At 70.6% G+C, this 41,419-nt stretch carries 35 protein-coding genes and 2 pseudogenes (1 of these 37 only partly in view); 20 read left to right on the top strand and 17 right to left on the bottom strand.

Annotation, left to right across the window (positions count from 1 at the left end; all coding sequences use genetic code 11):
* Positions 1-125 precede the first annotated feature (125 nt).
* Positions 126-1,487 carry a type I glutamate--ammonia ligase gene (gene glnA, locus ACFXC1_RS35810; protein ID WP_381250905.1) on the bottom strand — a complete coding sequence of 454 codons (1,362 nt, stop codon included), beginning with the start codon at positions 1,485-1,487 and terminating at the stop codon, positions 126-128.
* Between the two features lie 354 nt (positions 1,488-1,841).
* On the opposite strand from glnA, the gene ACFXC1_RS35805 reads away from it, so the two are divergent.
* The 4 genes from ACFXC1_RS35805 to ACFXC1_RS35790 all read left to right on the top strand — a co-directional run bounded on the left by ACFXC1_RS35805 (position 1,842) and on the right by ACFXC1_RS35790 (position 7,479).
* Complete coding sequence (locus ACFXC1_RS35805; protein ID WP_381250903.1) at positions 1,842-2,513, top strand: DUF3105 domain-containing protein; 672 nt, start codon at positions 1,842-1,844, stop codon at positions 2,511-2,513.
* 5 nt (positions 2,514-2,518) lie between these two features.
* A complete protein-coding gene (locus tag ACFXC1_RS35800; RefSeq protein WP_381250901.1) occupies positions 2,519-3,139 on the top strand; it encodes a DUF305 domain-containing protein in 621 nt (206 codons plus the stop codon).
* A 265-nt stretch (positions 3,140-3,404) separates the two neighbouring features.
* Positions 3,405-5,342 carry a S53 family peptidase gene (locus ACFXC1_RS35795; protein WP_381250899.1) on the top strand — a complete coding sequence of 646 codons (1,938 nt, stop codon included), beginning with the start codon at positions 3,405-3,407 and terminating at the stop codon, positions 5,340-5,342.
* Between the two features lie 100 nt (positions 5,343-5,442).
* Positions 5,443-7,479: an NAD(+) synthase gene (locus ACFXC1_RS35790; protein ID WP_381250897.1), complete on the top strand. Its 2,037-nt coding sequence runs from the start codon at positions 5,443-5,445 to the stop codon at positions 7,477-7,479.
* 41 nt (positions 7,480-7,520) lie between these two features.
* On the opposite strand, the gene ACFXC1_RS35785 is transcribed toward ACFXC1_RS35790, so the two are convergent.
* The 4 genes and pseudogenes from ACFXC1_RS35785 to ACFXC1_RS35770 form a co-directional block, all read right to left on the bottom strand.
* On the bottom strand, positions 7,521-8,735 hold the full coding sequence (locus ACFXC1_RS35785; RefSeq protein ID WP_381250895.1) for an MFS transporter: 1,215 nt from the start codon (positions 8,733-8,735) through the stop codon (positions 7,521-7,523).
* A gap of 98 nt (positions 8,736-8,833) precedes the next feature.
* Positions 8,834-9,785 (bottom strand): annotated as a pseudogene (locus ACFXC1_RS35780) (endonuclease/exonuclease/phosphatase family protein).
* 285 nt (positions 9,786-10,070) lie between these two features.
* Entirely contained in the window at positions 10,071-10,691 is a 621-nt protein-coding gene (locus tag ACFXC1_RS35775) for a TetR/AcrR family transcriptional regulator (RefSeq protein WP_381250893.1), read from the bottom strand.
* Between the two features lie 53 nt (positions 10,692-10,744).
* On the bottom strand, positions 10,745-12,334 hold the full coding sequence (locus tag ACFXC1_RS35770; protein WP_381250892.1) for an MFS transporter: 1,590 nt from the start codon (positions 12,332-12,334) through the stop codon (positions 10,745-10,747).
* Between the two features lie 202 nt (positions 12,335-12,536).
* Here ACFXC1_RS35770 and panB point away from each other — a divergent pair, with 202 nt between their 5' ends.
* From panB to ACFXC1_RS35755, 3 genes are all read left to right on the top strand, one after another.
* Positions 12,537-13,412: a 3-methyl-2-oxobutanoate hydroxymethyltransferase gene (gene panB, locus ACFXC1_RS35765; RefSeq protein ID WP_381250890.1), complete on the top strand. Its 876-nt coding sequence runs from the start codon at positions 12,537-12,539 to the stop codon at positions 13,410-13,412.
* Between the two features lie 215 nt (positions 13,413-13,627).
* Positions 13,628-14,647 carry an ATP-binding cassette domain-containing protein gene (locus tag ACFXC1_RS35760; RefSeq protein WP_381250888.1) on the top strand — a complete coding sequence of 340 codons (1,020 nt, stop codon included), beginning with the start codon at positions 13,628-13,630 and terminating at the stop codon, positions 14,645-14,647.
* The gene (locus tag ACFXC1_RS35755; protein WP_381250886.1) at positions 14,644-15,465 is read left to right on the top strand and encodes an ABC transporter permease; all 822 of its coding nucleotides are present in this window, start codon (positions 14,644-14,646) and stop codon (positions 15,463-15,465) included. The genes ACFXC1_RS35760 and ACFXC1_RS35755 overlap by 4 nt, the downstream gene beginning before the upstream one ends.
* A gap of 22 nt (positions 15,466-15,487) precedes the next feature.
* On the opposite strand, the gene ACFXC1_RS35750 is transcribed toward ACFXC1_RS35755, so the two are convergent.
* Entirely contained in the window at positions 15,488-19,186 is a 3,699-nt protein-coding gene (locus tag ACFXC1_RS35750; protein WP_381250884.1) for an AfsR/SARP family transcriptional regulator, read from the bottom strand.
* 231 nt (positions 19,187-19,417) lie between these two features.
* On the opposite strand from ACFXC1_RS35750, the gene ACFXC1_RS35745 reads away from it, so the two are divergent.
* The gene (locus ACFXC1_RS35745) at positions 19,418-20,188 is read left to right on the top strand and encodes a site-2 protease family protein (RefSeq protein WP_381250882.1); all 771 of its coding nucleotides are present in this window, start codon (positions 19,418-19,420) and stop codon (positions 20,186-20,188) included.
* A 259-nt stretch (positions 20,189-20,447) separates the two neighbouring features.
* On the opposite strand, the gene ACFXC1_RS35740 is transcribed toward ACFXC1_RS35745, so the two are convergent.
* The 3 genes from ACFXC1_RS35740 to ACFXC1_RS35730 all read right to left on the bottom strand — a co-directional run bounded on the left by ACFXC1_RS35740 (position 20,448) and on the right by ACFXC1_RS35730 (position 22,534).
* Positions 20,448-20,612, bottom strand: a complete 165-nt coding sequence (locus ACFXC1_RS35740; RefSeq protein WP_381250880.1) for a hypothetical protein — start codon at positions 20,610-20,612, stop codon at positions 20,448-20,450.
* 61 nt (positions 20,613-20,673) lie between these two features.
* Positions 20,674-21,414, bottom strand: coding sequence for an NADPH-dependent F420 reductase (gene npdG, locus ACFXC1_RS35735; RefSeq protein ID WP_381250878.1), 741 nt, complete (start codon positions 21,412-21,414; stop codon positions 20,674-20,676).
* 37 nt (positions 21,415-21,451) lie between these two features.
* Complete coding sequence (locus ACFXC1_RS35730) at positions 21,452-22,534, bottom strand: sialidase family protein (protein WP_381250876.1); 1,083 nt, start codon at positions 22,532-22,534, stop codon at positions 21,452-21,454.
* 114 nt (positions 22,535-22,648) lie between these two features.
* Here ACFXC1_RS35730 and ACFXC1_RS35725 point away from each other — a divergent pair, with 114 nt between their 5' ends.
* Both ACFXC1_RS35725 and ACFXC1_RS35720 read left to right on the top strand, forming a co-directional pair.
* Complete coding sequence (locus ACFXC1_RS35725) at positions 22,649-23,251, top strand: hypothetical protein (protein WP_381250874.1); 603 nt, start codon at positions 22,649-22,651, stop codon at positions 23,249-23,251.
* 54 nt (positions 23,252-23,305) lie between these two features.
* On the top strand, positions 23,306-24,595 hold the full coding sequence (locus ACFXC1_RS35720; RefSeq protein WP_381250872.1) for an MFS transporter: 1,290 nt from the start codon (positions 23,306-23,308) through the stop codon (positions 24,593-24,595).
* Here the strand turns inward: ACFXC1_RS35720 and ACFXC1_RS35715 are convergent, their stop codons facing one another.
* On the bottom strand, positions 24,596-24,826 hold the full coding sequence (locus tag ACFXC1_RS35715; RefSeq protein ID WP_019067283.1) for a hypothetical protein: 231 nt from the start codon (positions 24,824-24,826) through the stop codon (positions 24,596-24,598).
* Positions 24,827-24,884: 58 nt separating this feature from the next.
* Here ACFXC1_RS35715 and map point away from each other — a divergent pair, with 58 nt between their 5' ends.
* Both map and ACFXC1_RS35705 read left to right on the top strand, forming a co-directional pair.
* Positions 24,885-25,742 (top strand): type I methionyl aminopeptidase, encoded by an 858-nt coding sequence (gene map, locus ACFXC1_RS35710; RefSeq protein ID WP_362981411.1) that lies wholly within the window; start codon positions 24,885-24,887, stop codon positions 25,740-25,742.
* A 111-nt stretch (positions 25,743-25,853) separates the two neighbouring features.
* Complete coding sequence (locus tag ACFXC1_RS35705) at positions 25,854-26,501, top strand: biliverdin-producing heme oxygenase (protein WP_381250870.1); 648 nt, start codon at positions 25,854-25,856, stop codon at positions 26,499-26,501.
* A 6-nt stretch (positions 26,502-26,507) separates the two neighbouring features.
* On the opposite strand, the gene ACFXC1_RS35700 is transcribed toward ACFXC1_RS35705, so the two are convergent.
* Together ACFXC1_RS35700 and ACFXC1_RS35695 are read right to left on the bottom strand one after the other, a co-directional pair.
* Positions 26,508-27,152, bottom strand: coding sequence for a PhzF family phenazine biosynthesis protein (locus ACFXC1_RS35700; protein ID WP_381250868.1), 645 nt, complete (start codon positions 27,150-27,152; stop codon positions 26,508-26,510).
* Positions 27,145-28,020, bottom strand: coding sequence for a hypothetical protein (locus ACFXC1_RS35695; RefSeq protein WP_381250866.1), 876 nt, complete (start codon positions 28,018-28,020; stop codon positions 27,145-27,147). The genes ACFXC1_RS35700 and ACFXC1_RS35695 overlap by 8 nt, the downstream gene beginning before the upstream one ends.
* On the opposite strand from ACFXC1_RS35695, the pseudogene ACFXC1_RS35690 reads away from it, so the two are divergent.
* The 5 genes and pseudogenes from ACFXC1_RS35690 to ACFXC1_RS35670 all read left to right on the top strand — a co-directional run.
* Positions 27,952-28,547 (top strand): annotated as a pseudogene (locus tag ACFXC1_RS35690) (ABC transporter ATP-binding protein); the annotation flags it as partial. The gene ACFXC1_RS35695 and the pseudogene ACFXC1_RS35690 sit on opposite strands and share 69 nt — an antisense overlap.
* Before the next feature lie 174 nt (positions 28,548-28,721).
* Entirely contained in the window at positions 28,722-29,858 is a 1,137-nt protein-coding gene (efeO, locus tag ACFXC1_RS35685) for an iron uptake system protein EfeO (RefSeq protein ID WP_381250864.1), read from the top strand.
* 7 nt (positions 29,859-29,865) lie between these two features.
* Positions 29,866-31,143 (top strand): iron uptake transporter deferrochelatase/peroxidase subunit, encoded by a 1,278-nt coding sequence (gene efeB, locus ACFXC1_RS35680; protein ID WP_381250862.1) that lies wholly within the window; start codon positions 29,866-29,868, stop codon positions 31,141-31,143.
* Between the two features lie 3 nt (positions 31,144-31,146).
* Positions 31,147-32,019, top strand: a complete 873-nt coding sequence (gene efeU / locus ACFXC1_RS35675) for an iron uptake transporter permease EfeU (RefSeq protein ID WP_381250860.1) — start codon at positions 31,147-31,149, stop codon at positions 32,017-32,019.
* A complete protein-coding gene (locus ACFXC1_RS35670) occupies positions 31,979-32,968 on the top strand; it encodes an SCO2278 family lipoprotein (RefSeq protein WP_381250858.1) in 990 nt (329 codons plus the stop codon). The genes efeU and ACFXC1_RS35670 overlap by 41 nt, the downstream gene beginning before the upstream one ends.
* A gap of 29 nt (positions 32,969-32,997) precedes the next feature.
* On the opposite strand, the gene ACFXC1_RS35665 is transcribed toward ACFXC1_RS35670, so the two are convergent.
* From ACFXC1_RS35665 to ACFXC1_RS35650, 4 genes are all read right to left on the bottom strand, one after another.
* Positions 32,998-33,735 carry a bifunctional DNA primase/polymerase gene (locus ACFXC1_RS35665; RefSeq protein WP_381250856.1) on the bottom strand — a complete coding sequence of 246 codons (738 nt, stop codon included), beginning with the start codon at positions 33,733-33,735 and terminating at the stop codon, positions 32,998-33,000.
* A gap of 213 nt (positions 33,736-33,948) precedes the next feature.
* Positions 33,949-34,929: a small ribosomal subunit Rsm22 family protein gene (locus ACFXC1_RS35660; RefSeq protein WP_381250854.1), complete on the bottom strand. Its 981-nt coding sequence runs from the start codon at positions 34,927-34,929 to the stop codon at positions 33,949-33,951.
* A gap of 112 nt (positions 34,930-35,041) precedes the next feature.
* Positions 35,042-36,217 (bottom strand): serine hydrolase domain-containing protein, encoded by a 1,176-nt coding sequence (locus ACFXC1_RS35655; RefSeq protein WP_381250853.1) that lies wholly within the window; start codon positions 36,215-36,217, stop codon positions 35,042-35,044.
* Positions 36,169-37,455: a multidrug effflux MFS transporter gene (locus ACFXC1_RS35650; protein ID WP_381250851.1), complete on the bottom strand. Its 1,287-nt coding sequence runs from the start codon at positions 37,453-37,455 to the stop codon at positions 36,169-36,171. Before ACFXC1_RS35650 ends, ACFXC1_RS35655 begins: the two co-directional genes overlap by 49 nt.
* An 87-nt stretch (positions 37,456-37,542) precedes the next feature.
* Here ACFXC1_RS35650 and ACFXC1_RS35645 point away from each other — a divergent pair, with 87 nt between their 5' ends.
* Both ACFXC1_RS35645 and ACFXC1_RS35640 read left to right on the top strand, forming a co-directional pair.
* Positions 37,543-38,541: a Gfo/Idh/MocA family protein gene (locus ACFXC1_RS35645; protein ID WP_381250849.1), complete on the top strand. Its 999-nt coding sequence runs from the start codon at positions 37,543-37,545 to the stop codon at positions 38,539-38,541.
* Positions 38,542-38,564: 23 nt separating this feature from the next.
* Positions 38,565-39,323 carry an SDR family oxidoreductase gene (locus ACFXC1_RS35640; protein ID WP_381250847.1) on the top strand — a complete coding sequence of 253 codons (759 nt, stop codon included), beginning with the start codon at positions 38,565-38,567 and terminating at the stop codon, positions 39,321-39,323.
* 218 nt (positions 39,324-39,541) lie between these two features.
* Here ACFXC1_RS35640 and ACFXC1_RS35635 read toward each other — a convergent pair whose 3' ends face one another.
* Entirely contained in the window at positions 39,542-40,720 is a 1,179-nt protein-coding gene (locus ACFXC1_RS35635; protein WP_381250845.1) for a D-alanyl-D-alanine carboxypeptidase family protein, read from the bottom strand.
* Between the two features lie 275 nt (positions 40,721-40,995).
* Between ACFXC1_RS35635 and ACFXC1_RS35630 the strand changes: the two genes are divergently transcribed.
* Positions 40,996-41,419, top strand: the start of a protein-coding gene (locus ACFXC1_RS35630; RefSeq protein WP_381250843.1) for an ABC transporter permease. 1,055 nt of this gene lie beyond the right edge of the window; only the first 424 of its 1,479 coding nucleotides appear in the window; the start codon lies at positions 40,996-40,998; its stop codon lies beyond the right edge, outside the window.

The following is a 41,419-nucleotide window of genomic DNA, read 5'->3' as shown; positions in this document are numbered from 1 at the left end:
ACAGCCGCGCGGTGTGGGGGGGTGCAGCGGGGTGCTTTTCTCGCCCTCTTCTAGCAAACACCTTTTTCATGCGGGCGGGGGCCCGCGGCCCCCCCCCGCCCCCCCCACTCGGCTGAACGCGTGCCTTACAGCACCGGCAAGTTCTTCCGCAGCTCGAACGCCGTGACCTCGGAGCGGTACTCCTCCCACTCCTGGCGCTTGTTGCGCAGGAAGAAGTCGAAGACGTGTTCGCCGAGGGCCTCGGCGACGAGGTCGCTGCGTTCCATCAGGGTGAGGGCCTCACCGAGGTTCTGCGGGAGGGGCTCGATGCCCATCGCGCGGCGTTCCGCGTCGGAGAGGGCCCAGACGTCGTCCTCGGCGCCCGGCGGGAGTTCGTAGCCCTCTTCGATGCCCTTCAAGCCGGCGGCCAAGAGCAGCGCGTAGGCCAGGTACGGGTTCGCGCCCGAGTCCAGGGAGCGGACCTCGACCCGTGCCGAGCCCGTCTTGCCGGGCTTGTACATGGGGACGCGGACCAGGGCGCTGCGGTTGTTGTGGCCCCAGCAGATGTACGAGGGGGCCTCGCCGCCGGCGCCGGCCGTGCGCTCGGAGCCGCCCCAGATGCGCTTGTAGGAGTTGACCCACTGGTTGGTGACCGCGGAGATCTCCGCCGCGTGCTTCAGCAGGCCCGCGATGAAGGAGCGGCCGACCTTCGAGAGCTGGTACTCCGAGCCGGACTCGTAGAACGCGTTCCGGTCGCCCTCGAAGAGGGAGAGGTGCGTGTGCATGCCCGAGCCCGGGTGTTCCGAGAACGGCTTCGGCATGAACGTCGCCTGCACGCCCTGCTCCAGCGCCACCTGCTTCATGACCAGGCGGAAGGTCATGATGTTGTCCGCCGTGGAGAGGGCGTCGGCGTAGCGTAGGTCGATTTCCTGCTGGCCCGGTGCTCCCTCGTGGTGGGAGAACTCGACCGAGATGCCCATCGACTCCAGCATGGTGATCGCCTGGCGGCGGAAGTCCATGCCCACGTTCTGCGGGGTGTGGTCGAAGTAGCCGGAGTTGTCGGCGGGGGTGGGGCGGGAGCCGTCGAGGGGGCGGTCCTTCAGGAGGAAGAACTCGATCTCGGGGTGGGTGTAGAAGGTGAAGCCCAGGTCGGAGGTCCTGGCGAGGGCGCGCTTCAGCACGTACCGCGGGTCCGCGAAGGACGGGGAGCCGTCCGGCATGAGGATGTCGCAGAACATGCGGGCCGTGCCGGGGGCCTCGGCGCGCCAGGGCAGGACCTGGAAGGTGGAGGGGTCGGGCTTGGCGATCATGTCGGACTCGTACACGCGGGCGAAGCCCTCGATCGCGGAGCCGTCGAAGCCGATGCCCTCGTCGAAGGCCTGTTCCAGCTCGGCGGGGGCCACGGCGACGGACTTGAGGAAGCCCAGCACGTCCGTGAACCACAGCCGTACGAACCGGATGTCGCGCTCCTCCAACGTCCGGAGCACGAACTCCTGCTGCTTGTCCATCTTCCGCTTCCCCATCCTTGCTGGTCAGGCCGCCTGTCCTCGTACCGCAGGAGGCGGTCGGGCACCTGAGCATCCCACCACAACACCATTTCGTGCGCGTTGCCGACCTTGATCGACCGGCCGTCCTCGGGCTGAACGGCTCACGAACGGCAGGTGTCCCGCGCTGATGCTCATGTGATGCCCATCTGCTGACCATCTTGCCTGCTCGGACTGACATTCGTAATGCCTGGCCCGGGGCACTTCGCACTCTTCCGCGGTCTTTGCTGTGGGCGCCCTACGAGAACCCTTTCCTCCCCCACTACGATCAGCGGGTCCCGACCTTCCCGTCCCTTCCCCCAAAAGGACACACATCTCATGGGTTCCGCCAAGAACACCGGCACCGCGGCGCGCAAGGCCCGCATCGAGGAGATGCGGCGCGCCGAGCAGGCCCGCGAGCGGCGCGGCCGGATCGTGAAGATCGCGGCGAGCACGGTGGTCGTCGCCGGTCTCGTCATCGGCGGGGTCGCCGTCGTGCACGCGCAGTCCGGCAAGAAGGACAGTTCCGCGAGCGACTCGAAGAACAGCGGTTCCGGGCACTTCGTCGCGGGCTCGGACGGCGTGAACACGTGGAAGGGGACGCTGGGCCGCACCCACGTCACCGGCACGGTGAACTACCCGATGCACCCGCCGGTCGGCGGCAACCACAACCCGGTCTGGCTGAACTGCAACGGCGACGTCTACACCAAGGCCGTCAAGGACGAGAACGCGGTGCACGCGCTGGAGCACGGCGCGGTCTGGGTGACGTACAACAAGAAGGCCTCGGCCGCCGACGTCAAGGCGCTCGCGGCGAAGGTGAAGTCGACGCCGTACTCGCTGATGAGCCCGTACGACAGCCAGAAGGACCCGATCATGCTGTCGGCGTGGGGGCACCAGCGCACCGTGAAGAGCGCGAGCGACCCGGACGTGAACAAGTTCTTCGCCGAGTTCGTGCAGGGCAAGCAGACGCCGGAGCCGGGTGCGGCCTGCACGGGCGGGCTGTCGCAGTGAGGCAGGTGGGACTGATCGCGGGGGCCGCGGCGGTGGCGCTGGTCGCGGCCGGCGCGATCACGTACGCGGTCGCCGAGGACGGCAGTGGGTCCACCAACTCCCCTACTCCTGCGGCCGATTCGGCGGACGCCGGGTTCGCGCGGGACATGGCGGTGCACCACCAGCAGGCCGTCGAGATGTCGTACATCGTGCGGGATCGCACGAAGAACGTGGAAGTGCGGCGGCTCGCATACGACATCGCGCAGACGCAGGCCAACCAACGGGGCATGCTGCTGGGCTGGTTGGACCTGTGGAACCTGCCGAAGGTGTCGGCCGACCCGCCGATGACCTGGATGGGCATGGGTGACATGGCGTCCGGGAAGGACGGCGCGCTGATGCCGGGGATGGCGACCAACACCGAGCTGAAGAAGCTGAGTTCACTGAGCGGCAAGCCCGCCGAGGTGTTCTTCCTGCAGCTCATGACGGACCATCACAAGGGCGGGATCCACATGGCCGAGGGGTGTGTGGAGAAGTGCACGGTGGGGGTGGAGAAACGGCTGGCGCAGGGGATGGTCGACGCGCAGCAGTCGGAGATTCAGCTGATGGCCGACATGCTCAAGGAGCGTGGCGCGGAAGCGCGTTCGTAAAGCATCCACAGTCGTTCGTTACACGCCCGTAAGGAAAAAAGCCCCCAATTCGCCCTGGCTGACGGTTCCTTGGGTTTCTCTTGACTTTCACGTTCCCCTGGCATGAACGGTTCATCGAAAGAGTGGCCCCACGTGTGATCCATCCGCGGACCCTCCCGCCGCAGGTTCCGTACGGATCGACGACGACCAACCACTCCATGCGTGGAACCGCATAGCAGGGGGTTTTATGAGATCCAATCGCGCCACCATGCGCGCCGGAGTGAGCATGGCAGCGACACTGCCCATGATCGCCGGCGCTCTGGCGCTCGGTATACCCGCGGCGCACGCCGCGGACACCCCGGGCCGGGACGCTCTCGCGGGCACCAAGCCCGCGTGGGCGACGGCCAAGGCGGACAAGGGAGCCACTCCGGACAGCTCCAAGGTCTCCGCCCGGGTCTACCTCGCCGGCCGGAACGCCTCCGGTCTCGCGGCGTACGCGAAGGCCGTCTCGGACCCGAGCTCGGCTCTGTACGGCAAGTACCTGAGCGCCACTCAGGTGCAGCAGCGCTTCGGCGCCACGACGGCCCAGGTGAGCGCCGTCAAGTCCTGGCTGAAGTCCGCCGGGCTGAAGATCACCGGCACCACGCAGCACTACGTCACCGTCTCCGGTGACGTGGCGGCGGTCGAGAAGGCGTTCAGCACCTCGCTGCACAACTACTCGAAGGGCTCGAAGACCTACCGCGCCCCGTCGAAGACGGCCTCCGCGCCGGACAGCCTCAACGGAGCCGTCCTGACCGTCACCGGTCTCGACAACGCCCCGCACAAGGCGACCCACGACGACACGCTGCCGGGTCCGACCGCGGTGTTCAAGAACTCGGGACCGTTCTCCTCGTACTACGGCTCCAACACCGCGACCACCCTGCCCTCGGCGTACGGCCAGAAGATCCCGTACGCGATCAAGGGCTACACGGGCAAGCAGCTGCGGGCCGCCTACGGCGCCGGCAAGTACACGGGCAAGGGCGTGCGCGTCGCCATCACCGACGCCTTCGCCTCGCCGACCATCGCCTTCGACGCGGGCACCTACGCGAAGAAGCACGGCGACGCCACCTGGAAGACCAGTCAGCTGAAGCAGGTTCTGCCCAGCGACTACCGGTACACCGGCGCCGACGAGTGCGACGCCTCGGGCTGGTACGGCGAGGAGACCCTCGACGTCGAGGCCGTGCACGCGGTGGCTCCGGACGCGAACGTCACGTACGTGGGCGCCGCCTCCTGCGTGGACGACGACCTGCTCGACGCGCTGAGCAAGGTCGTCGACAACCACCTGGCCGACATCGTCTCCAACTCGTGGGGCGACATCGAGGCCAACCAGACCCCGGACCTCGCGGCCGCCTACGACCAGGTGTTCCAGCTGGGCGCGGTGGAGGGCATCGGCTTCTACTTCTCCTCGGGTGACAACGGCGACGAGGTGGCCAACACCACCACGCCGACGCAGCCCGGCGTCAAGCAGGTCGACACCCCGGCCAACTCGGCGTGGGTGACGGCGGTCGGCGGTACCTCCCTCGCCGTGGGCAAGGGCGACAAGTACCTGTGGGAGACCGGCTGGGGCACCGAGAAGGCCCTGCTGTCGGCCGACGGCAAGAGCTGGACCAACTTCCCCGGCGCCTTCACCTCGGGCGCGGGCGGCGGCACCAGCAAGACCGTGAACGAGCCCTTCTACCAGAAGGGTGTCGTCCCGGACGCGCTCGCCAAGGCCAACAGCGCCACCGGCAACCGCGTCGTCCCGGACATCTCGGCGATCGCCGACCCGAACACCGGCTTCAAGGTCGGCCAGACGCAGACCCAGGCGGACGGTTCGGAGTCGTACAGCGAGTACCGGATCGGCGGCACCTCGCTCGCCTCCCCGGTGATCGCGGCGGTCCAGGCCCTGGCCCAGCAGGCGCGCGGCGGCAAGGCGATCGGTTTCGCCAACCCGTCGATCTACGCCAAGTACGGCACGAAGGTCTACCACGACGTGACCGACAAGCCGACCGGCACGGACCTCGCGGTCGCCCGCGTGGACTTCGCCAACGGCTTCGACGCCACCAACGGCCTGCTGACCTCGGTCCGCAGCCTCGGCAAGGACAGCTCGCTGTCCGCGGTCAAGGGCTACGACGACGTGACCGGCGTGGGCACGCCCGCGAACGGCTACGTCGAGTCGTACGCCTCCCCCAAGGGTCACCACTGACCCGGTAGGCGGTAGGCGAGTCACCTGTTGATGGGGTGGCGTGGGGTATTCGACACCCCGCGCCACCCCATCGCGTCTCACTGACGATTACAGTGGACCCGTGCCTCCACTGAACTTCTGGTCGATCTATCAGCACGGCTTCGCCCGCGTCGCCGCCTGCACGGGCCACACCGTGATCGCGGACCCGCACGCCAACGCCGAAGCTGTCCTGCGCCACGCCCGCCGCTGCGACGAGGAGGGCGTCGCCGTCGCCGTCTTCGCGGAGATGGGCCTGTGCGGCTACTCCATCGAGGACCTGCTCCTCCAGGACGTACTGCTCGACCAGGTCGAGGAGGCGCTGCGGGAGGTGGTGACGGGGTCCGCGGACCTGCTGCCGGTGCTGGTCGTCGGCGCCCCGCTGCGGCACCGCAACCGGATCTACAACTGCGCGGTGCTCGTGCACCGGGGCCGGATCCTGGGCGTCGTACCGAAGTCGTACCCGCCGAACTACCGCGAGTTCTACGAGCGCCGCCAGATCGCCGACGGCGCCGACGAGCGCGGCGGTTCGATCCGCGTCGGCGGGGAGGAAGTCCCGTTCGGCGTGGACCTGTTGTTCGCGGCCCAGGACGTCCCGTCCCTCGTACTCCACGCGGAGATCTGCGAGGACATGTGGGTGCCGGTGCCGCCCAGCGCCGAGGCCGCCCTGGCGGGCGCCACGGTCCTCGTCAACCTCTCCGGCAGCCCCATCACGGTCGGCCGCGCCGAGGACCGCAAACTGCTCTGCCGCTCGGCGTCCGCGCGCTGTCTCGCCGCGTACGTCTACGCGGCGGCCGGCCTCGGCGAGTCGACGACGGACCTGTCCTGGGACGGCCAGGCGATGATCTACGAGAACGGCGCACTGCTGGCGGAGACCGACCGCTTCCCGCTCGGCGACGAGTACGCGGTGGCCGACATCGACCTCGACCTGCTGCGGCAGGAGCGGCAGCGGATGGGGACGTTCGACGACAACCGCCGTACGCACCGCGCGCGGACGTCGGACTTCAGAACCGTCGGCTTCGAACTCGCGCCGCCGCTCACCGACTTGGGACTCCGGCGCCGCCTCGAACGCTTCCCGTTCGTGCCGGCCGACGCGGACCGCCTCGCGCAGGACTGCTACGAGGCGTACAACATCCAGGTGGAGGGCCTCCAGCAGCGGCTCGCGGCGATCGGCGGCCCGAAGGTCGTCATCGGGGTGTCGGGCGGCCTGGACTCGACGCACGCGCTGATCGTCGCCGCCCGCGCCATGGACCGCGCGGGCCGTCCGCGCAGCGACATCCTGGCCTGGACGCTGCCCGGCTTCGCAACCAGCGACCACACGAAGGACAACGCGCACGCCCTGATGCGGGCGATCGGCGTCACGGCGGCGGAACTCGACATCACGCCGACCGCCCGCCTGATGCTGAAGGAGATGGGCCACCCCTTCGCCTCCGGCGAGCCGGTCTACGACATCACCTTCGAGAACGTCCAGGCGGGCCTGCGCACGGACTACCTGTTCCGCCTCGCCAACCAGCGCAACGGCATCGTGCTCGGCACCGGTGACCTCTCGGAGCTGGCCCTCGGCTGGTCCACGTACGGCGTCGGCGACCAGATGAGCCACTACAACGTCAACTCCGGCGTGCCGAAGACCCTGATCCAGCACCTGATCCGCTGGGTGGTGAGCAGCGACCAGTTCGACGAGGAGACCGGCAAGATCCTCACCGCGATCCTCGACACGGAGATCAGCCCGGAGCTGGTACCCGGCGAGGAGATGCAGTCCACGGAGTCGAAGATCGGCCCGTACGCGCTGCACGACTTCACGCTGTTCCATGTGCTGCGGTACGGGTTCCGGCCGTCGAAGATCGCGTTCCTTGCGTGGCACGCGTGGCACGCGGCGGAGGCGGGGGCCTGGCCGCCCGGCTTCCCGGAGGAGAAGCGCGTGGCGTACGAACTGCCGGAGATCCGGCGGTGGTTGGAGGTCTTCTGCCGCCGCTTCTTCGGGTTCGCGCAGTTCAAGCGGTCGGCGATGCCGAACGGGCCGAAGGTTTCGGCGGGGGGTTCGCTGTCGCCGCGGGGGGACTGGCGGGCGCCGTCTGATGGGTCGGCTGCGGCTTGGCTGCGGGATCTGGCGCGGTTCGACTAGTCCCTCAAACCGACCGTGAACGGGTACTGGGTGGGCGAATGTCAGGGGTGCAGCGCCGGTGCCTGCTCCGGTACGTGGGCTGCGACCAGGCGTTCGCGCCCCGGTACTGCCCGGCGCCGGTCCACCGTCGCCGCCGTAGCCGCGACTCCCAACCCCAGCACCGCCAACACCGCACCGGCCACCGCAGGTGACGTAGCGCCGAAGCCTGCCGCCAGGGCCAGGCCGCCGATCCAAGCGCCGCCCGCGTTGGCCAGGTTGAAGGCCGCCTGGTTCGCGGAGGAGGCCAATGAGGGGCCCGCTGCCGCCTTCTCCATCACCATCAGCTGGAGTGGGGAGCCCGTCACGAACGCCGCGACGCCCAGCAGGACGACCGCGAGTGCCGCGCTCCACTCCGTCGTCATCAGGAGCGGGAACAGGGCCAGGACCGCGCCCAGGGACACCAAGCCGCCGAACAGCGTGCCCCGCAGGGAGTGGTCCGCCAGGCGGCCGCCCACCAGGTTGCCTGCCGTGGCGCCCACGCCGAACAGGGCCAGCAGCAGCGTCACGCTGCCGTCGGCGAAGCCTGCCGCGTCCGTGAGCATCGGGGTGATGTAGCTGTAGGCCGAGAAGAGCGCGCCGAAGCCCGCCACCGTCGTGCCGAGGGCCAGCCAGACGGGGAGGGAGCGCAGAGCCGCCATCTCGCGGCGCAGGCCCACCGCCGGTGCGTGTGCGTGGTCGTGCGGTATCAGCAGGGCCAGTGACGCTATGGCCGCTACGCCGATCAGGCTCACCGCGAGGAACGTGGCTCGCCAGCCCAGGTGTTGGCCCATCAGCGTGGCCGCGGGTACGCCCACGATGTTGGCGACCGTGAGGCCCAGGAACATCAGCGAGACGGAGCGCGCCTTGCGTTCGGGGGCGACCATCGTCGTGGCGACCACGGCTCCTACGCCGAAGAAGGCACCGTGCGGGAGGCCGCTCAGGAAGCGGGCGGCGAGGAGGTAGTCGTAGTTCGCGGCGAAGGCCGACAGGGCGTTGCCCGCCACGAAGAGGACCATCAGGGCGATCAGGACCGTGCGGCGGGACATGCGGGCGGTGACCGCCGCGAGGAGCGGGGCGCCGATGACGACCCCCAGCGCGTACGCCGAGACCAGGTGTCCCGCCGTGGGGATCGAGACGTGCAGGTCGTCCGCGACCTCGGGCAGCAGGCCCATGATCACGAATTCGGTGGTGCCGATACCAAAAGCGCCGACGGCCAGGGCGAGCAGGGCCAGGGGCATGGAGGTGCCTGTGCCTTTCGAGGGAGAGCGGAGTTCCGTACCGAGCAGCTTAAGTTCAGTTACGGAACAAAGACTCCCAGGCCCTCTATTCCACGAGGTTAAGAGCTCGTGTCCAGGTTCACACGGGCCGCGATCGGGAGATGGTCGCTGCCGGTCCTGGGGAGCGTCCACGAGGTGACCGGCTCCACGCCCTGGACCATGATCTGGTCGATCCGCGCCATCGGGAACGAGGCCGGCCAGCTGAACCCGAAGCCGTCGCCCGCCGCGCCCTGGGTGGAGCGCATCTGGGAGGTGACGGCGTTCAGCGAGCGGTCGTTCATCGTGCCGTTGAGGTCGCCGAGGAGGATCTTCCGCTTCAGCGGCTCGGCGGCGATGGCCTCGCCGAGCGCGTCCGCGCTCGTGTCGCGCTGCCGGGCGGTGAAGCCGGCCTCGAGCTTCACCCGCACCGAGGGGAGGTGGGCGACGTAGACCGCGATCCGTCCCTCGGGGGTGGTGACGGTGGCGCGCATCGCGCGGGTCCAGCCCAGCTTTATGTCCACGGCCCGGACGCCGGTCATCGGGTCCTTGCTCCACAGGCCGACCGTGCCCTCGACCGCGTGGTACTTGTACGTCGACGCGAGCGCCTTCTCGTACGTCGGGACCGCCGAGGCCGTCAGCTCCTCCAGGGCGACGACGTCCGCGCCGGACGCGGCCACGTCACGGGCCGTGCCGGCCGGGTCGGGGTTGTCGGCGTTGACGTTGTGCGTGGCCACGGTCAGGTCGCCGCCGGTGCCGGTCTTGTCGCTGAGCAGCAGCCCGCCGAAGAGGTTCAGCCAGACGACCGCCGGGAGTACGACGGCGATCAGCGCGGTCGCCGACTTGCGGACCAGGCCGAGGACCAGCAGCAGCGGGATCGCGATCCCGCACCAGGGCAGGAAGGTCTCCGTGAGGCTGCCCAGGTTGCCGATCCGGTTCGGGATGCGGGAGTGCAGCAGCATGACGAGGGCGAGGACGAGCGCCAGCGCGGCGAGGATCAGCCCCCGGCGCCAGATCCTCCGGTCGCCCCGCCAGCCGTCGAACAGTCTGTTCCGCAGGCGCCGAAGTCGGTTTCCGTGCGGCTGGTCCCCCGAGCCGCCGTCGTCCGTCTCCGCCACATACGCCTGCTGTGCCATACCTTCGCCTCACTACCTGCCGTGCACACCATCGTCCCCGCGCCTACGACCCTAGGGGATGATCGGTTCCGATCCGCCGTCACATGACGGCCGTACGGGGACGAGGACGAACAAGTCGCCGCCGTGAGTTCCGGATACCGGCCATCAGGGCGCGCTTGTGACGAGACCCGCACATACGGATCCGCTAGGGCCTGGCGGGGCGCAGGGCCACCAGCACGGTGTCCACGAGGAGTTCGGACAGGCCCTCGGGGAGGTCGGCGTCGGCGCGCATGACGGTGCGCAGGAGCATCGGGCCGACCAGCATGTCGTTCATCAGCTCGGCGTCGAGGTCGGTGCGGAGTTCGCCGTTCTCCTGGCCCCGGCGCAGGATGTCCACCTGCTTGCGGCGGCGGGGCTCCACGACGGTCGCGTGGTAGGCGGCCCACACCTTCGGGGTGCTCTTCATCTGCGCGTACACGTTGTGCAGCAGGGCCGAGGAGCGGGTCATCAGGCCGCGCTGGCGCAGCTGTTCCATCATGGCGACGAGGTCGTCGCGCAGGGAGGTGCCGGGCAGTTCGGGGTCGTCCGGCTCCGCCTCGCGGACGACGTCGACGAAGAGCTCCTCCTTGCCCGGCCAGCGGCGGTAGATGGTGGCCTTGCCGACACCGGCGGTGCGGGCGATGCGCTCGATGGAGAGTTCGGCCAGGGGCACGCCTTCCTCCAGGAGCTTCATCACGCCCTCCGTGATGGCGCGTTCGACGGCCTCGCTGCGCGGGCGTCCCCTGGTGGGGGCACCCGGCTGAGTCCCGCTGTCGGCAAGGCTCACTTCACTCCGTCCCTTCGCTGTCCCCCCGTCCACGTCTGTGCCGATTGTCGCCGCTATTCGCCCACGACGACCAACTCCTGTTCCTCCTTGCCCTCCTGACGGGCCGTCGGCTTTCCGGGCAGGAAGAGGAAGGCGACCACCGCTCCTACGACCGCCACGCCCGCGCCGCACAGGGCGGTGACGTGCATGGCGTGCAGGAAGGCGTCGTTGGCCGGGGTGACCAGGGCCCTGCCCTGCGGGCCGAGCTTCGCGGCGACGCCGAGGGTGGCCTCGATGGACTCGCCGGCCGTGTCGCGGAGGGCGGCCGGCACCGAGCCGAGCTTGCCCTCGATGCCGTTGCGGTAGGCGGTGGAGAGCACCGAGCCGAGTACGGCGATGCCGAGCGCGCCGCCGACCTGGCGGAAGGTGTTGCTCAGCGCGGACGCGGAGCCCGCCTTCTCGCGCGGCAGGGCCTGCATGATGACGACGCTGGTCGGGGTCATGACGTGCGCCATGCCGGTGCCCATGAGGAAGAAGATGACCTCCAGGATCCAGATCGGCGTGTCCGCCTTCAGGGCCGCGAAGGCGGCGAGCATCCCGGCGAGCAGCAGCAGGCCGACGCCGGTGGTGATCCGGTTGCCGAAGCGGTCGACGACCAGCCGGGCGCGCGGCGCGAAGAACATCTGCGCGGCGGCCAGCGGCAGCATCAGCAGACCGGTCTGCAGCGGCGAGTAGCCGCGCACGCTCTGGGTGTAGAAGACCGAGAAGAAGGTCACGCCCATCAGTGCGAAGAAGACCAGCGCGATGGCGGCGATCGCGGCCGAGAACACCTTGTTCTTGAAGTACGTGACGTCGATGGACGGGTGGTCGCTGCGCTTCTCGAACCACACGAACCCGGTGAGGACCACGAGACCGGCGATGATCGTCGACAGCACCTTGGGCGCGGTGAAGTCGGCCAGTTCGCCGCCCTCGATGATGCCGTAGACCAGCAGGACGAGGCCTACGACGGAGAGGACCACGCCGATCGGGTCGAGGCGGCCGGGCTTCGGGTCGCGGGAGTCGGGGACCAGCCAGATCATCAGGGCGAGCGCGACGATCACGATGGGCACGTTGATCAGGAAGACCGAGCCCCACCAGAAGTGGTCGAGGAGGACGCCTCCGGTGATCGGGCCGATGGCGATGGCGAGGCCGACGCCGCCGGCCCAGATGCCGATGGCCTTGGGCTGCTCGTCGCGCTCGAAGACGTTCATGAGGACGGCGAGGGTGGCGGGCATCACGAACGCGGCGCCGATGGCCATCAGGGCGCGGAAGCCGATGAGCTGGTCGGGCGAGCCGGACTCGGCGGCCAGCGCGGAGCCGATGCCGAACACGAGGAGACCGCCGAGCAGGGTCTTCTTGCGGCCCAGCCGGTCACCGAGGAGGCCTGCGGTGAACAGCAGGCCGGCGAAGACGAGGGTGTAGGCGTTGATCGCCCACTCCAGCTCGCTCTGTGTCGCGCCCAGGCCGGTGGGGGCCGGGGTGGAGATGGTCTTGATGGCGACGTTGAGGATCGAGTTGTCGAGCACCACGATCAGCAGGCTCAGCATCAGCACGCCGAGGATGGCCCAGCGACGACGGTGCACCGCTTCGGGTATCCGGGTGCTCGGGACGGGTGGAGTGGTCATGCGGTCCAGACTAGGGAGCTTCGGGCGAATTCCGATACGAGACCGTGCCGTATCGTAAATCTTTTACTCAGACCTTACGTATGCCCCGTACGTGATGCGGGTGACGGGGGTCCCTCTGGCCCTCCGTGGCACGAGGTGCCACCATGGAGGGGATCCGGGGACGCCGTGAGGGTGCCTCGAGATGACTGAAGGAGCCGTTGCAATGACGCAGCTTTCGGCTGCCCAGCCTGGGAAGACCAGCTCCTCCGACGGCAGCAAGGCGCTGTACGGAGGCAAGGGCACACGCCGCATCACCGTTCGCGACATCGCTCTCGCCAAGGAACGCGGCGAGAAGTGGCCCATGCTCACCGCCTACGACGCGATGACCGCGTCCGTCTTCGACGAGGCCGGGATCCCGGTCATGCTCGTCGGCGACTCGGCGGGCAACTGCCACCTCGGGTACGAGTCGACCGTGCCCGTCACGCTGGACGAGATGACCATGCTGTCCGCGGCGGTCGTGCGCGGCACTCAGCGGGCGCTCATCGTGGGCGACCTGCCCTTCGGGTCCTACCAGGAGGGGCCGGTGCAGGCGCTGCGCTCGGCGACCCGGCTGGTGAAGGAGGCCGGGGTCGGGGCGGTGAAGCTGGAGGGCGGCGAGCGGTCGCACGAGCAGATCCGGCTGCTGGTCGAGTCCGGTATCCCGGTCATGGCGCACATCGGTCTCACCCCGCAGTCCGTGAACGCGATGGGGTATCGCGTGCAGGGGCGGGGCGAGGAGGCCGCCCAGCAGCTGCTGCGGGACGCGAAGTCCGTGCAGGACGCGGGGGCGTTCGCGGTCGTGCTGGAACTGGTGCCGGCGGAGCTGGCCGCCGAGGTGACCCGTGTGCTGCACATTCCCACCGTCGGGATCGGGGCGGGGGCCGAGACCGATGCCCAAGTCCTGGTGTGGACCGACATGTTGGGGCTTACGGGTGGTCGGATGCCCAAGTTCGTGAAGCAGTACGCCGATCTGCGTGAGGTCATGGGCAACGCGGCGAAGGCGTTCGCGGAGGACGTGGTCGGCGGGACGTTCCCGCTGGAGGAGCACTCGGTCCACTGACCGGTCAGAGCCACTGCGGTACTACGCAGCCCCGCCGATCTTCCCCCGTCGGCGGGGCTGCCCCTCTTTTGCGCCTGAACCGGCGCCGCTCTCGCGGAGGTGGTTGCCCGCCGTCGTGGTTCCTCAATTGATGGTTGCGGTGCTCGTCGGCGGTTTGTCGGTGCTGTCGGTGGGATGTCGGTGTTCTGTCGGCAGGCCCTGGCACTGTCATCCGCATGACGCGAATCGACAACACTCCCAGCGGCACGGCAGTGACCGTGCGGGGGCTGGTCAAGCACTACGGCGAGACCAAGGCGCTGGACGGCGTCGACCTGGACGTCCGGGAGGGCACCGTGATGGGTGTGCTCGGGCCGAACGGTGCCGGCAAGACCACCCTCGTACGCATCCTGTCCACGCTGCTCGCCCCCACCGCCGGCGAGGCCACCGTCGCCGGCTACGACGTCCTGCGCCAGCCCCGCCAGCTGCGCCGGGTGATAGGCCTCACCGGCCAGTACGCCTCCGTGGACGAGAAGCTCCCCGGGTGGGAGAACCTCTACATGATCGGGCGGCTGCTGGACCTGTCCCGCAAGGACTCCCGGGCCCGCGCCGACGAACTGCTGGAGCGGTTCTCGCTGACGGACGCCGCCAAGCGGCCCGCCAGTACGTACTCCGGCGGGATGCGGCGCCGGCTCGACCTGGCCGCCTCGATGATCGGGCACCCGCAGGTGCTGTTCCTCGACGAACCGACCACCGGTCTGGACCCGCGCACCCGCATGGAGGTGTGGGACGAGGTGCGGTCCATGGTCGGCGACGGCGTGACCGTGCTGCTCACCACCCAGTACATGGAGGAGGCCGAGGCGCTCGCCTCCGAGCTGACCGTGGTGGACCACGGCAAGGTCATCGCGAACGGCGGGATCGACGAGCTGAAGGCGAAGGTCGGCGGACGGGCGCTGCGCATCCGGCCCGCAGATCCGCTGCAACTGCGGCCGCTGGCCCGCGCGTTGGACGAACTGGGCATCACCGGCCTGGCCACCGTCACCGTCGATGTGGAGAGCGGCACGGTCCTGGTGCCGATCCTCAGCGACGAGCAACTGACCGCCGTAGTAGGCGCGGTGAGCGCCCGCGGCCTCACCATCGCCTCCATCACCACCGAACTGCCCAGCCTGGACGAGGTGTTCCTGTCTCTCACGGGTCACCGCGCCAGCGCCCCGCAGGACTCCGTGCCCACCCCCGACCGCGAGGAGGTCGCCGTATGAGCGCCGTCGCCGTGAACCCCGGCGCCGTCGCGTCGGACCCCCGTATCCCGCTGCGCAACCACCTGCGCCACACCGGCGCGCTCATCCGGCGCAATCTGCTGTGGATCCGGCAGGACCCGGAGTCGATGTTCGACGCCATCCTGTTCCCGGTCATCTTCACGCTGCTGTTCGTGTACGTCTTCGGCGGCTCGATCGGGCAGTCGCTGGGCGGCGGGCAGGAGGCGTACGTGCAGTACGTCGTGCCCGGGCTGCTCGCCATGATGGGGATGAACATGGCCCAGGGGGTGGGCACCGGCTTCAACACCGACTTCCACACCGGGGTCATGGACCGGTTCCGGTCGCTGCCCATCGGGCGGGCCTCGGTGCTGATCGCCAAGATCTCGGTCGAGATGATGCGGATGCTGCTCGCGTCCGCCGTGCTGATGGTCGTCGGTGTCCTCGTCGGCTTCCACATCCACCACTGGCTCGGCATGTTCGCCGCGATCGGCCTGTCTGCGGTGTTCGGCTCGGCCCTGATGTGGGTGTTCCTCACCCTCGGCGTGACCATGAAGTCCGCGCAGTCCGTGCAGGCCATGGGCTTCCTGGTGCTGATGCCGCTGCAGTTCGGCTCGTCGATCTTCGCGCCGACCGGTTCGATGCCGGGCTGGCTGCAGAACTTCACCGACTACAACCCGCTCTCCGCCCTGGCGGACGCGGCCCGCGGGCTGATGGTGGGCGGCCCGGTCGCCCACGGCACCTTGCTGACCCTCGCCTGGTCGGTGGGGCTCACCGCGGTGATGGCCCCGATCTCGATCCACAAGTTCCGCACCAAGACCTGAACGCCATCGGGTACTGCGGGCCTCACACCAGGGCGGCGGCCTCCTTCGCGGAGAGGCCGCCGCCTTCGGCGTACCCGGTCGCGCACTCCTCGTAGGGCGCGTCGCCGAGCGCGGCGCGCGCGTGCTGTTCGGCCTCGCGGTAGACCTCGCGTTCCATGACGGTGGGGACATGCCCGGCCGGCAGCAGCGCCTTCGCCGCGACGAGGCAGCGGACGCCGTCCCGGGCCCGGCCGCCGCCGTCGATCTCGGCGAGGGCGACCGCGGCGATCCCCAGGTACAGCGAGGTCATGTGCGGGGCGATGGCCTCGGACAGCGGGTCACCGGCGCGCTTCAGCGCCTTGCGGATCTTGTCCAGGGACTCCTCGTACTCGCCGTCGAGCGCCGCCACCCAGGCCTCCGAGCCGAGGATGAACGCGTCGAAGACGACGAAGTGCGCGATGTGGAACTCCTCGCGCAGCAGGCGCAGTTCCTCGCGCGCCTCGGCGATCCGGCCGGACATGGCGAGGCGGCTCGCGAGGAACATCCGGGCGGCGGGCATCGCCTCGCTGCTCGCGCCGTGCGGCCGGTCGATGACCTCGCGCAGGATGCGCTCGCCGCGCTCGAACTCGCCGTCCTCGATGAGCACACTGCCGAGCCGGGCGCCGAGCACCGCCGTCTGCCCGTGGGCGCCGAGCCGTTCGGCATGCTCGATCGCGGCCTCGTAGTCGGCGGCGGCAAGCCGGTACTGGCCGGTGCGCTCCCGGGCCTCGGCGCGGGCGGAGAGCGCCTCGGCGACGCCCCAGATGTCGCCGAGACGAAGGAAGATCTCCAGCGACTCGTCGGCGTCCCGGGCCGCGTCGCCCGCCCAGTCGGTGCGGTTGGCGAGCATGTTGGCGCGCATCTGGAGGGTGGTGGCGAGCTCCCACTCCATGCCCGGGTTGGTGCGGCAGGTGTGGACGTCGGCGTCGAGGATCGCGGGCAGCCGCTCCACGCTGCCGCTCAGCATCACGGCGAAGAACCAGAATATGCCGGGCGTACGGCAGGTCTGCGGCAGGCCCGGTTCGTAGACCTGGGCGATGGTGGCCAGCTTCTCCTTCGCCTCTGGCGTCTCCCAGGCGTCCAACTCCGTGTCCATACAGGCGAGATGGGCGAGATGGAGGCCGCGCCGGGCCTCGGTGAGGAGTTCTCCGGTGAGCGGGGGCGGGACATCGGTGCAGCGCTGCCAGACCGGGGCGGCCCGCTGGACGGGGGCGGCGAAGGGGTCCGGCCCCAGGGCCATGACCTCGACGCACCAGTTACGGGCCTCCAGGCGGACGTCGCGCATCTGCCAGTACCAGGCCAGCGACAGGATCAGACACAGGCCCTCCTGCTCGTCGCGCTCGGCGACGGCGTGCCGCAGGGCGGTGCGGAGGTTCTCGTACTCGCGCTCCAGCCGTTCCACGGCGGCGAGTTGGCCGGGGCCGCGCAGCAACGGGTCGGTGGTGCGGGCGAGTTCGCGGTAGTACGTCAGATGGGCGCGCTCGGCGGCGGGGCGGCGGCCGGACTCGGCGAGCCGTTCGCCCGCGTACTCGGCGACGGTCTCCAGGAGCCGGTAGCGCATCTCCCCGTCGCCCGAAGGGGCCGCCACGACAAGGGACTTGTCGACGAGGGAGCCGAGCGCCTCGAACGCGGCGGGTCCGCACACGGCCTCGGCGGCGGCGAGGTCGCAGCCGCCGGCGAAGACGGACAGGGTGCTCAGCACGTCCCGTTCGTCCGCGTCGAGCAGGTCCCAGGACCAGTCGACGACGGCCCGCAGGGTCTGCTGGCGGGGCAGGAGCGTACGGCTGCCCGAAGTGAGCAGCCGGAAGCGGTCGTCGAGCCGGTCGGCGATCTGACGTGGCGTCAACATCCTTAGCCTGGCCGCCGCCAGCTCGATCGCGAGGGGCATTCCGTCGAGCCGCCGGCAGATCTCGGCGCAGGCCTCGATGTCGTCCTCGACGGTGAACCCCGGCCGGGCCGCCGCGCCCCGCTCGGCGAGCAGCCGTAGCGCGACGGGGTCGGGCAGGGGCTCCACCGGGCGCAGCAACTCCCCCGGTACGCCCAGGGGTTCGCGGCTGGTGGCGAGCACGGTGAGCTCGGGGCAGCGCTCCAGCAGGGCCTCCACGAGGCGGGCCGCGGCCTCCACGACGTGCTCGCAGTTGTCGAGGACGATCAGCATCCGGCGCCGCCCGCAGTGTTCGGCGAGCCGCTCGACGGGGTCGTCGTGCCGTTCTCCCCCGGCGGCCCGGATCGCCTCGGCGCCGGCGCCGTACATCACGGTCTCGCGCGCCCCGAGCGCGGTGAGCACGGCCTCCGGTACGGCCTCGGGGTCGTCGACGGGGGCGAGTTCGGCCAGCCACACGCCGTCCCGCGACGCGTACCGCACCCGCTCGGCGGCCTCCTGCGAAAGCCGCGTCTTCCCGGCCCCGCCGGGCCCGAGCAGGGTCACCAGACGGGCCGCCGCGATGTCCCCGCGGATGGCCTCGATGTCGGCCTCCCGGCCGACGAAGGAGGTGAGACGGGCGCGGAGGTTGCCGGGGGGTGGGACGGCGCGGTCGGAGGAAGCGCCGGTGCCGGGGTGCCCGTGATCGACGCCGGTGCCGGGGTGCCCGTGATCGGCCCCGGTGCCGGTGCCGGTGCCGGACCGCCCGTGACCGGCGTCGGCCCCGGACCGCCCGTGATCGGCGTCGCCGACGGTCGTGCCGTGAGCACCGGGCGCGGGCGGGTTGCCCTGTCCCGGTTCGCCGGAGCGGTCGTTGGCGCCGGGGCCGTCGAGTCCGCCGGGTCCCCCGAGTCCGCCAGGGCCGCCGGGGCCGCCGGGGCCGCCGGGGCTGTAATACGGGCCGGATCCACCAGGGCCGTAGTAGGTGCCGGACCCACCAGGGCCGGAGTGCGCACCGGATCCGCCGGAGCCATAGTGCCCGCCCGGTCCGCCGCCCCCGGCGCGGCCGCCGAGTCCACCGGGACCCGCGCCGCCGCCACCGGCCGCACCGTCGCCCGGACTGAGCAACTCCCCGTGCAGGGCCCGTAGTTCGGGCCCCGGGTCGGAGCCCAGCCGGTCCGCGAGGAGTTGTCGTACGTCCTCGTAGGCGGCCAGTGCCTCCGCCGTGCGGCCGGTGGCTCGGAGGGCCCGGAGGCGGAGGGACTGGAGGGGTTCGTCGAGGGGGTGGGTGTCGCAGAGGGCGGTCAGTTCGGGGAGGGCGGTGTCCGCGTCGCCCAGGGCCAGGGCGGCCGTGAGGCGGGCGCGGCGGGCGTCGAGGTGGCGGGTCTCCCAGCGGGCCGCCTCGGCCGTACGGTCGGGGAGGTCCGCGAGGGCGGGACCGCCCCACAGAGCCAGCGCGTCGTCCAGGGCATCGGCCGCCTTCGCGGGGTTGCCGTCGGCTAGCGCCCGCAGTCCCTCGCCGGTCAGCCGCTCGAAGCGGTGCAGGTCGATGTCGTCGGCGGCGACGGCGAGCCGGTAGCCGCTCTCCGTGGAGCCGATCGCGTCCGCGCCGAGCGCCCGGCGCAACCTGCCCACCAGCGCCTGCAGCGCGCCCGTCGCGTCGGCGGGCGGGTCGGCGCCCCACACCTCGTCCACCAGGAAGCTCGCGGGTACGGCCCGGTCGGGCCGCAGGGCGAGCACGGTGAGCAGGGCGCGCAGCCGCGCCCCGCCGACCGGGACGGGTGTGCCGTCGGGACGGAGTGCCTGGGTGGTGCCGAGAATGCGATAGCGCACGGGGTCCATTGTCTCTGGTGGCGACGGAAGCGGTCACGGGGTTGGGGCGGCGCGGCGCCGGGCACGGCGTACGGGAGCCGCCGCTCGTGAAAGGGGGGTGACGGGGTCGCGGATCGCGTGCCAGAGTCCCATGCGCCCACCTTCCCCGGAACCGGTGGCCACCCGCGAGACGTTTTCTCCAGTGCCCGGTACCGTCGGGCTTCGCGCGATACACCGACCCCCAGCAGGGAGCCTGCCCCGATGACCGCCACCACCACCCGCCCGAGCGACCGGCGGATCAGCCCCGTCTTCCTCGGGATCCTGGCCGTCACGGCGGTGACCGGCTGGGCCACCTGGACCGGGTTCGCCGAGAAGCCGGGCATCGCCGTGTTCCTGTTCGTGACGGCCGCCTGGATCGTCTCGCTGTGTCTGCACGAGTACGCGCACGCGCGCACCGCGCTGCACAGCGGTGACATCTCGATCGGCGGCAAGGGCTATCTGACCCTCAACCCGCTGAAGTACACGCACGCGCTGCTCAGCATCGTGCTCCCGGTGATCTTCGTCATCATGGGCGGCATCGGGCTGCCGGGCGGCGCGGTGTTCATCGAGCGCAACCGCATTCACGGCCGCTGGAAGCACAGCCTGATCTCGGCGGCGGGCCCGCTGACGAACGTACTGTTCGCGGCGGTCTGCACGGCCCCGTTCTGGCTGCACGCCCTCGACGGGGTGCCGGCCGACTTCCAGTACGCGCTGGCCTTCCTGGCGCTGCTCCAGGTGACCGCGGCGATCCTGAACTTCCTGCCGGTGCCGGGCCTGGACGGCTACGGCGTGATCGAGCCCTGGCTGTCGAACGACGTCAAGCGGCAGGTCGAGCCGTTCGCGCCGTTCGGCCTGCTGTTCGTGTTCGCACTGCTGTGGGTGCCGTCGATCAACCGCGAGTTCTTCGACATGATCGACGCGATCCTGCGGGGGCTGGGCGTCAGCAACTGGGCGACATCGTACGGCTACAGCCTCTACCAGTTCTGGCGCTAGGCCGTGTCCGCGAAGTCACGTCGTCCGCCCGGAGGGCGGGCCTCGCGGCGTTCGGTGCGTGCTCCGGGGGTCCCCCGGCCGAAGGCTGGGGAGTGCCGGGCGGAAGTCCTCGTACTGGACGTACGTGGGCTTTCGCCCGGTGCGGCGAGTGGGGGCACCTCCCACGCCCTTGAGGCAGTGATGGAGCGTGCCGGGCGTCGCGAGGCTGCGGGTACCCCCTCTGGGGGAGGGACTTCGCGGACACGACCTAGGAAAGGTCTCAGGCCGCGCGGCCGCGCTTGAGGTAGTACCAGCACATGTTGGACGAGAGCCCCGCGAGCAGTACCCACACGACGCCGATCCAGCTGCCCTCCACGAAGGAGACGACCGCCGCGGCCACGGCGAGCAGGCAGACGACGAGGGCGTAGACGGCGAGGCGGGGCATGGATCGGCTCCTGTCGAGGACGGGGGACACTGCTGGGCAGCCACCAGTGTCCCCCACCCGCTCAGACGTCCGTGACGCGCAGCCCCGCGTGTGCCTTGTAGCGGCGGTTGACCGAGATCAGGTTCGCGACCAGGGACTCCACCTGGTGGGCGTTGCGCAGCCGGCCCGCGAAGACGCCCCGCATGCCGGGGATACGGCCGGCCAGCGCCTGGACGATCTCGACGTCGGCGCGCTCCTCGCCCAGCACCATGACGTCGGTGTCGATCTCGGCGATCTCGGTGTCCATGAGCAGGACGGCCGACAGGTGGTGGAAGGCGGCGGCGACGCGGGAGTCGGGCAGCAGGGCGGCGGCCTGTTCGGCGGCGCTGCCCTCCTCCGGCTTCAGCGCGTAGGCGCCCTTCTTGTCGAAGCCGAGCGGGTTGACGCAGTCGACGACGAGCTTCCCGGCCAGTTCCTCGCGCAGCGACTCCAGCGTCTTGCCGTGGCCGTCCCAGGGCACGGCGACGATCACGATGTCGCTGCGGCGCGCGGTCTCCGCGTTCTCGGCGCCCTCGACACCGTGGCCGAGTTCCTCGGCCGCCGCCTGCGCGCGGTCGGCGGCGCGGGAGCCGATGATCACCTTCTGGCCGGCCTTGGCGAGCCGGTAGGCGAGGCCCTTGCCCTGCGGCCCGGTCCCGCCGAGCACGCCGACGACCAGTCCGGAGACGTCGGGGAGGTCCCACGGGTCCTTGGCGGGGGCCTTCGCGGGGGCGGTCCCGGAGGCCGTCGCGGGGGTCTGTGCAGCACTGTCGGTAGAGGTCATGGGCCGACTTTACGTCCGCCTCCGCACCCGTATCGGCTCAGGTGAGGTCCGTCACGGGCACCCGGCGGAAGGTGATCGTCTCGTACGCCCCGAAGTCCCCGGTCTCGTAGAGGAGTCCGACCGTGTCGTCGTCGACGCGGACGAGGTCGGAGTAGGCGGCGGGCAGTCCGTCGACCGTGAACGCCGGGCGCCAGGTGATGCCGCCGTCGGCCGAGGCGCGCAGGGTCATCAGGGCGCGGGCGGCCGGGTCGCCGGGGCCGGAGTACAACAGCACGTCGGGGTCGCGGAGTTGGAGGACGCTGCCCTCGCAGACGGGGGCGGCGAGACCGGCCTGCGGGCGGAACGGCTTGACGAGGGTCCTGCCGCCGTCCTCGGAGTACGCGTCGGCGCGGTTGCCGGGGGACGGGGAGTCGTTGCGGGTGTTGAAGTAGACGCGCCCGTCCGGGAGTTCGGCGGCGGTGGTCTCGTTGCAGTTGATGTAGCCGTCGGTGTTCTCGTCGACGTAGCCGAGGGACCAGGTCTCGCCGCCGTCGTCGCTGAGCAGGCAGTGGCCGCTGTTGTACTTGCCCTCATTGCCGACGTCGGTGCCGGTGGGCGGGACGGTGTGGTTGCCGGGGACGACCACGCGGCCGGTGCTCAGCTGGATCGCGTGCCCGGGGGTGGTGGCGTACCAGCGCCACTCGGGCTTCTTCACCTGCTCTGTGATCTCCTTCGGGCTCGACCAGGTGACCCCGTCGTCGTCGCTGTACGTCACCCACGCCCGCCGCCCGTCGGCCGGCTTCACCTTGCCGCGCAGGATGGCGTCCTCGCTCGCGGAGGCGGCCGAGCGGACGTGGACGAGCAGGATGCGGCCGGTGTCCAGGACGACCGGGGCGGGGTTGCCCGCGAGGTCGGTGCCGTTGTCGGCGGCGACGGTCTGCGGGCCCCAGGTGCGCCCGCCGTCCGTGGAGCGGCGCAGGACGATGTCGATGTGGCCGTAGTCGCTCGCGGAGGCGACCCGGCCCTCGCAGAACGCGAGGAGGGATCCGGCGCGGGAGACCACGACCGCCGGGATCCGGTAACTCGCGTAGCCCCCTTGGCCGGCGCGGAAGGGGACGGTGACGTCTGCGGTGTCCGTCATGGGGTGGCGCTCCTCGTGCGACGTACGGCCGATGAGCCCGCACCTTCCCCAAGTCGGGCGAATTCGCGGTGAACTCCACGTCACGAGTGGCCGGTTGCGGCAGGATGCGCGGACATGGACGCCGTACGGGTCGCGCTGCTGCGTGAAGTGCTCGCCGGGACCGAGTGGTTGGGGGCCACGCGGCGGTTCGCCGGGGTGCTGCGCGGGTCCGTGGTGGCGCACGGGGGCGGACTGCTGCTGGTGGGCACGCCCGCGTACGAGCCGTGGCATCTCGCGGCGCATCTGGTCGACGAGGCCGCCTGGTCTGGCACACCCGAACTGGCCCCGACTCTCGTACGGCACGACGCGCGCCCCTCCGACCCGGCCCATCTGGCCGTCGGACTCGGCCGGATCGAGGCGGCCCGGCGCGGCGAGACACTGCTCGTGGTATCGCCGGAGGGGCCGGGCGATCCGCTCCTGGAACGGGTGCACGACGCCCGCCGGGCCGGGGCCACCGTCCTCTCCCTCGGCTCCGAGGACCGCGAACTGGCGTCCCTGGCCCACGAGTCGCTCGCCGTACCGGACGGCACGGACCTGGACCTCGACACCGTGCAGCATCTGGTGAGCGCGGCGGCCGGGGAGAACGTGCTGCCGGCGGCGCGGGGGCGGAGGCGGTTCCGGGACCGGTTGTCGCGCCTGACCGACCAACTGACGGCGCCGCCGCCTGCCCGCTGGTAGGGCAGGCACAAAAGCAGTTGCCCGCGGCGACTCCCCGTCCAACGATGCTCTGTTGTGACCGCCTCCGGCCCACGCGCCCTCCTCCCCGACCTCGCCCCCTGGCATGCCTCCGCCGACTTCCGCAGGCTCTGGGTCGCGGGTCTGATCTCGAACTTCGGGAACTTCCTGTCCTTCGTCGCGCTCCCGGTGCAGCTCAAGGAACTCACCGGCTCCGCCGCGGCGGTGGGCGCGATCGGGGCCGTGGAACTCGTGCCGTTGATCGTGTTCGGGCTCTACGGCGGTGCGCTCGCCGACGCGTGGGACAAGCGGAAGCTGATCGTGTGGACCGAGGTGGGACTGGGCGTGCTGTGCGGGGCGTTGCTGTTCAACTCGCTGTTGCCGCACCCCGCCGTCTGGCCGCTGTATGTGATCGCCGCCCTGACCTCCGTCCTCGGTTCGATCCAGCGGCCCGCGCTGGATTCACTGTGGCCGCGGATCGTGGCCCACGAGCACATGACGGCCGCGTCGGCGCTCAACTCCCTGCGCTGGACGGTCGGCGGGGTCATGGGCCCGGCGCTGGCGGGTGTGGTGGTGGCGTTCGCGGGGCTGCCCTACGCGTACGCGGCGGACACGCTGACGTTCGTGGTGTCCGTGGTCCTGATCTTCCGGATCGCCGCCTCCCCCGGCTCCCATGAGGCGCAGAAGCCCTCGCTGCGGTCGATCGCGGAGGGCGCCCGGTACGCGTGGAGCCGCAAGGAACTGCTCGGCACGTACGCGATCGACCTCGCGGCGATGTTCTTCGCGATGCCGCTGGCGGTGCTGCCGTTCCTCGCGGACGACCTGCACGCGGAGTGGGCGCTCGGGCTGATGTACTCGACGGTCCCGGCCGGTGCCCTGCTGGTGAGTGTGACCAGCGGCTGGACCTCGCGGATCCACCGGCACGGGCGGATGGTGGTGCTGGCCGCCGCGCTGTGGGGCGTGGCGATCGCCTGCGCGGGGGCGGTGGGCAACGTATGGCTGGTGCTGCTGTTCCTCACCGTCGCGGGCGGCTGCGACATGGTCAGCGGCATCTTCCGCGGGGTGATCTGGAACCAGACGATCCCGGACGAGCTGCGCGGCCGGCTCGCCGGGATCGAGCTGCTGTCCTACTCGGTGGGCCCGCAGCTGGGCCAGGTCAGGTCCGGCGGCATGGCCGCGCTGGCCGGGGTGCGGACGTCGGTGTGGGCGGGCGGGCTGATGTGCGTGGGCGCGGTGGGGCTGCTGGCCGCGGGGCTGCCGAAGCTGATGTCGTACGACGCGAGGACGGACGAGCACGCGCTGCGGCTGAAGGCTCAGCGGGCCGCCGATGCCCCTGCCAGTGCCTGATCAGTCCTCGTCGGCGCTCCCCTTCGTGGCGTCGTGCCACTTCGGGTCGTTCTCCCACTCCAGGTTGCGCTCGCGGGCCGTCTCCATCGCGTGCTCGGCCTCCGCGCGGGTGGCGTACGGCCCGAAGCGGTCCTTGGCGGGGCACTCCGGCCCCTCCTCGACCTTCTTGTGTTCGAGGCAGTAGTACCACTCGCCGGGCTTCCCGACCGTGCGCTTCTTGAACAGGGCCATCAACGGCTCCTTTCCCTACGGCCATGTTCCCCCATGTCCGCTGGTTAGACTCGCTGGCATGTCTGGCCAGTCGCTGCTCGTACCAGGGGAGCTCTCTCCCACCCGTTCCGTGCCCGGAAACATCCGTCGCCCCGAGTACGTCGGCAAGCCCGCGCCGACCCCGTACACCGGGCCGGAGGTGCAGACGCCCGAGACGATCGAGGCGATGCGCATCGCCGGGCGGATCGCCGCGCGGGCGATGGCGGAGGCCGCGAAGGTCATCTCGCCGGGTGTGACCACGGACGAACTCGACCGGGTGGCGCACGAGTACATGTGCGACCACGGCGCCTATCCGTCCACGCTCGGCTACCGCGGCTTCCCCAAGTCCCTGTGCACCTCCCTCAACGAGGTGATCTGCCACGGCATTCCGGACTCCACGGTGCTGCGCGACGGCGACATCATCAACCTCGACGTGACGGCGTACATCGGCGGGGTGCACGGCGACAACAACGCGACGTACCTGGTCGGCGACGTCGACGAGGAGTCCCGGCTCCTGGTGGAGCGCACCCGCGAGTCCCTCGACCGCGCGATCAAGGCGGTCAAGCCGGGCCGCCAGATCAACATCATCGGCCGGGTCATCGAGTCGTACGCCAAGCGCTTCGGGTACGGCGTGGTCCGGGACTTCACCGGCCACGGCATCAACTCGTCCTTCCACTCCGGCCTGATCGTCCCGCACTACGACAGCCCGCACGCGACGACGGTCATCCAGCCCGGGATGACGTTCACCATCGAGCCGATGCTGACGCTGGGGACGCACGAGTACGACATGTGGGACGACGGGTGGACGGTCGTCACGAAGGACCGCAAGCGGACGGCGCAGTTCGAGCACACGCTGGTGGTGACGGAGACAGGGGCGGAGGTTCTCACCCTCCCGTAGCAGGTCAGGACCCGTCCTCTGCTGAGGGCGGGTCTCTTCTTGTACGCTTTTACCGACAGGGTGTCGGCAACCTGTTGACTTAGGTAAGGCTTGCCTTAGAGGATAGAGCTCATGGACTCCTTCTCGACAGTCATCCGCACCGCGTCCCACGAACAGCATGTGGAGGCCGAGACCTCCACCTTCATGAGCGATCTGCTCGGCGGCCGGCTGGGCGTGGACGCGTACGCCCGCTACACCGAGCAACTGTGGTTCGTGTACGAGGCGTTGGAGACCGGTGCGGAGCGACTGGCGACGGATCCGGTGGCCGGGGCCTTCATCCGGGCCGAGTTGTTCCGGCTGCCCGCGCTGGAGCGGGACCTGGAGCATCTGCGGGGTGCGGACTGGCGGGCGGGATTGGCCGCGCTTCCTGCGACGCGGGCCTATGCCGAACGGGTGCGGGAGTGCGCGGAGTTGTGGCCTGCCGGGTACATCGCCCATCACTACACGCGCTACCTCGGCGACCTCTCCGGCGGCCAGATCATCCGCGACAAGGCGGAGCGGACGTGGGGGTTCCCGCGCAAGGGCGACGGTGTGCGCTTCTACGTCTTCGAGGGGATCGGCAACCCGGCCGCGTTCAAGCGGGGTTACCGCGAACTGCTGGACGGCATCCAGGTCGACGACCTGGAGAAGCAGCGGATCGTGGCGGAGTGCAAGCGGGCGTTCGCGTTGAACACCGGGGTGTTCCGGGCGTTGGGTGAGGAGTTTCCGCTGAGCGCGTGACGCCGGCTAGCGCTCCAGGAACACCCGCCCTCCGACCTCGACCCACCCTCCGGGCTGCGGTGCCGTGAGTATCTGGGAACCCGCGCCTTGAGTGATGTTGAGGGCGCGGCCCAGCTGGTCGGTCAGCAGCAGCGCCGCCGCGCCCGTCGCCTCGTCCTCGTGGACGCCGTCGTCGCGGCCGGGGAAGGCGCGGGCGCGGATCCGGCCGGCTGCCTCGTCCTCCCAGGCCCAGGCGTAGATCCACTCCCCGGGCGGGGGCACGGGCAGGGCGTCGACCTCGGGGGCGGTGGCGTACTGGCGCAGGGTGCGCGGCGGGGCCCACTCCGGGAGGGCCTCGATCCAGCTGAACTCGCCGTCGAGACGGGCGCCCACTATGCCTGCGGGCGTGACCAGTTCGGGTACGTCCAGGAGCCAGGCGGTGCCTACGCAGGGGTGGCCGGCGAAGGGCAGGCGGGTGGTCGGGGTGTAGATGTCGATGACTCCGCGCTCGGGGTCGTCGACGAACACCGTCTCGCTGAAGCCGAGTTTCCCGGCGAACAGCTGTCGCTCGCCCCGGTCCGGCATGACGGAACCCTCGCGGACGACGCCGAGTTCGTTGCCGTATCCGCCGCTTGGGCCGCAGAAGACACGCAGTACGTCGTAGTCAGTCACGGGGGAATTGAAGCATCACATCGGCGGCCAGGTCGTCCCAGGCGGCCGGACCGCCGGGAACGGGCCAGGTCACGGTGCGCGCGTCCTCGTAGGGCAGCGCGGCCAGGGCGTCGCCGAAACCCCGTTCCAGGGCGGCCCGTTGGCGTGCGGGGCACTCCGTGGGACGGCGCATGCGCTGTTCGTGCGCCTCGGTCAGTTCGTCGGTGGTGCGGCGCCAGTCCTGCTCGTCCGGTACGCGGCGCAGGACCACGCAGGCCGGTTGCGTGCCCTCCGCGAGCGCGGCCACCGCGCGGTCGTGGCCGTCGAGGATCAGCCAGCCGTCGAGGAAGGTCACCCACCACAGGAGGACGGGCGCGAGGGTGCCTTCGCGCGCGTGCTTGCGGTACGCCTTCACGCGCTGGGCGTCGGGCGGGGAGAGCCGGCGCAGGGGCAGGATGCCGTGCCAGCCGCCGCCGCAGTACAGCTCCAGGGTGCCGTTCGGCCACTCCTGGACGAAGTCCGTCGTCCAGATGCCGGGGGCGAAGAAGTCGCGCCGGGACAGGACCCAACGGCCGTCGTGCAGCGGTCCGTTCGGCGTCTCCTCCAGCCAGCGTGCGTACTGGTGCACCCAGTTGACGTCCCGGCGCTGTTGCGCGGCGCGCAGCGGCGGCAGGGGTGGGCGGTAGCCGTCGAAGCGGTGCAGGACGAGGTCGTGGCAGCAGCCGTCGCCATCCAACCGGCCCAGGAACAAAGGGCGTTCGCCCTGCCGGAGCAGTCTGCGTCCGCCGTCCGCCGTCTCGAAACGCAACGGGGCCGGACCGGGCCGACCGGTCACGGTCAGCACCAGTCCGTCCTCCGACAGGATCTCTCTGTGCCCCCTGGTGTCCATGGGGCACAGTCTTACGCCTGGGTGCTCTCCGTGCGCCGCCTGCGCGTCGCGAACACCACGCCCGCGCCTGCCGCAACGGTGACCGCGGCCGCCGCGCGCAGGGCCGTTGCCGGTATGTCGGAGCCCGCCGAGGACGATCTCGCCGTCGCGGAGGCGATGGCGCGGGCGGAGGTCACGGACTTCGCACTGCGGCCGTTCTCGGCGCTCAGTGGGGGCGAGCGGGCCCGGGTCGCGCTCGCCCGGGTGCTCGCTCAGCGGGCGCCGCTGTTGCTGCTGGACGAACCGACGGCCGCGCTCGACCTCCGGCATCAGGAACTGGTGCTGCGGCTGAACCGGGAAAGGGCGCACGTGGGGGACGCGGTGGTCGTGGTGCTGCACGATCTCGCGCCGGTCGTGTCGCCGCCGAGGGTCCGCCGGGGGAGGTTTTCACCGAGGCGTTGCTTTCGGACGTCTACGACCAGGCAGTCGAGGTGTTTCCGCATCCGCGGACGGGGGCGGCCGTCGTGACTCCGCGACAGCCTGCTTGACCTTTTCTTGACCTCTCCTTGACGTGCGTTTTCCGCCGTCGAGATCAAGCCGTGTCTGTGATTTTTCTGTGGTCAGTGAATACCGGACCGGGTGGGTATGAGTGAGGTAAGCCTCAGGTAAGTTAGGGCAGCCTCACCACACCGCCTCACCAGACACTCCCGCTTGGAGCCTGCATGCGTGCCGTCCGACTTCCCGTCGTCACCGCCGTCGCCACCGCGGCGGCCCTGACCGCCGTCACGGCGTGCACCGCGAAGAGCGACGCCAAGGACGGCGACGCGATCCAGGTCACCGCGGCCGACTCCAAGTGCACGACCTCGATCAAGTCGATACCGGCCGGCCAGGTCACGCTGAAGATCGAGAACACCGGCTCGAAGGCGACCGAGGTCGAGATCCTCTTCCCGGACGACCGGATCGTCTCCGAGAAGGAGAACATCGGGCCGGGCACCAAGTACACGCTCACCGCCGAGGTGAAGGCGGGGGCGTACGAGATCGCCTGCCGGCCCGGGATGAAGGGGCACGGCGTGCGGCAGAAGCTGACCGTCACCGGGGGCAGCGTCGCCAAGCGTGATCCCAAGCTGGACGCGGCCGTCGCCGCCTACCGCGAGTACGCGCAGAACGAGGCCGACGCGACGATCCCGAAGGTGGAGACGTTCGTCAACGCCATCAAGGCGGGCGACCTCACCGCCGCCAAGAACGCCTACGCCCCCTCCCGCGTCGGCTGGGAGACCACCGAGCCGATCGCCGAGTCGTTCGGGGACATCGACCCCAAGACCGACACCCGCGTCAACGACCTGGAGAAGGGCCAGAAGTGGACCGGCTGGCACGCGCTGGAGAAGGCGCTGTGGCAGGACAAGAAGATCGGCGCCGAGCAGAAGGCCCTCGCCGATGAGCTGCTCACCGATCTGAAGGACTGGCAGAAGCGGGTCGGCAAGGCGGAGATCACCCCGACCTCCATGGCCAACGGCGCCAAGGAGCTCCTCGACGAGGTCGCGACCGGCAAGGTCACCGGCGAGGAGGACCGCTACTCGCACACCGACCTGAGCGACTTCAAGGCCAACGTCGACGGCGCGGAGAAGGCGTACGAGCTGCTGAAGCCGGTCGCGCAGAAGAACGACGCGGCGCTGACCACCGAGCTGGACAAGCAGTTCGCCGCGATCGACACGCTGCTCGACAAGTACCGGTCGACCTCGACGTCGGACGGCTTCGTGTCGTACGACAAGGTCACCAAGGACCAGCGCAAGGAGCTGTCGGACGCGGTCAACGCGCTCGCGGAGCCGCTGTCCAAGCTCGCCGCCGCGGTTGTGAAGTAGGCCTGAGATGACCGAAGTTCAGGAAAACGAAGTCCAGCAGAGCGGTGCTCCCTCCCGTCGTTCGCTGATCGGCTGGGGCGGTGCCGGACTCGCGCTCGGCGCCGTCGCGGCCGGTGGTGCGGTGGCGATGACCCGGGTCGGCGAGGACGTGGATCCGGCGGGCGCCGACACAGGTGCCGCCGTCGCCTTCCACGGCGCCAACCAGGCGGGCATCGCCACGCCCGTGCAGGACCGGCTGCACTTCGCCGCGTTCGACGTGAAGACCGACGACCGCGCCGAGTTCGTGCAGATGCTGAAGGACTGGACGGCCGCCGCCCGCCGGATGACCGGCGGGCTCGCGGTCGGCGACGGGGCCTACGGCGGCCTCGCCGAGGCGCCGCCGGACGACACCGGTGAGGCGCTGGGGCTGAAGCCCTCGCGGCTGACCCTCACCATCGGGTTCGGGCCGTCGTTCTTCGAGAAGTTCGGGCTCGAGGACTCCCGACCCGAAGCACTCGTCGACCTGCCGCAGTTCCCGGGCGACAACTTCGACAAGTCCCGTACGGGCGGCGACCTTTGTGTGCAGGCCTGTGCGGACGACCCGCAGGTCGCCGTGCACGCGATCCGCAACCTGGCCCGGATCGGCTTCGGCAAGGTCGCCATCCGCTGGTCCCAACTCGGCTTCGGGAAAACGTCGTCCACGACTCCCGGGGCCCAGACCCCGCGCAATCTCATGGGGTTCAAGGACGGCACCCGCAACATCGCGGGCACCGAGACGGACCGGCTGAAGAAGTACGTGTGGGTCGGCGAAGGGGACGTCGACAAGAACTCGGCCTGGATGACCGGGGGTTCGTATCTCGTCGCCCGGCGTATCCGGATGAACATCGAGACCTGGGACCGGACCTCGCTCCAGGAGCAGGAGGACGTCTTCGGCCGCGACAAGGGCGAGGGCGCTCCGGTCGGCAAGGCCAAGGAGCACGACGCGCCGTTCCTGAAGGCGATGAAGCCCGACGCGCACGTCCGGCTCGCGCACCCCGACTCCAACGGCGGGATCACCATCCTGCGCCGGGGCTACTCCTTCACCGACGGCACCGACGGCCTCGGCCGGCTCGACGCGGGCCTGTTCTTCCTGGCCTACCAGCGCGACGTCCGCAAGGGGTTCATCCCGCTGCAGCGCAGGCTCTCGGCGACCGACGCGCTCAACGAGTACATCCAGCACGTGGGTTCGGCGGTCTTCGCCGTCCCGCCGGGCGTCCGCGACAAGGACGACTGGTGGGGCAGCACGCTGTTCTCCAAGGAGGCGTGACCCGTGTTCTCCAACTATCTGATCGGTCTGCGCGAGGGCCTCGAAGCCAGCCTCGTCGTCTGCATCCTGATCGCCTATCTGGTCAAGACGGAGCGGCGGGACGCGCTCAAGCCGATCTGGATCGGCATCAGTGTCGCCGTCCTCATCGCAATGGGCTTCGGCTGCGCGCTCGAATTCGGCTCCCAGGAGCTGACGTTCGAGGCGCAGGAGGCGCTCGGCGGCTCGCTGTCGGTCCTCGCGGTCGGTCTGGTGACGTGGATGGTGTTCTGGATGCGGCGCACCGCCCGGCACCTCAAGTCCGAACTGCACGGCAAGCTGGACGCGGCCCTCGCGATGGGCACCGGCGCGCTGGTCGCCACCGCGTTCCTCGCCGTCGGCCGCGAGGGCCTGGAGACGGCGCTGTTCGTGTGGGCGTCGGTGCACGCGGCGAGCGACGGCACCCCGCGCCCGCTGGTCGGGGTCGCCCTGGGCCTGGCCACCGCCGTGTTCCTGGGCTGGCTGTTCTACCGGGGCGCCCTGAAGATCAACCTCGCGAAGTTCTTCACCTGGACCGGCGCGATGCTGGTCGTGGTCGCGGCGGGCGTGCTGGCGTACGGCTTCCACGACCTCCAGGAGGCGGACTGGATCCCGGGGTTGACGAATGTGGCCTTCGACATCAGCGGCACGATCCCGCCGGACAGCTGGTACGGCACCCTCCTCAAGGGCGTCTTCAACTTCCAGCCGGACCCGACCGTCCTGCAGATCACGGTGTGGCTGCTGTACCTGATCCCCACGCTCACGCTGTTCTTCGTCCCGGTAGGGTTCGCCTCCGGGAAGGGGAAGGTGAAGGCAGCTGATGAGCAGGGACCGAAGCCCTCGGAGGCCTCGAAGGCTTGACCGGAGCGCCCTCATAGCGGCCTCCTTGACCGCATTGTCCTTGACGGCGAGCGGTTGCGTGGTGGTCCACGGGGAACGCGAGGTCCTCCCGGCCACCACGCGCGCCGAGGCCGCCAAGGCGCTCCAGCAGTTCACGACCGCGTACAACGCGGCGGACAAGGCGTACGACAGCGCCCTGGACGCCGCTCATGTCACCGGCGCGCTCGGGGACATCGATGCGGCGCGGCTGAAGGCGGGGCACACCAACTACCCGTCGGGGAACCCCAGTTACACCCCGCTGGAGCTGACGGACGCGAAGTTCACCATCCCGAAGAAGGCCGGCTGGCCGCGCTGGTTCCTCGCCGACACCGCCGCCAACAAGGGCGGCAGCGCCCGCTGGCTGCTGGTGTTCACCCGCAACGACCTGTCCGAGCCGTGGCAGGTGGCGTATCTGACCCTGCTCGCGCCCACCGCCGTACCGAAGTTCAGGACGGACAAGGACGGCTGGGCCGAGGCCGTGCCGACGAACTCGGCCGAACTCGCCGTAGCGCCAGGGGACTTGAGCAAGAGCTATGCGACGTATCTGAAGAGCGGCGGGACGGACTTCGCGGACGGCGCGCACACCAGCGGGTGGCGCGCGGACCGCGCGAAGGCCACCAAGCCCGGTCTGGCCGTCCAGTTCCTCGACGAGCCGGTGACAAGCGGCGACTACGCGCCGCTGGCGCTGCGCACGGCGGACGGCGGGGCGCTGGTGTTCTACACCACGCGGTACTTCCAGAAGGAGACCGCGGCGACGGGCACCTCGGTACCGGCCCAGAACAAGGACGTGCAGGCGCTGACGACGGGTGCCGTGGAGCAGTCCCTCACCCTCCAACTCATGTCCAACCAGGTGGCGTTGGACCCGAAGCGGGGCGGCAAGGTGTCGGTGCTGGGCCGGATCGAGGGGCTGACCTCCGCGCAGGGCGGCTGACGGATCAGGCGGTCAAAAACCCCTGATGGTCAACGGCCCAGCGGCCAGGCCGCGTCGGCGTGGTCGGGCTCCTGGCCGGCGTATCGGGCGCAGGCGTCCGTGAGGGTTTCGAGGAGGGTCAGCGGGTCGGGCAGCGGATGCTCGGGGCCGCGTACCCAGTGCACCGACTGGTTCTCGCCCGGCAGTTGGGCCGGGGGGACGAGGACGTAGGACCCGCGGCAGTGCCAGCGCAGCCCCGGGTGTTCGTCCATCGTCTCGGGGTGGCAGTCCAGTTCGCACGGCCACCACTCGTCCTCGTCCTCGGGGGTGCCGCGGGTGAGGGTGAAGAAGAGCAGCCGCCCGTCGTCGCTCGCGGCGACCGGCCCGACCTCGATACCGGCGGCGAGCAGCCGCTCCAGCGCCTCGTGCCCGGCCTCCAGGGGGACGTCCAGGACGTCGTTGACCATGCCGGTCGCGGTGATGAAGTTGGCCTGCGGCTGGTGGCGGGCCCAGCGCTCGATCTGCGCGCGGTCGGTCGTGGACTGGGTCTGCCAGGCGAACGACACCGGGTGCCGGGCCGGTGTGGGGCAGCCCACACGGTCGCACGAACATCGGTACCCCGGGGCCGGGTGCGCGGCGGGCGCGAGCGGCAGTCCCGCTCCGGCGGCGGCGAGCAGCAGCGCCTCGCGCTCACTGCCGTCGGCGGCCTCGTCCTGCGGGCGGCGTCCGCGCAGCCACGAGGAGAGTCTGCCCTGCCGACCGGTCCGGCCACCGAACGTCGCGCTCATCTATCTCCTCGCCTCGCTGTTGTCGCCCTGCTGTTCTTGTCCTGTTGTTGTACGGAGAACCTCCCCCATCGTCGCACCATCCTGCGCCCCGGGTGGCGGTACCCCACATGCGGGGCAGGTGGGACAAGACACACCGAGACCCGGATCACCACCTACCGCACGATTTGCCAGGATTTACGAGCTTCAGGCCTACGACGCCACGGCGCTGCGGCGCTACGACGGCCACGGGTCGCCCCAGCTCGCGTCCCGGGCCGCCTTGTACAGGTCGCCGTGACGTTTGGTGACCGTCGTCCGGCGCAGCTGCTCGTCGCTCTCGCAGAGGTCGAGGAGTACTTGCCCCTTGCGGATCTGCGGGCGCCGGACGATCCGGGCGGGAGCGGGTTCGACGGGCAGGCGGGTGGCGGCTACGTAGCTGAACTTCTCGTCCTCGTACGGCAGGGAGCCGCCCTTCACCTGCCGGTGCAGGGAGGAGCGGCTGACCCGGGTCGAGAAGTGGCACCAGTCCTCGCCGGGGACGATCGGGCAGGCGGCGCTGTGCGGGCAGGGGGCGGCGATACGGAACCCGGCGCCGATCAGCCGGTCGCGGGCCTCGATGACGCGGGCGTAGCCGTCCGGCGTGCCGGCCTCGACGATCACCACGGCCTGGGCCGCGTCGGCGGCGGCGTCGACGAGGGCGGCCCGGTCGGGGACGGTGAGTTCGTTGAGGACGTAGGAGACGGTGACGAGGTCGGTGGCGTCGAGGGTGAGCGCCGAGCCGATCCGGGCGCGCCGCCAACTGGCGTCGCGCAGGCCGGGGTTGGCGGCGGCCAGCTCTTTCCCGAGGGCGAGTGCGGGCTCGGCCCAGTCGAGTACGGTCACCGGTCGGTCGCCGGACCAGGTGGCGGTGACCGCCCAGGTCGCGGCGCCGGTGCCGCCGCCGATGTCCGTGTGCCCCTGCGGGGCCCAGTCGGGTACGGCGTCTGCGAACGCGTCCAGCGCGGAGCGTACGGCTTCGAAGGTCGCCGGCATCCGATAGGCGGCGTAGGCGACCACATCCGCACGGTCCCTGAGGATCGGGGCGTCGGTCGGGGTGGCCCCGCGGTACTTGCCGATCAGGCGCTCCACGGCACCGGCGGCCTGCCTGGGCGGAAGCCCGCCGAGCAGCGCGGCAAGAGCGGTACGGAGGGTTTCGGCCGGGGTCACGGGGTCGTTCACCCGCCGATTCTAAGTGGCCCGGGGTGGGTGCCACCGTCCCTGGGAGTTCCGCCCCCAGACCCCCGGGACCCATGCCCACCCACCACCCGAATCGGAAGTTGAAAAGTTCGGCTCAAAAACCCCGTACCGCCCGCGCCACCCGCGTCCCCGCCGCCGCCCGCGGCCCGCTGTCCGGCCCCCGCCTCCGTGGATGCACCGTATTCGCCAGCAACACCAAGAACGTGTCCGTCGCCGGATCGAGCATCAGCGACGTTCCCGTGAAGCCCGTGTGGCCCACCGCCCCCCGTCCCGCCGACTCCCCCATGAACCACGCCTGATCGACCCCGAAGCCCAGCCCGGGCGGGGTCAGCATCAGCTCCACGAAGTCCGCGCCCAGGATGCGGGCAGGGCCGTAGGAACCCCCGGCCAGGAGCGTGCGGCAGAAGACCGCCAGGTCGCGGCCGGTCGAGAAGAGGCCCGCATGGCCGGCCACGCCTCCCAGTGCCCAGGCGTTCTCGTCGTGGACGACCCCCCGCAGCATTCCGCGGTCCGCCTTGGCCCAGGGGCGGCGCTGGTCCTCGGTGGCCGCCGCGCCGGGGCAGGGGCCGAAGTCGGTGGCGGTCATGCCCAGGGGGCGGGTGATGCCGTCGTGGACGAGGACGTCGAGGGTGCGTCCGCTGACGCGTTCCAGGACGAACTGGAGGAGGAGCAGGTTCAGGTCGGAGTACACGTACTCGCCCGGCTCCGCCACCGGCGCCTCCGCCCGGAGCATCGCCATCCGTTCCGCGTCGTCCGCGCAGTCGTACAGCGGGAGTTCGGGGCGCAGGCGGGAGGTGTGGGTGAGGAGCTGGCGGACGGTGATGTCGTGGCGGGCGGCGGCGCGGAAGTCCGGGAGATAGGCGCCGACGCGGGCGTCGATGCCGAGGGTGCCCCGCTCGATCTGCTGCATCGCGGCGACCGAGGTGAAGAGTTTGGTGAGGGACGCCAGGTCGAAAGGGGTGTCCACCGTCATCGGGACGCGGGAGGACGGCGGCAGTTCCACGCCCGCGTCCGTCTCGGGGTCGTAGGCCGAATACCGTACGGCCCAGCCCGCCGCCTCCTCCACGGCGATCACCGGGCCGCGGCCGGCGACCACGACGGTGCCCGCCGCCCAGGGGCGGTCGCCGGTGGTGAGGTCGTGGACCTCCCGGATCAGATGACGGAGTTCCCCGGGGTCGAGGCCCGCTCGTTCCGGTGTGTCGCTGCGCAGTCTCGGGGCGCTCAGCTCCCCACTCCCTCCGCGGTCGTACGGGTGTTCCAGGGACGGCACATTCCCACGAAGCAGGCCACCGCCACCAGTGCGGCCGCCAGTTGGACGACGGCCATCGGGACGGCCGTGTGCTCGCCCGCTATGCCGACGAGCGGGGAGGCCACCGCGCCGATCAGGAAGGAGGAGGTGCCCAGCAGCGCGGAGGCGGAGCCCGCGGAGTGCTTGGTGCGCATGAGGGCGAGGGTCTGGGCGTTGGGGAGGGTGACGCCCATCGCCGACATGAGGACGAAGAGGGCGATGGCCACCGGGGCCAGGCCCACCTCGCCGAACACGCCCGTCGCCATCAGGAGCAGGGCCGTCGCCGCCGCTACCACCACCGCCAGGCCCGCCCCCAGCACCTTGTCCATGGAGACCCAGCCGACCAGCAGCTTGCCGTTGGTCTGGCCGACCGCGACCAGGCCGACCGAGTTGACGCCGAACAGCAGGCTGAAGGTCTGCGGGGAGGCGCCGTAGATCTCCTGGACGACGAAGGGGGACGCGGAGATGTAGGCGAACAGGGCGGCGAAGGCGAAGCCGCCGGTGAGCATGTAGCCGGTGAAGGGGAGGTCGGCGAGGAGGCGGCGCATGGAGCGCAGGGCCTCGCCGGTGCCGCCGACGTGCCGGTCGGCGGGGGCGAGGGTCTCGGGGAGGCGGGTCCAGACGAGGACCGCGAGGGCGGCTCCGACGAAGGTCAGGATCACGAACACGCCCCGCCAGTCCGTCACCCGCAGGATCTGGCCGCCGACCAGCGGCGCGACGATCGGGGCGACCCCGGAGACCAGCATGAGGGTGGAGAAGAAGCGGGCCATCGCGACGCCGTCGTAGAGGTCGCGGACGACCGCTCGTGCGATCACTATTCCGGCCGCGCCCGCCAGGCCCTGGAGCAGGCGGAAGGCGACCAGGAGCTCCACGTTCGGCGCGACCGCGCACAGGGCGGTCGCGAGGACGTAGACGGCGAGGCCGGTCAGCAGCGGGCGTCTGCGGCCCCATCGGTCGCTCATCGGGCCGACCACCAGCTGCCCGAGCGCCATGCCGGAGAGGCACGCGGTGAGGGTGAGCTGCACGGTCGCGGCGGGCGCGTGCAGGGCGCGGGTGACCGCCGGGAGCGCGGGGAGGTACATGTCCATCGACAGCGGGGGTGTCGCGGTGAGGCCGCCGAGGATCAGGATGACGAGGAGGCCCGCGCGGCGGGTCGCCGTGAGCGACGACGGTACGGCGGACTGCGGCGCGGCGGGCGCCTGCGCCCTCTGCTCGGGCATGTGCCCCTCCCTCCCTGGCCGGTCCGCCACCTATGCTCTCAGCTCGTACAGGGTGCCGAGGTACTGGTGAGCGAGGGTGGGGCCGCGATGACGGAAGAGAACGTGCGCTGGGGGATCCTGGCGACCGGCGGGATCGCCGCCGCGTTCACGGCGGCGCTGGTCGATCTGCCGGACGCCGAGGTGGTCGCGGTGGCCTCGCGGACGGAGGAGTCGGCGAAGACGTTCGCGGAGCGGTTCGGGATCGAGCGGGCCTACGGCGACTGGGCCGCGCTGGCGGCGGACGGGGACATCGATGTCGTCTACGTCGCCACCCCGCACTCGGCGCACCGCGCGGCGGCCGGTCTCTGCCTGGAGGCCGGGCGGAACGTGCTCGTCGAGAAGGCCTTCACCCTCAACTCCCGTGAGGCGACCGAACTTGTCGCGCTGGCGGCCGACCGCGGCAGCTTCCTGATGGAGGCCATGTGGATGTACTGCAATCCGCTGGTACGGCGACTCAAGGCCCTCGTGGACGATGGCGCTATCGGTGAAGTCCGCACGATCCAGGCCGACTTCGGGCTCGCCGGGCCCTTCCCGCCCTCGCACCGGCTGCGCGATCCGGCGCAGGGCGGGGGCGCACTGCTGGACCTCGGGGTGTACCCGGTGTCGTTCGCGCACCTGCTGCTCGGTGAGCCCGCCGACATCAAGGCGTCGGCCGTTCTGTCCGCCGAAGGTGCCGACCTTCAGACCGCTGCCCTGTTCTCCTGGGACAGCGGTGCGCTGGCGGCGCTGCACTGCTCGATCGTCGGCGGTACGGGGACCTCGGCGTCGGTGACCGGTGCGCTCGGGCGGATCGACATCCCGGACGGCTTCTTCCACCCGGAGCGGTTCGTGCTGCACCGGGACGGCCGTGACCCCGAGGAGTTCGTCCTCGACCCGGCGGACGGGCCGCGCAACACGCTGCGGCACGAGGCGGCCGAGGTGATGCGGGCGCTGCGTGCCGGTGAGACCGAGTCGCCGCTGGTGCCGCTGGCGGGCACGCTCGCGGTGATGCGGACGCTGGACGCGGTGCGGGAGCGGATCGGGGTGCGGTACCCGCAGGAGGGCTGACTCCGGCTCGTAGGCTGCGGTCCATGAACGCTGAGCAATCGAGGACCGCCGTGGTGACCGGCGCGGGCTCCGGGATCGGCCGCGCCGTCGCCGTGGAACTGCTGCGCGCGGGCTGGTCGGTGGCGCTGGCCGGCCGCCGCACCGGGACGCTGGAGGAGACCGCCGCGCTGGTGCCCGGGGGCGCCTCCATCGCCGTGGCGACGGATGTGGCGCGGCCGGAGGACGTGGCCGGGCTGTTCGCGGCGACCGTGGAGCGGTTCGGGCGGGTGGACCTGCTGTTCAACAACGCGGGGACGTTCGGGCCCGGCGGGGTGCCGGTGGAGGCGTTGCCCTACGACGCGTGGCGGCACGTGGTGGACACCAATCTCAACGGGGCGTTCCTGTGCGCGCAGGCCGCGTTCCGGCAGATGAAGGAGCAGGCGCCGCAGGGCGGGCGGATCATCAACAACGGGTCGATCTCCGCGCACACGCCCCGGCCGCACTCGGTGGCCTACACGGCGACCAAGCACGCGCTGACGGGCCTCACCAAGTCCCTTTCGCTGGACGGGCGGCCGTACTCGATCGCGGTCGGGCAGATCGACATCGGGAACGCGGCGACGGACATGACGCGGCGGATGGAGACCGGGGCCTTGCAGGCCAACGGGGTGGTAGCCCCGGAACCGGTGATGGACGTCGCGGATGTGGCGCGGACGGTGCGGCACATGGCGGAGCTGCCGTTGGCGGCGAATGTGCAGTTCGCGACGGTGTTGGCGACCTCGATGCCGTATGTGGGCCGTGGCTGAGGCAAGTTGCACAAACGGAATTTGACCGTCCGCACCATTGCGCCCGGTTACTGACTTATGCTCAACTCTTCTCCACCAAAGCTTCACAGTTGGAGCACCGAGCTTCCGCAGGCCAACCCGAGGGGGGAGGCGGCAGCCGTTCCACTGCCCGGGTGGGGGTGGACCTCGCGTGGGACCGCGGGGTTTCGCACCGGGCGGTGGAACGGCTGTCGCACAGTTCAACTCCCGTCGTCCTCCCCGGACTTCGCAGCCGCTACGGCCGCCCGCCGCCTGCGCAGCGCGAACGCGCCGCCCGCGAGCAGGACCACGGTCCCGGCCGCGCCCTCCAGCAGCCGCCACGGCGAGGGTCCGTCCGACGACGAGGCCGCCGCGCCCGCGGCCCCTGCGGCGCCCTTGGCGCCCTTCCCCGACGGCGTCGGGCTCACGCTCGCCCCGCCCTCGCTCAGCGGCTCGACCAGCGTGCCCACCGCTTGGGCCGAACTCCCTTTGCCGAAGCCCCAGTCGAGCAGCGCCTCGGCCTCCTTGTAGACCTCGTTGCCGCCGTTGGCGGGGTGCATCACGGTGACGAGGAGAGTGCGGCCGTCGCGGGTGGCGGCGCCGGTGAAGGTGTTTCCGGCGTGGCTGGTGTAACCGTTCTTGACACCGATCATGCCCTGGTACGGGCGCAGGCCGTAGGCGCCGGTGAGCAGGCGGTCGGTGTTCTGGATCTGGAAGGTCTTCTTGCCGCCGGCCGGGAAGTTCGCGGTCCTGGTGGAGCAGTAGGCGCCGAAGTCCTCGTCGTGCAGGCCGTGCCGGGCGAAGAGCGTGAGGTCGTACGCCGACGAGAGCTGCCCGGGGTGGTCGAAGCCGTCCGGGCTCACCACATGGGTGTCCAGGGCCTGGAGGTCCTTCGCCTTGGCCTGCATCTCGGCGACCGTCCTGGCGATCCCGCCGTTCATGTGGGACAGGACGTGCACGGCGTCGTTGCCGGAGCGAAGGAAGACGCCCTGCCAGAGCTGGTGGACGGTGTAGGTGATGCCGGGCTTGACGCCGACCATGCTGGAGCCGGAGGGGACGTCGGCGAGGTCGGCGTCGGTGACCCGGTAGGTGCGGGTCTTCTCGAACTTCCCCAGCACGGTGTCGGCGAACAGCATCTTCAGCGTGGACGCGGGGGCGAGGCGCTGGTGCGCGCGGTACGAGGCGAGCACCTCACCGGTCCTGTGATCGGCGACGAGCCAGGAGCGGGCCGTGAGCTTCTTGGGCAGACCGGTCGCACCACTCAGCTGGATGCCGTCGCGGGCCAGACGCTCACCGCCTATCACCGTCGCCGCGGAAACTGGAGTGGCCGCCGCCACGGGAAGGGCGGCGGCGGTCAGGCCGAGAGCGGCACGCCGGGTGAGCCGAGAGGAATCGCGCATCCGGGGACCGTACAAAATCGCGGCCGGGCGGTGCACGGCGGGGGTGGCGAAAAGAAGCCGCCGCGAAGGCGCGGCACCCCACACCAACACGCCATTGAACTGGGGTTTCCTGGCAGGAAGCCCTCCACAGCTTAGGAATGAGCTGTCTGACACAATTCTGATTTCGGGCGTCTTTTTCTCAGGTCAGACACATCCTTTACTCAGGCCGACTCAAAGGTTTCTCCATAGCTTGTGGCCGCGCCCACAGCGGGCGCCAAGAACCTTTGGGGAATGGGATGTTTGGCATCTATCTCAAGCGCGAGCTGAGCCGGCGCAAGAAGGCGGCCCTGGTCATCGCCATGGGTCTGGCGCTCGGTATCGCGCTGGTCATCACCGTCAACTCGGTGTCGGCCGGCATGAATCAGGCTCAGGACAAGGTCCTCAAGTCTCTTTACGGTCTCGGAACCGACATGACCGTGACCAAGGCGCAGTCGGCCCCCAAGGCCGGCAGCTCAGGGGGTCCCAGCTTCAAGTTCGGCGCCACCTCCTCCTCCAGCAGCTCCCAGAGCTCGGACCGGGTGAACACGCAGGGCGGTCAGGTCCTCGCGTCCTCCCTGGTCACCAAGGTCGCCGCACAGAAGGGCGTGTCCAGCGCGGTCGGCTCGCTCACCCTGAACGTCACCAAGGTCGACGGCTCCTTCACCCAGGGCAAGGCGAAGT

Origin of the sequence: Streptomyces hokutonensis, from assembly GCF_042751305.1 — a bacterium.
GTDB lineage: Bacteria > Actinomycetota > Actinomycetes > Streptomycetales > Streptomycetaceae > Streptomyces > Streptomyces hokutonensis_A.
Note: the sequence above shows the minus strand (reverse complement) of the source record. Positions and strands in the feature narration are given on the sequence as shown.

Coding starts and splice junctions, on each gene's coding strand:
- ACFXC1_RS35635 (WP_381250845.1), bottom strand. CDS start 40,720: ATGCGCGATTCCTCTCGGCTCACCCGGCGTGCCGCTCTCGGCCTGACC.
- ACFXC1_RS35785 (WP_381250895.1), bottom strand. CDS start 8,735: ATGCCCCTGGCCCTGCTCGCCCTGGCCGTCGGCGCTTTTGGTATCGGC.
- ACFXC1_RS35755 (WP_381250886.1), top strand. CDS start 14,644: ATGAGCGCCGTCGCCGTGAACCCCGGCGCCGTCGCGTCGGACCCCCGT.
- ACFXC1_RS35760 (WP_381250888.1), top strand. CDS start 13,628: ATGACGCGAATCGACAACACTCCCAGCGGCACGGCAGTGACCGTGCGG.
- ACFXC1_RS35650 (WP_381250851.1), bottom strand. CDS start 37,455: ATGCCCGAGCAGAGGGCGCAGGCGCCCGCCGCGCCGCAGTCCGCCGTA.
- ACFXC1_RS35695 (WP_381250866.1), bottom strand. CDS start 28,020: ATGGACACCAGGGGGCACAGAGAGATCCTGTCGGAGGACGGACTGGTG.
- ACFXC1_RS35705 (WP_381250870.1), top strand. CDS start 25,854: ATGGACTCCTTCTCGACAGTCATCCGCACCGCGTCCCACGAACAGCAT.
- ACFXC1_RS35725 (WP_381250874.1), top strand. CDS start 22,649: ATGGACGCCGTACGGGTCGCGCTGCTGCGTGAAGTGCTCGCCGGGACC.
- ACFXC1_RS35805 (WP_381250903.1), top strand. CDS start 1,842: ATGGGTTCCGCCAAGAACACCGGCACCGCGGCGCGCAAGGCCCGCATC.
- map (WP_362981411.1), top strand. CDS start 24,885: ATGTCTGGCCAGTCGCTGCTCGTACCAGGGGAGCTCTCTCCCACCCGT.
- ACFXC1_RS35645 (WP_381250849.1), top strand. CDS start 37,543: ATGACGGAAGAGAACGTGCGCTGGGGGATCCTGGCGACCGGCGGGATC.
- ACFXC1_RS35715 (WP_019067283.1), bottom strand. CDS start 24,826: ATGGCCCTGTTCAAGAAGCGCACGGTCGGGAAGCCCGGCGAGTGGTAC.
- efeO (WP_381250864.1), top strand. CDS start 28,722: ATGCGTGCCGTCCGACTTCCCGTCGTCACCGCCGTCGCCACCGCGGCG.
- ACFXC1_RS35750 (WP_381250884.1), bottom strand. CDS start 19,186: ATGGACCCCGTGCGCTATCGCATTCTCGGCACCACCCAGGCACTCCGT.
- ACFXC1_RS35730 (WP_381250876.1), bottom strand. CDS start 22,534: ATGACGGACACCGCAGACGTCACCGTCCCCTTCCGCGCCGGCCAAGGG.
- efeB (WP_381250862.1), top strand. CDS start 29,866: ATGACCGAAGTTCAGGAAAACGAAGTCCAGCAGAGCGGTGCTCCCTCC.
- ACFXC1_RS35665 (WP_381250856.1), bottom strand. CDS start 33,735: ATGAGCGCGACGTTCGGTGGCCGGACCGGTCGGCAGGGCAGACTCTCC.
- npdG (WP_381250878.1), bottom strand. CDS start 21,414: ATGACCTCTACCGACAGTGCTGCACAGACCCCCGCGACGGCCTCCGGG.
- ACFXC1_RS35795 (WP_381250899.1), top strand. CDS start 3,405: ATGGCAGCGACACTGCCCATGATCGCCGGCGCTCTGGCGCTCGGTATA.
- ACFXC1_RS35770 (WP_381250892.1), bottom strand. CDS start 12,334: ATGACCACTCCACCCGTCCCGAGCACCCGGATACCCGAAGCGGTGCAC.
- ACFXC1_RS35670 (WP_381250858.1), top strand. CDS start 31,979: ATGAGCAGGGACCGAAGCCCTCGGAGGCCTCGAAGGCTTGACCGGAGC.
- ACFXC1_RS35740 (WP_381250880.1), bottom strand. CDS start 20,612: ATGCCCCGCCTCGCCGTCTACGCCCTCGTCGTCTGCCTGCTCGCCGTG.
- glnA (WP_381250905.1), bottom strand. CDS start 1,487: ATGGACAAGCAGCAGGAGTTCGTGCTCCGGACGTTGGAGGAGCGCGAC.
- ACFXC1_RS35745 (WP_381250882.1), top strand. CDS start 19,418: ATGACCGCCACCACCACCCGCCCGAGCGACCGGCGGATCAGCCCCGTC.
- panB (WP_381250890.1), top strand. CDS start 12,537: ATGACGCAGCTTTCGGCTGCCCAGCCTGGGAAGACCAGCTCCTCCGAC.
- ACFXC1_RS35640 (WP_381250847.1), top strand. CDS start 38,565: ATGAACGCTGAGCAATCGAGGACCGCCGTGGTGACCGGCGCGGGCTCC.